Raw genomic sequence first — 57,214 nt, 5'->3', positions numbered from 1 at the left:
ACAAAAAGGCAGTTGAAAGTTCGATTAAATCAAACTTTCAACTGCCTAATAAAAAATTGGACTTTTTCAGTGGCCTCGGGGTACGAGCGAGGAGGCTTGCCAGTTCGTCCGCGGAAAGCGAGTGAATTTCCTGACGATTATAAATAAACACTGAAATTTAACAGAGCCTTATAATAAAATATAAGATAAATTGACAAATTAACCAATTTATAGACAGATTCTTTAAAAATCTAATAATTTTTGAAAAAAAATGAAAGCTTGAGATTGCGGCATTTGTCACGTTGTCGTATGATTAAATACATAATTAGACAAGTTTAGCTATATTCATACATTATTAAATGATTAGGTTAAGGCTACTTGCAGTAAAATAAATAGAAAGAACTGTGAATGTTAAAGGAGTGGAATAATCGTGAATATAACGATATATGATGTAGCGAGAGAAGCGAATGTATCGATGGCTACTGTATCTCGCGTAGTGAATGGAAATCCGAATGTAAAACCTTCGACACGAAAAAAAGTTCTCGAGGTAATTGATAGGCTTGGCTATCGTCCGAACGCAGTAGCAAGAGGGTTGGCAAGTAAAAAAACAACAACTGTCGGTGTTATCATTCCTGATATTTCTAGTACCTTTTATGCGGAACTAGCAAGAGGAATCGAAGACATTGCTACCATGTACAAGTATAATATTATTTTAAGCAACTCTGACCAAAATCGTGATAAAGAGCTCCATTTATTAAATACAATGCTTGGCAAGCAAGTAGATGGGATTGTATTTATGGGTGGAAATATTACAGCAGAGCATGTAGAAGAATTTGAAAAATCTCCTGTTCCTATCGTATTAGCTGCATCCGTTGAGGAATCACAAAAAATCTCTTCCGTAAATATTGACTATGAGAAAGCAACCTATGATGTGGTTACATCATTTATCGAGAAGGGGCATAAGGAAATAGCCATAGTAATTGGTCCTTTATATGAACCAATTAATGCTGCGAAGCTTTCAGGCTATAAATTAGCTTTAGAACACGCTGGAATTGATTTTAAAGAGGAAAAAGTGGTTGAGGGTGACTATACATATGATTCAGGTATGGAGTCCTTTGAGAAGCTTTTAGAAGATAAACAAAAAGCTACAGCAATTTTTGTTGGATCTGATGAAATGGCTTTAGGGGTTGTTCACGCGGCTCAGGATAAAGGATTTAGTATTCCAAAAGATCTTGAAATTGTTACTTCTGATAATACAAAGCTAGCATTGATGGTTCGTCCGCAGTTAACGACGGTCATTCAGCCATTATACGATATTGGGGCTGTTGCGATGCGTTTATTAACAAAATATATGAATAAAGAGAAGGTAGAAGATCATATTGTCGTTCTTCCTCATCGTATTGAGGCAAGAAGCTCTACTAATTAACAGTATAAAAATTGAGATTGTTTTCATACATAGTGACAGGCCCCTTGTAAGAGATATTAGATGTTTGGATAATAAAACCGAACCAAAAATCTTGCAAAGGGTCTGTCACTATTTGGATTTCTCTATTAAGAATTATTTCGTATAGAGTAGAGTGTTTGATTTAGAGTCATCATGTTTTTTTGAGTGATTTCTTCTTTTCTAGGGATAAGTGGAATTAAATGCTTTTGATCGTCCCATTCTTGAGGGAGAGGAACAGTAGTGTGATTCCTCCAATTATGAATCCATTCTTTAGGAAGCGTTTTCGGAATAGGATCAAGCTCGATCATCTCCATCCATATATAAGACCAAGCTCTCGGTACCACCCTCCATATATCGTATCCTCCGCCACCAACAGCAATCCACCTTCCATTGCAATATTGATGAGCAATTTGATGCGCAATTTTTGGAATTTCACGAAACAATCGCACGGTGGTTGATAGGTGGGTTAATGGATCAAGGAAGTGAGCATCTACACCGTTTACAGAAAAAATAACATCTGGTTTAAAGAATGCCGCTATTTCTTCAAGTGCGGTTTGGTAAGTGTATAAAAAAGATTCATCTTCCGTATAAGCATCCAATGGGATATTAAACGTATATCCATAGCCTGCTCCTTCTCCTCTTTCATTTACATTTCCTGTTCCTGGGAAAAGATAGCGGCCTGTTTCGTGTATAGAGAGCGTGCAAACATTTGGATCATCATAAAATGCCCACTGAACCCCATCTCCATGGTGCGCATCCGTATCAACGTATAAAACTCTTACACGATATTTTTCTAGTAAGTATTTTAATGCAATGGCGCTGTCGTTATAAATGCAAAAACCCGCTGCTTTGCCATTAAAACCATGATGCAACCCGCCACCTAAATGGAGGGAATGGAGTGCTTGACCAGACATAACATAGTCAACAGCTGTTAGTGTTCCTCCTACTAAAAGAGAGCTAGCTTCATGCATGTAAGAAAATATCGGAGTATCTTCTGTCCCTAATCCATAGTTTTCACATTGCTCTTTTGATAATTCTCCATGACTAGCTAGTTTTACAGCATGTATGTAGCCTGGATCTAGAAATAATTGAAGCTCAGTATCTGAAGCCTTTCTTGGTGCAATAATTTGATGATTTTGTAGAACGTTCATTTTCATTAATAAATCGTATGTTATTTTAATACGAAGCTGATTAAAAGGATGATGGGGATGAAATTTATAGCTTAATAGTTCTTCTGAATAAATAAAAATAGAATCATTTTTCATGATGTTCTCCTTTTTATTAATATAAAAAGCGGTTTGCAAATCGCAAATGATCAAATTTTTCAATCGTTGTTTGTTCAACTCGGTTTCCGATTCTTGCCATTAAACAATTTGCAGGATGTGAACAGATTTCAGGGTCATCTGTTGCATACCATTGCAGCCCTCCTGCATTCATCATCTTCTCCATCATTTTTCGGTATTCCCATACATTTAATCCGCTTCCCTTTAAATCCCAATGCCAATAATATTCTGTAGTAATAATAATATAGTCTTCTATTGCGTCATCCATCATGGATAGTGTTAAAAGATTTTTCCCAACGCCGCAACCGCGATATTTAGAAATGACTTCGATTGCACCTAGCTCAATAAGCTGTTCAATCTGACCATCTGACCATCTCTCTAATGGATCTGGATATAAGAAAGTAACATATCCGATGATCGTATTATTTTCTCGGGCAATGATAATTCTCCCCTCTGGTAGTTCAGCAATTTCAATTAATGCTTTATGCTGCTGTACTGAAGGGCGAAAAGAGGTTAAATCTTCATGAAAAGCAAATTCTAATAGTGAATTGGAAGAAATAGGTCCTTCAATTATTAAAAGTCCTTCAGTCATGAATAGTTCTTTACGATAATATCTTTTCTGATGATACATAGGCTTATCACCTCTTTCGAACATGGAAACTAATTCTATTATACATGATATGAAGATAATTATAGCGCTTTCAATTTCTGCAACCCATTGCTTTCCTCTTCATTCGTCCTACAATTTAAAAAATTGAGAAAATCGTTATTTTCATCTATAATGGTAATAGTTTGGAATAAAGGGGGTTATGTTCGATGCAATTGAAAGCGTTACCAGTTATTGAAGGGGAATATAACTTGCAAAATTATGAAGATGCTTTGAAAACATTTCATTGGGATGAAGTTCAAAAAGAATTTTCATGGTTTGAAACAGGTCGCGTAAATATGGCATATGAGGCAATTGATCGTCATGCACAAACCTTTCGAAAAAACAAAATAGCTCTCTATTATCGAGATGGAATAAGAAATGAAAAATATACATTTAAAGAAATGAAAGAACAATCTAATAAAGCTGGAAATGTATTAAAACATGACGGAGGGATAGTAAAGGGAGACAGGGTATTTATTTTTATGCCCCGGACACCAGAGCTTTATTTTGCTTTTTTAGGTGCGATTAAAATAGGTGCGATTGTAGGTCCATTGTTTGAAGCCTTTATGGAGGGAGCTGTTCGCGATCGATTAGCAGACAGCCAAGCAAAGGTATTAATCACCACGCCCGACTTGCTAAAGCGAGTCCCAATTCAAGATCTTCCTTCTATTGAACATATTATGCTGATAGGTGAAAATATTCAAAGCCCTTATATCGACTTTAATAAGAAAATGGAGGTTGCTAGTTCAAAACTAGAACTAGAATGGGTGGAAAAAACGGATGGATTAATCCTACATTATACATCAGGGTCAACAGGAAAGCCAAAAGGAGTATTACATGTTCATCAAGCAATGATCCAGCATTTTCAATCAGCTAAATGGGTACTTGATTTAAAAGAGGAAGATGTTTATTGGTGCACAGCTGATCCAGGGTGGGTAACAGGTACGTCCTATGGAATATTTGGTCCATGGCTAACAGGAACAACGAACGTAATTGTTGGGGGAAGGTTTAATCCTGAGACGTGGTATAAAATGATTGAAGAATACGGTGTGACGGTTTGGTACAGTGCGCCTACAGCCTTTAGAATGCTAATGGGAGCAGGCGACGAAATTGTTAAGCAGTTTGATCTGTCGAGTCTACGGCACATTTTAAGTGTAGGAGAGCCTCTTAACCCTGAGGTGATAAAGTGGGGCTATAAAGTATTTCAGTTAAGAATACATGATACTTGGTGGATGACGGAGACAGGCGGTCAATTGATTTGTAATTACCCATGCATGGAAATAAGACCTGGTTCGATGGGTAAGCCGTTACCCGGAATTCAAGCAGCTATTATTAATGATCAAGGTCAAGAGCTTCCCCCTTTTCGCATGGGGAATTTAGCGATAAAAAAGGGCTGGCCCTCAATGATGAATAGCATTTGGAATAATAAGCAAAAATATGATTCTTACTTTATGCCTGGGGATTGGTATATATCAGGGGATTCAGCCTATATGGATGAAGATGGGTACTTTTGGTTTCAAGGCCGAATTGATGATGTTATTATGACAGCTGGTGAGAGGGTCGGGCCATTTGAAGTTGAAAGCAAGCTGATTGAGCATCCAGCGGTAGCTGAAGCAGGTGTCATTGGGAAGCCTGACCCTGTCAGAGGAGAGATTATTAAAGCGTTTGTAGCGCTTCGAGATGGTTATGAAGCGACAGAAGAGCTCAAGTTAAAGATTAGGGAATTTGTAAAAAATGGGCTCGCTGCGCATGCTGCGCCAAGAGAAATAGAATTCCGTGATAAACTCCCTAAAACTCGGAGTGGAAAAATTATGAGGAGAGTATTAAAAGCGTGGGAGCTTGACTTGCCGACAGGGGATTTGTCAACCTTAGAGGATTGATTAATTAAGAGTAAGAAAAATCATTTTCTTTTTCCAAATAAAGAGGGGGTGATCGAAACGATTTTAGTTTCGGTCACCCCCTCTTAGGTTTAAAAGCAATCATTGTCCTGTTGGGGCAGGAGGATTATTTTCGTTAGGATTTACTGGATTCGGATTAGGCTGATTAGCATTCTCATTGTTAATATTCTCCTGAGGTTGCTGTGGTTGCTGTGGTTGCTGTGGTTGCTGATTTTCTGTTTGTTCTGGTTTAGGCTGCTCAGGAACGCCAATCTTTATTGTATTTGAAGGGGATGACTCCCTTCCTGCAATATCTACAGCAGTGACGTAATAGTCTCCATCACCACCAGAAAAATCCAATGAATTTCCGGCCTTTACGCTGCCAACTTTATGTCCATTATGATAAACACGATAGCCAATAACATCTCCTTCAGGATGGCTTCCCCAAAAGATTTTGCTTCCATTCTGCTGGATATTAATAGCTGAAGGTGTACCGCCGTTATCATCCATTTTTTCATCAGGGACTAACACTTTAGACCAACGATCCTTATCGGGAATAAGCTTTCGTGGGTCTCCAACTTTTACACCAAAAATCTTGCTAAGATAATCTGGATTTAAAATAAGACCTGGCTCAGTAAATTCTGCTGGTGTAGAAGGCAATCCCATATATTTCTTATCTCCGATGCGAACTAATTTTCCATCCATTAAGCTATCATCTACAGTTGTTGGAACATATTTCGCATTGAATAAATCCGTTTGAACTAGCCCAGCCTTCGAACAAGCGTCAGATGGTAATAATCCAGATACTGTACAAAAAGATCGCTGTACAATTCCTCCTGGCATCTGGAAGTTTTCATTTGGATCAATAAGCTGCGGATCAATATCGTACGCTGCATTAATTAAATCGGTCCACAAATAGTTCGTTCTTAAGCTGTAATTTAAACCACTAGTTTTAAGTGATTTAGGAGTATCATAGCCTGTCCATATACCAAAAGAGACGTTCGGATTAAAAGCGACGAACCAAGAATCATAGAATTGGTTCCCTGTTCCCGTTTTACCTGCCCAATCTGAACTGAATTTAAGTCTTCCTTTTACTGCTGTCGCTGTCCCGTTAGAAATAACATCGCGCATCATATCGAGTGTTAAATAAGCCGTTTGCGGACTGAATACATCTACAGGCTTCACTTCATGCTGGTAAATGACTTTCCCGTTTTTATCAACGATATTGTCAATCATATAGGCATCAATAAATTTCCCGCCATTAGCAAAGGTAGCAAATGCATTAGTGTTTTCTTCGACTGTCACACCCCTACCTAGCGATCCTATCGCTGTTGCTAGATTCGAATAGTCATCTTCTGTAAGCGAGGTGAAGCCCATTTTTTCTAGATAAGAGGCTGGCTGCTGAGCCACTATATCTTTATATAGCTTTACCGCTGGAACATTGTATGATTTAGCTAATGCATATCTCGCTGAAACGATCCCATGATACCTCATATCATAGTTATTTGGCCAAGGTCTATTAAGACCAGGAGCTAGCATTAATGGGACGTCAGGAAGAATGGTCCCAGGTGCTGCTTTTCCAAGCTCAATCGCTGGACCGTAAACAAGTAAAGGCTTCATTGTAGATCCATTTTGTCTTACAGCTGCTGTAGCATGGTTTAGCTGCTGACGATTGTGATCACGTCCTCCGACAAAGCTAATAATTTTTCCTGTTTTGTTTTCTATTAAAATTGCGCCTACTTCTACTGGCTCTTTTCCTTGTACTTTTTCTTTCGTATCAGGATCGATAACCATTTCAGCCTTGTCAGGCCCGTATTGTGTGTATTGATTTTTTACTACTTGCATTTGATCGTAGATTGGTTTATTTATGGTCGTATGTATTTCATACCCGTTTTGATGCAAATTACGATCTGCTAGTGCTTGATATTCTCCGTATAGATCATCATTTTCCTTTAAATCCTTTTCCTCATAGCCATCCTTCTTTGCTAAAATTGTAGCAAGAATGTTGGTCGCTCTGAGTTCAATTTCAGGGATTAACCAAGGGTATTGCTTTTGAGGAGAATCAATGGGTGCGATAAAATCTTTTGTAATATCATAGGCTAGTGCCTTTTCATAATCTTCCTTTGTGATTTTATCCTGATCGTACATTCTGCTTAGCACGGTTTTCATTCTCGATAAACCGGGTTCTAAATTTTCTTTTATTTGCCCATGCTGAGTAAAAGGAGTATACCCAAAGGGACTTTGTGGAAGACCAGCAATAAAGGCTGCCTGTGGTAAACTAAGCTCGCTTGCATTTACACCAAATATACCTTTCGCAGCAGATTGAACACCTGCAATATTTTGTCCAGATGAATTTCTTCCAAAGCTTGAAACATTTAAATAAGCTTCAAGTATTTCTTCTTTATCAAAGAATTTTTCTAGGCGAAGCGCTAATAATATTTCTTTTGCTTTTCTTTCGAAAGAGACATCATTTGTTAGTATTTGGTTTTTTATTAATTGCTGTGTTAATGTACTTCCTCCTGATTGAATGGAGGAATTGGTCACTTCTTGAAATAACGCTCGCATAATGGCTTTTGGAACAACACCGTTATGCTGATAAAAATATTCATCCTCTGTCGCAACAATCGCATTGATCAATTGTGGTGACACTTCACTTATTTTGACCTCTTCACGCTCAAGATCAGTCCGTAATTTTCCTAAGTAGACATTGTTATCAAAAAACAGCTCTGATGTTTCTTCATAATTATATATATCCTTTTTCATATTAGCATAAGAACGAATCGGCTCTTTTTTCACAAGGGAAGCAAAATAGCCTGCTCCAATTCCTAATGAGAATGCACCGCCAAGAACTAATAATATAGAAAAGAGAAGCGTCAAATTCCAGAAGACTTGATAGGTGATGTTGGCCCTTTTTACTGTTTTTTTATCCGTAAAAAAATTCAGCATCCTCCCCCAGAGGTCACTCCATTTTTGCTTATCGAATTTCATTCAATCATTCCCCCCTAAAATCACATACATTATAGCATAAACCTCTTGTTAACATGGCAAGCGTTGAAGCTTTTCTTACAAAGATCATTATTTTCACTCATAGATTTGACAAATGTATACTCTTTATGGTAAAAATTCTTTATTGAATAAATATTATTGATAGCAAATATTGTTTAATAATGAATTTTCACTCACATTTTAGAATAGCGGATGGTGAGTTGAAAAGTCAAAAATCAACAGAACATATAATAAAATAAGCCATGATGGGAATGAGTAGTGCTTCTATCACTGTTTTAGAAAGCCAGCGGGTGATGAAAGCTGGTACATATAGAAGGATGAATTACCTCCCTGAGCTTTCATTGTGAATCTTAGGTTCTTTATAAAGTAGTAGCAGTGGACGGGTTTAATCCGTTATGTAAATGAAGTGGAGGAAGTAATTCCTCAATTATGGGTGGTATCGCGCAAGCTTTTTGCGTCCCTGCATTGTGCAGGGGCGCTTTTTGTTGTTTAAAGAAATACGAATTTAGGAGGAAAATAACAGTGAGTCTATTACAGGATTTAGAATGGCGTGGAATTATATATCAGCAAACGGATGCAGAGGGACTGAAGGAAACTCTTCAAAAAGATCAAATTGCTTTATATTGTGGGGTTGATCCTACTGGTGATAGCTTGCATATTGGTCATTTACTTCCATTTTTAACATTACGAAGATTTCAATTGGCTGGACACAGTCCAATTGTGTTAGTAGGTGGAGCCACCGGTTTAATAGGAGATCCAAGTGGAAAAAGTGAAGAGCGCAAGCTGCAAACGATAGAGACGATTCAATATAATGTTAAGTGTCTTCAAAGCCAGTTAGCAAGAATTTTCGATTTTGAAGGAGAAAATGGCGCTGTCATGGTTAATAACTATGATTGGGCAGGGTCGATGGATATTGTTACCTTTTTACGCGACTATGGGAAGCATATTGGAATAAACTACATGCTGGCAAAAGATACGATTTCCTCTCGATTAGAAACTGGAATTTCGTTTACGGAATTTACGTATACCATTTTGCAAGGATTAGATTTCCTTCACTTATATGAGCATCACAACTGTAAGCTGCAAATTGGGGGCAGCGATCAATGGGGGAATATTACGACGGGGCTTGAGCTTATTCGTAAAAATATGCCAGAAGGTGCAAAGGCATACGGGATGACGATTCCTCTTGTGACAAAAGCAGATGGAACAAAGTTTGGAAAAACAGAAAGTGGCGCTGTTTGGTTGGATCCAGAGAAGACATCCCCGTATGAATTCTACCAATTTTGGATTAATACTGCTGATGCAGATGTAGTGAAATACTTGAAATTCTTTACGTTCCTTTCACATTCAGAAATTGATCAATTGGAGCAAGCTGTTCAAGAAGAGCCGCATTTGCGTAAAGCGCAAAAAACGTTAGCTGAGGAAATGACTCGTTTGATTCATGGGGAAGAAGCGTTAAAGCAAGCCATAAATATTACTGCTGCGCTTTTTAGTGGAGAAATAAAAAATCTTACTGCAGCGGAAATGAAGCAAGGATTTAAGGATGTTCCTTCCTATAAGCACACAACAGGGGATGAATTTGAAATTATTGAAATGCTTGTAGCAGCGAAGATCTCACCCTCTAAACGCCAAGCAAGAGAGGACGTTACAAATGGAGCCATTTCTATTAATGGAGAAAGAATCACTTCAATTGATTACATTCTAACGGAAAAGGATAAAATTGAAGGAGAATTTACCATTATTCGTCGGGGGAAAAAGAAATACTTCCTTATTAAATATTGATGAAATAGTGAAAGTAGGATGTTACCTGCTTTCACTATATTTATTTTTTAACGAACCTAAGCCAGAAGTCCCCTTTCTCAAAAATTCAATCGAATTTTAGGTGGGGGATGATACACAAAAAAACCTGCCATATCGGCAGGTTTTTCCATTAACGAGAGTAGAACTCAACGATAAGAGCTTCGTTAATTTCAGCAGGCAGCTCAGAACGTTCTGGCAAACGAGTAAACGTACCTTCTAAATTATCAGCATCAAATGTTAAGAAGTCAGGAACAAAGTTATTTACTTCAATCGCTTCTTTTACTACTTCAAGATTACGAGATTTTTCACGTAAAGAAATAGATTGACCTGGTTGTAAACGGTAAGATGGGATATCAACACGTTTTCCGTCAACTAATACGTGACCGTGGTTAACGATTTGGCGTGCTTGACGACGAGTACGAGCTAAACCTAAACGATAAACAACGTTATCAAGACGAGATTCTAAAAGAACCATGAAGTTTTCACCGTGTTTACCAGATACTTTACCAGCCGCATCAAATAGGTTGCGGAATTGGCGCTCATTTACTCCGTACATATGGCGAAGCTTTTGCTTCTCTTGAAGTTGCAAACCATATTCAGAAAGTTTTTTACGTTGGTTTGGACCATGTTGTCCAGGAGCGTAAGGACGTTTATCTAATTCCTTACCAGTACCGCTTAAAGATATGCCAAGACGACGGGATAATTTCCAGCTTGGACCTGTATAACGAGCCATGAATGACTCCTCCTTCAATGTTTTTATTTGTAAAATAAAAACCGTTGTGCACACGCATTATGACTATTTTGTTTTCATGTACCTTCACCCTAGCAGCAGAGGGTTACGCAGTACCCCATCATAAGAAATTATGAGGAACAAAATAAAAACATTATGCAGCATACATAGGCTGCAATATTTTACACAAACTTGATTATAAGCTTACTAACAATAAAAAGTCAATATCTATTCTTGCAAAAGAAAATTAATAAGGACTTAAATAGGCTTGAAAGCGACAAGAGTCGTTGATTTTTTTAGCATTATTTTGAATTATTTTTTATCTATGCAAGGCGGTTGATAAGTGCATGTGATATAATTAGCTAATAAAATCATTATTTTTAAAATTTGAATTTGTTAATATAGTGGGATGTATGTTCAATTTGGACGAGCTTTGGAAAATTAGTAAGTAAATTAGGTGATGAAAAGGATGTATATAGCCGATAATCAAAGGGTGTTGAAATTAAAAAGTGATCTGTTTGATCTTATTGACACGAAAGCTGACTTGTATGAAGAAAATATTCATAAAATGTTACATTTAATTCATAAATTTTTTAATGTAGAGGAAATAACTCTTTATCGATTCAATGAGTCGGATGACCACTTATTAATACAAGCTTCTACTAGTGCAAGTATAGCTTGTAAATACCAGTCTCCTATTACATCTTCTGTTGAAATTCGAAATAAAGTACTCAGGCAAAATATAGTTTGCAAACCAATTCCATTTGAGGGCTTAAATGATTACGATTTCTTACTAACACTTAAAAGAAACCAACTTGTTCAAGGATTCTTAGCTATAAAAGTAAACGAATCTGCCAATCCTACTTTGTCCTCGAACGTTCTTGAAGAGCTTCGCAGTTTATGTGAAGGATTTTTATATAAACTCGATTCTTTTAATCAAATTATAAATAAAGAAAAAAGATATAAACAGCTTTTTCGAGTAACTGAAAAGTTTCACTCTTCTATGAAAATTGAAAGTGTTTTAGGAGAGATTATTTATTCGCTGCAAGAAGTATATCCTTCCTTTACATATTATCTTTTTTTATCACATGATAATAATAGTCATAGTGATCTTCCTATTAAAGATTTAGAGTATGATAGTGAAAATATTGCAGCAATGCAAGCTTATGTCACGGGCTACATTCAGTTTGAAGAAACCATTCATGAAAGAAGATCTGTGCTTTATGCTCCTTTAAAGGGGAAACAAGGTGTTTATGGAGTCCTCCAAGTTATTGCTCCTAATACTTTTTCTTTCCCAACAAGTGAAGTAGAATTTATTACTTTATTAGCGAACACAGCAGGGGGAGCCTTAGAGAATGCACAATTGTATCAACAATCAAATAGACTGATTGCTGATTTACAGCTTATTAATGAGATATCTCATCGATTAAATTTGGATTTGCGAATTGCTGAAATAATGTCTTACATGGCAAACCAAATTTCGAAATCATTTGAAGCAGAAGAAGTCGGTTTTTTCCTTTTTTATCCTAATTCTGATAAAATAAAAATATTAAAAGGAAGTACAAGCTTCTTTATGTCAAAGGAAGCTGAAGAGTATATTCAATATTTTAAAGAAAAAATAAAAATAGAAAAGGATTCACTCTTTCTTGGAGATTTTCAATTTGAATCAAGCTATGGTCAATCATTTAAGTCTCATATGGCTGTGCCGATGATTCAAACAGGTGATTTAAAAGGCTTTGCATTAGCTATGCACAAATCATCGTATCATTTCTCATTTGAAAATTTCAAATTAATGCAATCTTTAATTATCCATTCCACTTTAGCTCTTTCAAATTCTATGCTTAGAGAAGAGCTTGAAAAGATGGTTGTAACAGATCATTTAACGAAATTATATTCGAGAAGCTTTTTAGATGGAAAAATAAAGCATTCTATGGAAGCTGATATTGAAGGGGTATTTATACTTATCGATATTGATAATTTTAAATTTATAAATGATCATTTTGGTCACCAGGTTGGTGATCAGGTCATTATTCAAGTAGCGAATATCATTATTGATAATATTAGAGCAACGGATATTGGATCAAGATGGGGAGGAGAGGAACTAGCCATTTATTTACCAAAGGTTTCTCTAAAAAAAGGCATTGCAATTGCAGAAAGATTAGTAAAGAGAGTAAGAGCATTATCAGATCCTTCTGTCACCATCTCATGTGGAGTAGCTTATTGGAATAAAAATATTCCTGATTCCTATCAAGCCCTTTTTAAACGAGCGGATAAAGCATTATATCAAGCAAAAGGAACAGGCAAGGACAAATTTATTGTCCAAGAGAAAACGGATTTTATAGCTAATTAATATAGCAATAAAATCACGCTGCAAAAAGTGACCTGAAGTATCAAACTTGTTATTAGCCCATGTTGCGATACTCTTTTAAAAGCCTGAACTTTAGGATCACATTATTTGCATTAAGATTATATTTAGGAAAAGGAAATGATTAGCTATCTAGCTGCATTTCCGCATATCCTTGTCCTAGTTCTTTGACTTGGTGTGCGTCAGATCCATACACAAGAGGAATTTGTAATTTTTTAGCTTCATTTACTACCCAAAGCGGTGGATAAGTTTCTTTACATAGCGGCTTACGTAAGCCGGCTCCATTATAGTCAATTTCATAGCCCTGTTTTTTTATGGCATGTAAGACAGAAATGATCGCTTCTTGATCATTAATTTGACTGGGAAATCTTTTTTGGAATTTTCTAGCGAGAGTAATATGTCCGATTCTTTTTGGTTTAAAATCACCTAAGTTTGCTTCAATTGACATGAGAAGTGTTCGATAGTACTGATCGTATATTTTTTCAATGGAACCGTATTGATGAATCATCCCTTCAAAGTAATCTGGGCTATAATCTAAGCAATCATATCGGTCACCATTTTTAAGAAAGTGGACGGATAAAACGGCATCGTCAAGCTTTGAACCAATACTATTTAATAAGCTCGTTGTTTCTTTTTCGTAACCTTCTATGTAATCCACTTCAAGTCCTGCATTGATCTTTATTTTATCTGAATATCTTACTTTCAATTGACTAATTTCATCAAAATAAGAATCAAGTAAATCAGAAGAAATCGCACTGTCTTTTGTAGGCGCCGTATCAACAAAACCTTTTGGCAATGGTGCATGCTCTGTAAATGAGATTTCAGTAAATCCAAGAGAGAGAGCCCTTTCTACATATTCCGTTAGTTTGTCCTTTGTTCCGTGTGGACAATAAGGAGTGTGAATGTGTCCATCTTTTTTCATTTATAAAACCTCCATTTAATTTATGTTAAAATCATTTTAATAATAGCGTAAACAAAGAAAATATTGTTCGTAATAATTTATAAAAAAAAGAAATTAATAGTCAAAAAATGACGTTTACATGGTATCATAAAAACATTAAATTGGACATCTTAACTTTTTTATAGAGTTAGGAAACATATTTTTGTAAATGTGTCTAGCTTTTTAGGTCTGAACGAAGCACTTTCGCTTTTTATATAAATGGTTCGGTAATAGAACAGGGGGCTTTTAATTGGAATACATACTTGGTGGAATAGCCATTTTAATATGTTTATTTTTTATTGGCTATTATTTAAAGAAAAAGTATTATAAAGAAATTGATCGGTTAGAAGACTGGAAAATGGAAATAATGAATCGTCCCGTTTTGGATGAAATGACCAAAGTGAAAAAATTAAATATGAACGGTGAGACAGAGGAGTTATTTGAAAAATGGAGAAGTGCTTGGGATGATGTAGTCGTAAGTGAGCTTCCGGATGTAGAAGAAATGCTTTTTGACGGCGAGGAAATGATTGATAAATACCGTTTTCGTAAAGCGAAAGAAATTCAATTAACAATCAATAATAGAATGAATGAAATAGAGGAAAAAATAAAATCTCTCCTGGAGGAGATTAATCATTTAGTAGGCAGTGAAGAAAAAAATAGAGCTGAAATAGAAGTTTTAAAAGAAAGTTATCGAGAAAATAAGAAAAAGCTTTTAGCTCATCGTCATTCTTATGGGAAAGCGGAAGCTTTTATTGAAAAAGAATTGACGGAGCTAGCTGATTTATTTCAACAGTTTAATGAAAAAACAGAAAACGGAAATTATCTTGAAGCACGTCAAACGGTCATGACGATTGAAAAACTTACGACCAGTGTAAATGATCAATTAAATGTTATTCCTGAATTATTAGCAATTTGTCTTTCAAAAATACCTTCTCAAATTAGTGAGCTAAAGGAAGGCTATCGCGAAATGCTCGATGATGGCTATCGATTAGAGCATATAAATTTAGAGAAAGAAGTCGAGAAAATCGAAAAACAACTTTCCTCATTTTTACAAGATATTGAGCAAATAAAATTAGAGGACGTCCAAAAAGGCGTGGAAGAAATGAAGGAAAGTCTGGAAGTATTATATGATCTCCTCGAAAAGGAAGTCTATGCCAAGCATTATCTTGAGCAGAATAATCAAACATCAAAAACGATTTTACATAAAATTAAAGAAGATAATGATAAGTTGAAAATTGATATCGAGCAGGTTCAACAAAGCTATCAATTACAAGAAAATGAGCTTGAAGATCATTATCATCTTGATATGAAGCTAGCTCATTTAGTAAAGCGATTTGATTTATTAGAGCATAAAATTTATACCGAAAGTGCTGCACACACTTTATTAAGTGAAGAATTACAAGAGATCAAAAGTCAATTAGAGATGATTTCAGACGAACAGGCGATTTATTTTGAAAAACTTCAGGCTTTACGAAAAGATGAATTTACCGCAAGAGAGAAAGTAAAAGTATTAAGTAAGCAAATTTCTGAAACAATGCGTTTAGTCTCTAAAAGTAATCTGCCCGGGCTATCCTTAGAGTATAAATATTTAATGGATGATGCAAAGGAAAGCATCTCTCATGTAAAATTAAAGCTTGAAGAAATGCCTTTAAGTATTCAGACAATCCAAGAGTATTTAGAAGCTGCTGAACAAATCGTTCAAAAGGTAGTCGAAACAACGAATGAAATCGTTGAAACAGTGGAATTAGCTGAAAGAATTATCCAATACGGAAATCGTTATAGAAGCAGTTATCCAAACATTGAAGAAGGGCTTAAACAAGCTGAAGAGGCTTTTAGAAGCTTTGATTATAAAACTGCACTTGAACAAGCTGCTTCGACAGTGGAAAATGTGGAACCTGGAGCACTGAAAAAAATTGAAAAAATGCTCGAGGAGCAAAGATTATCGTAATAAGGAACAATTGGAGGATCTCCATGGTATATGGTGCATCCTCTTTTTTTTATTCTACTGTTTTCAAACGATCCTAATTTATGATAATATCTACAGTTAGCATAATCTGATTAGAACCTGAGAGGGGATAGCATGATTTATTTTGACAATAGCGCAACAACTAAGCCATTTCAGGCTGTGATTGAATCATATGTGAAGGTCTCAAGTCAATATTTTGGCAATCCCTCTTCTTTACATAGGCTAGGATTACAAGCTGAACAATTACTGATGCAAGCAAGGGCACAAATGGCTGAACTACTAAAAGTCACTTCAAAAGAGATTTATTTTACTTCAGGCGGGACAGAAGGAAATAATCTAGCCATTAAGGGTGCAGCTAACATGCATCAGCGTAGAGGGAAGCATTTGATTACGACAAGTGTAGAGCATCCTTCCGTAAAAAATCCTATGGAGCAATTAAAGGATCAAGGTTTTGAAATTACTTATCTACCTGTAGATAAAGAAGGAAGAGTAAATATTGATGATTTACGCAGGGAAATTCGTCCTGACACCATTCTTGTTTCTATTATGCATGTGAACAACGAAATAGGAACGATTCAACCAATAGAGGAAATAGGAGAATTTTTAAGTGTTTTTAATCACATCTTATTTCATGTAGATGCTGTGCAAGGAGTTGGCAAGATTCCACTTGACATAAAAAAAGCAAAAATTGACCTTTGTACCATTTCAGGTCATAAATTCCATGGGTTAAAAGGTACAGGAGTTCTTTATGTACGTCATGGTGTTCGGCTATCTCCCTTACATTCAGGCGGTGGTCAGGAGAGCCATTTGAGAAGTGGAACTGAAAACGTAGCAGGAATAGTTTCCATGGCTAAGGCATTAAGATTAGCGATATCTAATGGACAATCAAATAGAAAAGAAATGCAATTGTTGAATGAGCTCCTAAGGAAGGAATTAAATAAAATCGAAGGAATAACCATTCATTCTCCACAACAGCTTTGTGTACCTCATATTTTGAATTTTTCCATTGAAGGATTCAAAGCAGAGGTCTTTGTTCATGCACTAGAGGAAAAAGACATTTATGTATCGACGATGAGCGCTTGTTCTTCCAAAAAGAAAAATACAAGTACGACTTTATTGGCAATGGGCGTTTCAAAAGAGTTAGCACAAAGTGCGATACGAATAAGCTTATCCTATGAAAATACAATCGACGAGGCGAAAAAAGCAGTAGCTGCAGTCAAAGAATTAGTTATTCAATTAAGAAAGGTATTGAATTAGAATGTATTATGATCGAATACTTGTCCGATATGGGGAAATTTCTACAAAAGGGAGAAATAGAAGCAAATTTGTCGGGAAATTAAAAAACAGTATAAAAAAAGCATTAATAGATTTTCCAAAGATAATGATAAATGCTGAAAGAGATCGTATGTTTATCCTATTAAATGGGGAAAATGGAAATGAAGTCATTGACTTGTTGAAAGGTATTTTTGGTATTCAATCCTTTAGTCCAGTCATAAAAACAGCTAAAGATGTTGAAGAAATGAAGAATTCGGCTTTAGAACTATTAAAGGAAAAATATCAAGAAGGAAAAACTTTCAAAGTTTCAGCAAAAAGAGCAGATAAATCATTTTCTTTAGATACTCATGAAATTAATTATACACTTGGTTCGCATTTACTAAAAAATATTCCAGGATTGATCGTTAATGTAAAAAACCCAGATATTAATCTTCAAGTGGAAGTGAGAAGCGAGGCAGTTTATATATCATGTGAAACAATCAAGGGTAAGGGTGGATTGCCAGTTGGCTCAAGTGGGAAGGCTATGCTGATGCTTTCTGGAGGAATTGATAGCCCTGTTGCAGGTTATTTATCAATGAAAAGAGGTCTTGATATAGAAGCTGTCCATTTCCATAGTCCCCCTTATACGAGTGAAAGAGCTAAACAAAAGGTAATCGATTTAGCGGAAAAGCTTTCTTGTATTAATGGACAAATAATCCTGCACATTGTACCATTTACTGAAATTCAGCAATTTATTCTCCAGCAGGTTCCTGAAAACTATACGATGACGACTACGAGGAGATTAATGCTTAAGATTGCAGATGCCATTAGAGAAAAAAGGAATGGATTAGCAATAATAACAGGGGAAAGCATTGGACAAGTAGCAAGTCAAACACTCGAGAGTATGTATACAATAAATCAAGTGACAAATACGCCAATATTAAGACCTTTAGTGACAATGGATAAAACAGAAATTATTTCTATTTCACGAGAAATTGATACACATGATATTTCAATAAGGCCATTTGAAGATTGCTGTACCATATTCGTTCCAGCATCTCCAAAAACGAAACCCAAGCGTGAAAAGGTTAGCTATTATGAGAGCTTTGTTGATTTTGAGCCTTATATGGCAAAAGCAATTTCAGAAGTTGAGACACTTATTATTAAACCAAAATCAAATAAGTTGTCTGTACATGAAGATCTTTTCTAGATGTCTAGCTACAGCGCCTAGCCCTTGTGAAAAATGTTCATTTGCCTCAAAAAGCACAAATCACGCTTTAGAAGTCAAATGAACATTTTTCTTCAGGGCTGACAAGTCGCTTTCGAAGTATAAGACGTACTAGTGCCGATGTTGCCACAGGATGTGGCGCTCTTAATCGGCCGCTTTTCTTGAAAAAATTGTGAACAATTACCATTTGTTGATTTGAATGAAGCTATGTGATATTACACAATCTATAAGCACAAGGAGGTGATATTACATGCCAAACAATACTTCTAACCAATTATTAGTTCCTGGTGTACAACAAGCGCTTGATCAAATGAAGTACGAAATCGCTACTGAATTTGGAGTAAGCCTTGGAGCTGAAACAACTTCACGTGCTAACGGTTCTGTCGGTGGTGAAATCACAAAACGCTTAGTTCAAATGGCAGAACAACAACTAGGCGGCGGCTTTTCAAAATAACAATCATATAAATATGGCTACAAGGAGCGGGATTTCGATCCCGCTCCTATTTTGTTTTGTTATCTCAAGTGGATTTAGTATAATGACTAAGTATGATCATTTTACATAAATAAACAAGATAGGTTAATTTTTCGTTTTAATATGGGAGGAGAACACATGAGTCGAGCAGATTTAATAGCACCAAGTCATTATAATTTAGTTTCTGAAATCGAAAATTATGTAACGAATAAAGAAAAAATAGCTTTAAAATGGGAAAATGAAGTAGGAGATAAACAAGAAATCACCTATCAAGAATTAATGAAAAAAGCGAATCAAATAGGGCGTGTTTTCTTAAATGCCGGTTTTCAAAAAGGGGATGTTGTATTGGTTATGGTTCCCCGATTAATAGATGCATATCAAATTTACATTGGAGCTTTAAAAATTGGACTAGTAATTTTACCTAGCTCAGAAATGCTTCGAGCAAAGGACCTTCAATATCGTATTACTCATGGAGATGTAAAAGGAATTATTTGTTATCATGAGTATGTAGAACAGCTAAATCAAGTCGAAGAGATAAAAGATTTGAAAAAGTTTGTAGTTGGAAGCTCATTTCAAGATTGGATTCACTTAAATAGTGAAATGACGAAAGCTTCAAGTGTATTAGATGTGGTTCAAACAGATAGAGAAGATAAAGCTTTTATTTCCTTTACGTCTGGAACGACTGGCAACCCAAAAGGAGTCGTTCATACTCATGCTTGGGCCTATGCTCATCTTCGTACAGCAGCCCCTAATTGGTTATGCATTGAAGACGGAGATACCGTATGGGCTACTGCAGGACCAGGCTGGCAAAAATGGGTTTGGAGTCCACTGCTATCTGTGCTTGGCTCAGGTGTAACAGGTTTTGTTTATCATGGGAAATTTGATGCGAAAAAATATTTGCAATTACTAGAACAATACGAAATAAATGTATTGTGCTGTACACCGACAGAATATCGACTTATGGCTAAGGTAGATCAAATTTCTTCCTATCGTCTGCCTAAGCTACGAAGTGCTGTATCTGCTGGTGAGCCATTAAATAGAGAAGTCATTGATACTTTTAATACTCATTTTCAAATAGATGTTCGAGACGGTTATGGGCAAACCGAAAACACACTATTACTTGGAATTACAAAGGGAATGCGGCTTAGACCAGGCTCCATGGGAAAACCAACCCCTGGGAATGATGTAGAGATTGTAAATGATTTGGGTCAACCTTGTGCAGTTGGTGAGGTAGGAGACATAGCTGTTCATGTAAACACTCCTGCTTTATTTAAACAGTATTATAAAGATCCCGTTAGGACGTCGCTACAATTTAGAGGAGATTACTATATAACAGGAGATAGGGCCAAAAAAGATGAGGATGGCTATTTTTGGTTTGAAGGCAGAAGTGATGATATGATTATTAGCTCTGGTTATACAATCGGTCCTTTTGAAGTAGAAGATGCACTTGTTAAGCATCCTTCTGTAAAAGAATGTGCGGTTGTAGCTAGTCCGGATGAAATCAGAGGAAATGTAGTGAAGGCATTTGTTGTGTTGCAAAATGGAGTAGAAGGAACGGATGAACTGATTAAACAATTACAAACTCATGTGAAAAATCACACAGCTCCATACAAATATCCGCGAAAAATAGAATTTTTAGCAGAGCTTCCTAAAACAAACTCAGGGAAAATAAGAAGAGTAGAGCTTAGAGAATTAGAGTTGATAAGGTGAAACTTCAATCAGTGGGGGTTTTCTCGACGTACAGGAAGACTAGTACAGACTATGGCGAAAGGACGTCGCGCCTTTATCTGCCATCCCCCACTGATTGTTAGTTGATCCAATCACGCTCATACCAGCCACATCCTGTGGCATTCGCCTGACTAGGACGTCCTCGTCGTCGGGCTTTTACGGTCAGTTAGGCCCTACCTAGGATATCTTATTTACTCTCATAACCATGAGGTGGGGGTCTTATTGACCGTTAATGCGGGATAAAGCTAAGCAAATAGATAAGGTCAAAAAAGCAAAGTGGAAGGAGAAAAAAATGGGGACACTTTGGTATGGAGGTAACATATACACTCTTCAAGAAGAGGGGCATCAAGTAGAAGCTGTTTTTACAGAAGGACAGAAAATAATTGATATTGGGGCTTTACAAGCACTAGAAGAAAAATATTATGAACGGATTACAAAGCGAATCGATTTAAAGGAGGATACGATGCTCCCTGGCTTTGTTGATAGCCATCTCCATATCATTGGACACGGAGAAAAGCTTATTCGTCTTGATTTATCATCTTATACAACGAAGCAAGCAATGCTTAGTGCTGTTCGTGATTATGCCAATCAATTAAGTGAAGGCGCCTGGGTAATAGGAGATGGTTGGAACGAAAATTTGTGGGAACAATCCTTACCTATCACAAGAGATGAAATAGACCAATATGTATCGAATCGTCCAGTTTTACTGAAGAGAATTTGTCATCATGTCTGCTCCCTTAACTCCAAAGCAATTGAAGCAGCTGGTCTTTCAGATGCAGTACAAACTCCTGCTGGTGGCGAGATCGAAAAAGATCAAAATGGAAGATTAAATGGATTATTTAAAGAACAGGCAATGGAATTAGCTTATCAGGCATTGCCAGAGTTAACAAATGAATATGTTGAATCAGCATTAAAAAAATCGATTCAAGATGCTTATCGCTTAGGATTAACAGGGGGTCATACAGAGGATTTAAGCTACTATAAAAGCTTTAAAGATACGTATGAAACCTTTAAAAAGGTTATTATAGAAGAACAATATCCTTTTAGACTTCATCTACTCGTTCACCATGAAGTATTTGAGGATTTTAAAGACGCAGGAGGAAAATTTCAAGCAGGCAATGAATGGATTGAATTTGGTGCTATGAAAATTTTTTCTGATGGGGCATTAGGGGGGCGAACAGCCTTATTAAGTCGACCATATGCAGATGATCCGTCTACTTCAGGTGTAGCTATTTTTTCTCAAGAACAATTAAACGAATTAGTAAAAAAAGCTCGTGAAATAGACATGCCTGTTGCGATTCATGCAATAGGAGATTTAGCTTTTGAAATGTCTCTAAATGCAATTGAAACATATCCTTATCAAGGAAAAGGGAGAGATCGGCTTATTCATGGGCAAATTCTTCGTAAGGATTTAGTGGAAAGAGTAAAGAAATTGCCGATGATTATTGATATTCAGCCAATGTTTGTTTTATCAGATTTTCCTTGGGTAATCGATCGAATTGGAGAAGATTATTTAGAATACTGCTATGCATGGAAAACAATGTTGAAGGAAGGAATCCATATTGCAGGGGGATCTGATGCACCAGTTGAACCACTAGATCCTCTACTAGGTATTCAAGCAGCTGTTACAAGAACGAAAGTTGAAGATCCTATGCAACAATATATCCCAAGTGAGTCATTGTCGATTTATGAAGCTGTCTGTTTATTTACAAAAGGCAGTGCCTATGCCGCGGGTCATGAATTGGAAAGAGGACAAATAAAAAAAGGGTACTATGGTGATTTCACGGTGCTTAAACAAGACCCATTTTCTGTAGAAAAATCAGAAATATATAAAATAGGCATTTCTAAGACGATCATTGGATGTCAAATTGTGTATGATGCAAGGGATTAATGATAAGGAGGTAACATCATGAACGGGAAACGTTGGGCAGCTTTAGCAATTGCTGGTGTTCTATTTGCTTTTTCAATTGTCATAAGCTTGCTATCATCTTTTGCCTTTGGAAATTTGGAAGATACGTTAAATGAATTGATGAATACTGGAAATGAGAAGTTTACAGAGGAAACGATTCAAGATGGAAGTGAATTTAATAAAATTGCTGTATTAGATATTAATGGGGTCATTCAAGATAATGGAGATGCACAGTCCTTTTTCGAAAGTCCAGGCTATAACCACCAGCTATTTATGGAGAATCTTGCTCATGTAAAAGAGGATTCCACCATTAAAGGAATTATTTTACGTGTAAATTCGCCTGGTGGCGGGGTGGTTGAAAGTGCGCAAATTCATGACAAAATAGTTGAAATTAAAAAGGAAACAAAAAAACCAATTTATGTATCAATGGGATCCATGGCTGCATCAGGGGGTTATTATGTTTCTGCAGCTGCAGATAAAATTTTTGCAAGTCCAGAAACTTTAACAGGCTCATTAGGTGTAATTATGCATGGATACAATTATGAAGGACTTGCAGAAAAGTATGGTGTGAAATTTGAAACTATTAAAAGTGGACCTTATAAGGATATAATGAGCCCTACAAGGGAAATGACTGAGGATGAAAGAAAAATACTGCAATCTATGATTGGTAATTCCTATGAAGGATTTGTAAAGGTCATTTCAGAGGGCAGAGGTCTCCCAGTCGATGAAGTGAAAAAGATTGCTGATGGCAGAATCTATGATGGAAGGCAAGCCAAGGATTTAAAATTAGTTGATGATTTTGGTTATTTTGATGATGTGGTTGCACAATTGAAAAAGGATCATCATTTAAAAAATGCAAAGGTTATTCAATATACAGCAAATACAGGGATAGCTTCTTTACTTAACATGAGTGCAAGGAAGATGATAGGAGAAGATATGGAGCTTTATGGACTCGCAAAGCTTTTATCTCATCCTAATTCACCTCGATTAATGTATCTTTATGCAGAATAGGAGTGGAAGAAATGAACTCAAATCAAGACACTCATGAGAATCTATCTGAAAATAAAGAACAGTTAAATGAAAAGCTAGAAATGGGTAATGAAGAGTCGATTCATGAATTTACAAATGATACTATATCTTCCTCGGTAAATAAAGAGGATTTACGTTTTGCAGGTTTTTGGATGAGATTTTGGGCTTACTTATTAGATTTAGTAGTTATAGGCAGCTTAAATAGGATCATTCTTCATCCGATTTTTCAAGCATTAGATTTTCCAGTATATGAAGGAAATATTTTTTCCCCAATATCCATAACGACGGCTATTATGTTTTATGCTTATTTTGTTCTTTTGACGAAATGGAGAAGCCAAACAATTGGAAAAATGGTTTTTGGTTTAAAAGTCATTGATCTAAACAATGAAAAGCTTTCATGGGGAACGATTATATTTAGAGAGTGGATCGGTAGATTTATTTCTTCTACAATTTTTATTTTATATATTGTAGTTGCCTTTACACCTAAAAAGCAAGGGATTCATGATCTCTTTGCTGATACTTCCGTTATTCATGAAAGATAAATGAGTGCTAGACACCTTAATGGTTGTCTGGCATTTTTTTGTTTATTTTTTAAAGAACTAGGAAAGTATATAGATAATGGATAACTTTGGAAGGTATTTCTATTAAGGTATTCTTTGTTGAAAGGTTGTGTTCGGCTTGAATTGGGTGTTTATCACCTTTTGCATCTTTATATTGCTCTTATTTATCCTTATTATGACAAAAATAAAGCTATTTGTTCAATATTATCATGGTCAGGACAACGATCACGCTAAGATTGAAATGAGAGCGTGGTTTGGTTTAATTAGGTATAAAAAGGACATTCCTCTCATAAAAATCGATGAAGATTCACCAACTTTAGTTGTAAAGGAAAATGCTACAGCAGGTACGGACGAAGAAAAAACAAAAAAAGAAACAAAGCAATTTTCAGTAGAAGACCTATTAAATAGTATTCGTCAATTTAAAGAATTACTTGAACATGTTGTTTCATTTCATAAAATAATAAAGCATTTTCTAAAGAAGGTCTCGATTAAAAAAATTGAATGGCATTCCGTGATGGGAGTTGGTGATGCTGCTCATACTGCTATCTTTGCAGGTGCTATTTGGTCATTAAAAGGGAGTATAATCGGAATATTAAGTCATCATTTTAAAATGGAAGAGATGCCTCATATGACTGTTACACCTAGATTTCAAATGTTTATCTCAGAAACTTTTTTTAAATGTATGTTTCAATTTAGGGTCGGGCATGCTATGGTAGCAGGAATTAAATTGGTTAAATATTGGAAAAGAGACAAACCTTTTCTGAAAAAGAAACCGTTATCTGAAACTTCTAATCAGAAGGAAAACTCTTTATAGAATAGGAGGAAGTAAAAATGTCTGATCATCCGATTCAAGGACTTATGACTACTGCAATGGAAAGTTTGAAGGAAATGATTGACGTAAATACAATTATTGGAGACCCTGTCGAAACTCCTGATGGTAGTGTGATATTGACTGTTTCAAAAGTAGGGTTTGGCTTTGCAGCTGGTGGAAGCGAATTTACTCTAGAGAGTTCAAAACAGACTCATTCAGAAGGCACTCAAAAACATCCTTTCGGAGGAGGAAGCGGAGGCGGAGTTTCGATTACTCCTATCGCTTTTCTAATTGTTAACGGAAGCGAAGTAAAAATGGTTCATTTGGATGAGAGTACCCATCTATATGAAAAAATATTAGATTTAGCTCCTCAAGCTGCGGATAAAATTCAGCAGATGTTTTCAAAAAATACAAATCAAACGAGTGCTTCATCTGGAAGTGACATACCTCCTAATACAGAAAACTACAATGGACCAAAGCAAAATTTGGAATTATAGAAGGTTCTCTTAAAGTGCCAAATGTCTTTATATTATGCTAAAGACATTTGGCACTTTCTTTATTTTTAGGCTTTGTTAAAGAATATTTTTTTATAAAAGCGATTTTTGATTCATTCGTTTGAAACCCTGTTTCACACGCCTTGAAGCAGCGCTTCAAGGTAGCGTGATATTCATGAAATGCAGGTAGCAAGTGTGCTCTTCCTACATTTCATGAATATCACGCTAAATGAGTCAAAAATCTACAGAGTTTAACATAGCCTATTTTTAAAGAAAAAGATTATTTTATCTGAATTAATTGCAAAAACTAAGCCGAACATATATATTTACACTGTGTATAAAAGGTTGCATGAATAAAAGGAGGAAAAACGAATATGGCATCCATTACTTTTAAAGGAAATCCAGTAACATTACTTGGAAATGAAGTGGAAGTAGGAAATCAAGCTCCGGATTTTACAGTCCTTGCTAATGATCTTTCTGAAGTAACACTTGCAAGCTCAAATGGTCAGGTACGCATTATTAGTGTAATTCCTTCCATAGATACAGGCGTTTGTGATGCACAAACAAGAAGATTCAATGAAGAGGCTTCGAGTTTAAACAATGTTAAAATATTAACAATCAGTGTTGACCTTCCTTTTGCTCAAAGACGCTGGTGTGCAGCAGCTGGAATCGATAAAGTTGAAACCTTATCGGATCATCGCGAACTTTCATTTGGAAAAGCTTATGGTGTGGCTATTCAAGAATTACGACTTTTAGCTCGTGCTGTATTTGTTGTGGATTCAAATAATAAAGTGGTTTATGCTGAATATGTCAGTGAAGCGACTAATCATCCAGATTATGAATCAGCCATTGAAGCAGCTAGAAAAGCTGAATAATTTTTGAAAATTCCCTCAGACTTGTTCCATTTACAAATGCCCGTTAAAATATAAAGGCGTAAGAAAGATGGAGAAGCGAACTTTCTTATCTTTTAATAAAGCACGGGAGGCATACATAGTGAGCATTCATTCAGTTGAAGAATTGTTCACCCTGATGAATGAAACAGCGATCATTATAATGGGAGAACTATCATGTTCTTACTTAGAAGCACTAGGTGAAACAGGGGAAAATATTTTTGAGGATGCAATTCTTCAAAAAGAAATAAGTGAGTTATCAACACGAAAATTAAAAAATTATTATCAAAAGTTAAATATGGATAAATATAAGCAAGAAGAAATTAGAAAAGCATTTCAGCTTTGTATATTAAAAGGGATGCAAGAAAATATTCAGCCTAATCATCAAATGACACCAGACTCAATTGGAATGTTAGTTGGGTATTTTGTTCAGAAATATATGACTGGTTCCTCCATTCGTATATTAGATCCTGCTATTGGAACAGGAAATTTGCTTGCTACCGTCATAAATCAAAATGAGAATAAGCAAATTTCAGGGTATGGTGTAGATATAGATGATTTATTAATTAAACTAGCCTATATTAATGCGAATCTACTAACACATTCTGTTGAGTTATTTTGTCAAGATAGCTTAGAGCGGTTATTTATTGATCCCGTCGATGCTGTAATAAGCGACTTGCCGGTTGGGTATTATCCTAATGATATTAGAGCTGCTGATTATATTTTGCATTCTAAGATAGGACATTCATTTGCCCACTATTTATTTATTGAGCAAAGCATCAGCCATGTGAAAAATGGTGGGTTTTTGTTTTTAATCATTCCAAATGGATTGTTTGAAGGGGAACAGGCGAACGGTTTACAACAATATTTGAAAGAGCATGCTGTTATTCATGGACTGCTTCAGCTTCCACTTAGCATGTTTAAAAATAAGAATGCGGCAAAAAGCTTACTCATCCTGCAAAAGAAAGGGATCGAAACAAAGCAGCCAAAGCAAGTACTTTTGGTCGATATGCCAAGTTTTTCTAATAAAAATGAAATGGAAAAAATATTTGTTAAAATTGATAAATGGTTTAAGGAGAATTACTAAAACTATTTATTGAAAGTGTTTTGAACATTAATACAAAGCTTTAGGTGGAGTAATAACTCCACCTATTTCTAAAGAACCAAAAAAGTTAGCGGTTTAAGGTATTTATGTACTATTGTATTCTAAAGGATCTATTTCCATGAAACGAGCAAAACAAGTATCCTTGTTCCGCTCGTTTCATGAAAATAGAACAAAATTGGTGATATAAACTAATTAAAAATTCGATAAGATAGATCTTGAAAGTTGCTTAGAATGAGAATTTTATAAATAAAGATGTGTTGCACCTGAAAGGAGATATTACAGATGGAAAAAATTATTGCGATAAATGCTGGTAGTTCATCTTTAAAATTTCAATTATTTGAAATGCCTAGTGAAAAAGTTATTACTAAAGGTTTAATTGAGCGAATTGGCTTGAATGACTCGGTTTTTAATATAACAGTTAATGATGAAAAAATAACAGAAGTGACAGATATCCCGGCACACGATATAGCTGTAAAGATATTATTAGAAAAGTTGACTTCTCTTGGAATTATTAAATCCCTTAGTGAAATTAATGGGATAGGTCATCGTGTAGTTCATGGGGGAGAAGAATTTTCAGATTCTGTCATAATTAATGATTCAGTGATCGAGAAAATTAATCAGCTTTCTGAACTAGCTCCCCTTCATAATCCAGCTAATATAACAGGGATTAAGGCATTTCAGCAAGTGCTTCCTGATGTTCCGTCTGTAGCTGTATTTGATACAGCTTTTCATCAAACTATGCCTGATAGTTCTTTTTTATATAGCCTACCGTATGAATTCTACGAAAAATATGGAATTCGTAAGTATGGTTTTCATGGAACTTCTCATAAATATGTATCTGAAAGAGCGGCAGAAATACTTGGACGTCCGATTGACCAGCTTCGCCTCATTTCTTGTCATTTAGGAAATGGAGCCAGCATTGCTGCAATTAAAGGAGGTAAATCAATCGATACATCTATGGGCTTTACTCCTCTAGCTGGTGTTATGATGGGAACTCGTTCAGGAAACATTGATCCTGCGCTTATTCCTTTTATTATGGAGAAGACTAACCAAACAGCGGATGAGGTCTTACATATTTTAAATAAGAAAAGTGGTTTATTAGGAGTCTCGGGTTTTTCAAGTGATCTTCGTGATATCCAACAACAGGCAGATGAAGGCAATAACAGAGCAGAATTAGCACTAGAATTGTTTGCAAATGGCATACATAAATATATTGGTTCATATGCAGCGCGTATGTATGGTGTGGATGCAATTATTTTTACAGCAGGTATTGGGGAAAATAGTGCTTTAATTAGAGAACGTGTATTAAAAGGTTTAGAGTTCATGGGAATTTATTGGGATCCAACATTAAATAAAGTGACTGGAAAAGAAGCCTTTATTACGTATCCGCACTCTCCAGTTAAAGTAATGGTCATCCCAACGAACGAAGAAGTGATGATTGCACGTGATGTAGTACGCCTTACTAATTAAAGAAGATTTCCTTATATGTAGGCTTTGTTAAAGAGTACTGTTGATAAAAGCGATTTTTGAATCATTTGTGTGAAACCATGTTTCAACGCCTTGAAGTGTAGCTTTAAGATCGTGCTAAATGATTCAAAAATCAACAGAATTATTTAACATCGCCTATATGTAAAAAATATAAAACTTTTTTCAGGCTAAATGACTTCGTGGAGAAACTTATTTCATTAAGGAATAAATAAAAAAGTTAGGAAAGGTGAAAAGAACCTTTCCTACTATTGCTTTATAAGTGAAGGTTTAATGTGAATTTATCGTTGTCCGTAAGTACAAACCAAATGTCTAAATGAATGGTTAAATAGGGGGTCGAATCCATGCCTTTAGATGAACGAGAAATAGTGACGTTAACTGAGATTAGGGAATGGGAGAATAAGCTGCGCAGTTACGAGCCTAACGATTTTTCTTTATTGCTTCAAAAATATATTGAGCAATCATTTTCGTTATTACCTACTGTAATCAAAGAGAAGTTTTTTTCTTCCTTGGATCAATGGCTGTTTCACCTTCAGTCACTTATCCAAAGCTCTCATCTCCAAGCAGAAGCAAAAGAAAGAATATTAACAATAGCTCGTTCTTTTCTTCCGGAAATCGATTCAGTGCAGGATTTGAAAAAATTAAAAATTGATCAAATAAAATATATTGCTGACCAACAAATTTCTCGTCATCGTCTCTATTCATTTGCACATGGAGGAGTATCTGGTACTGGTAAAGCTTTATTGCTTGGTTCTGATTTACCAGGTGTAGTAGTGATTAATTTAAGAGCAGTACAATTGATTGCTGTTACCTACGGATTTGATACTAGTTCTCCGGTTGAAATGGAAACATCCTTAAAAGTTTTCCATGCAGCAATTTTGCCTCCTCATATTCGAATGAAGGCGTGGGAGAAGCTGATGGGGGAGATAGAAGAACATCAAACTGATAATTTTTTTTATGCACAAAAAGAAGAACTTAGTGATATGGCTTCTATTGAACAAATCTTAAAAGAAATTTTAAAAATAGTAGTCATTTTCCTGCTTCGAAAAAAAACATTCCAAGGGTTTCCAATTATTAGTATGGCAATAGGAGCAGGCATTAACTATCAATTAACACGAAAAGTAACAGATTTTTCTCATAAGTATTACCAAATGAGATATTTATTTGAGAAAAAGGAGCGAAACAAATGAGTACATTTGAACATAAACAGGAAGCTCCGCGACATGTCTCTTGCAAAGTCATTACGGTAAGCGATACGAGAACGGAAAATACCGATAAAAGTGGACAATTAATGGTTCGCCTCTTAAAAGATGCAGGACATCAAATTTCTGATTATGTCATTGTAAAAGATGATACTGGGTTCATCAAAACGGAAGTATTAAAAGGGTGTCATCATCCTGAAACAGATATTGTTCTTATCAACGGAGGGACAGGCATTGCTGTAAGAGATGTTACGATTGAAACGATAAAGCCTTTATTTGATAAAGAAATATCTGGATTTGGAGAGCTTTTTAGAATGCTTAGCTATCAAGAAGATATAGGTTCTGCCGCATTATTATCAAGAGCGATCGCAGGAGTTGTTGTCAATACTGCTGTTTTTTCGACACCTGGATCTACAGGAGCTGTTCAATTAGCGATGAAAAAATTGATCTTACCTGAATTGGGCCATGTTGTGAGAGAGCTGAAAAAAGATTTATAACGTTTGAAATTGTATAAATGTATTTATACAAGATCATGCTAAAATTAATTTCATTTGTCGTGCTATTAGATAATAATTGCTAGCTTTGCTTATAGAAATTTATTTTTTATTTTTTTAAGATTTAAGTATTGAATTTTATGAAGAAAATTGTTAAAGTATTTAAAGTAGATTTGAATAAAAATATAAATAAATGAATATTTATTCGTATATAGGAGGAAATAAAAATGGCAAATCCAAAAGTGGTTCTTGCTTATTCAGGGGGCCTTGACACATCTGTCGCAATTACATGGTTAACGGAACAAGGATATTCAGTTGTAGCGTGCTGCCTTGATGTTGGAGAAGGAAAAGATTTAGAATTCGTACAGCAAAAAGCGCTTAAAGTTGGTGCTGTAAAGTCTTATGTTTTAGATGTTAAAGAAGAATTCGCTCAAGACTTTGCGTTATTATCTCTTCAAGCACATACATTATATGAAGGGAAATATCCTTTAGTTTCGGCTTTATCAAGACCGTTAATTTCAAAAAAATTAGTTGAAGTAGCAGAACAAGAAAATGCAGTTGCTGTTGCTCACGGATGTACAGGTAAAGGAAATGATCAGGTTCGTTTTGAAGTATCTATTCAAGCTTTAAATCCTAATTTGGAAGTTTTAGCTCCTGTTCGTGAATGGAGCTGGTCACGTGAAGAAGAGATCGAATATGCAAAACAAAAGAATATTCCGATCCCAATTAATTTAGATAGCCCTTACTCAGTAGACCAAAATTTATGGGGTAGAGCGAACGAATGTGGTATTTTAGAGGATCCTTGGGCTGCACCGCCAGAAGGAGCTTATGAATTGACTGCAAGCCTAGAAAATACACCAGACACTCCTGAAGTTGTAGAGATTGCATTTGAAGAGGGTGTACCTGTTAGTATAAATGGTCAATCATATTCATTATCTGAATTAATTCTAAAACTTAACGACCTTGCAGGAAAACATGGAGTTGGCAGAATTGACCATGTTGAAAACCGTCTTGTTGGAATTAAATCACGTGAAGTATATGAATGCCCAGGAGCCATGACATTAATTAAAGCTCATAAGGAATTAGAAGATTTAACGTTAGTAAAAGAAGTTGCCCACTTCAAACCAGTTATTGAGAAAAAGTTAACAGAGCTTATTTATGAAGGCCTGTGGTTCTCACCTTTAAAAACTTCATTAGAAGCATTTTTAAAGGATACACAGAAAAATGTAACTGGTATTGTTCGAGTGAAATTGTTCAAAGGTCATGCGATCATTGAAGGTAGAAAATCACCATTTTCACTATATGATGAAAAGCTTGCAACTTATACTTCTGAGGATGAGTTTGATCATGCAGCAGCAGTAGGCTTTATTAAGCTTTGGGGTCTACCAACAAAAGTAAACAGCATTGTTCAAAAGAATAAGAAGGTGACAGTGTGAAAAAGCTTTGGGGCGGAAGATTTACCAAATCAGCAGAAGAATGGGTAGATGAATTTGGTGCTTCCATTTCCTTTGACCAAGAGCTGGTTATGGAAGATCTTGAAGGAAGCATTGCCCATGTTACGATGCTTGCTAAAACAGGTATCTTAACGAACGAAGAAGCAGAGCTTATTCGAAAAGGCTTATCCTCATTAAAGGAAAAAGCAGCTCAAAATGAGCTTGCTTTTTCTGTTAAACTAGAAGACATTCATTTAAATTTAGAGAGCATGCTAACGGATATGATTGGACCTGTCGGCGGTAAACTTCATACAGGTAGAAGCCGCAATGACCAAGTTGCAACAGATGTTCATTTGTATTTACGAAATCAAATTCAAGTTATTCTTGAGTTGATTCATGAGCTGCAGGAAGCTCTTGTTGAACAGGCTGAGGTTCATGTTGAAACAATTATGCCTGGATATACACATTTACAAAGAGCACAGCCGATCTCTTTTGCACATCATTTAATGGCTTATTTCTGGATGCTCGAAAGAGACAAGCAGCGTTTTCAAGAAAATATTAAACGAGTAAATGTTTCTCCACTGGGAGCAGGGGCATTAGCAGGTACAACCTTCCCAATTGATCGCTATTACTCTGCTGAACTGCTTGGCTTTGATAGTATTTATGAAAACAGCATGGATGCCGTGAGTGATCGTGATTTTATCATTGAATTTTTATCTGCAAGCTCCATTTTAATGATGCACCTTTCTAGATTTAGTGAAGAAATTATTTTGTGGTCTAGTCAGGAATTTAAATTTATTGAGTTAGATGATAGCTTTTCAACTGGTTCAAGCATTATGCCACAAAAGAAAAATCCAGATATGGCAGAGTTGATTAGAGGGAAAACTGGCCGTGTCTATGGGAACCTAATGGGACTATTAACGGTACTAAAAGGTCTTCCTCTTACTTATAACAAAGATATGCAGGAAGATAAGGAAGGAATGTTTGACACCGTTAAAACGGTTACGGGTTCCTTAAAGATTTTTGCTGGCATGGTACGGACGATGAGGGTACAAACTAATCAAATGGAAAAAGCAACGAAAAATGATTTTTCCAATGCAACAGAGCTTGCCGATTATCTTTCTGATAAAGGGATGCCTTTTAGAGAAGCTCATGAGGTTGTAGGTAAATTAGTTCTCTATTGTGTAAATAAGGGCTGTTTCCTAGCTGACCTTACTTTAGACGAGTTCCATGATGCTTGTGATCTGTTTGAAGAAGATATTTATAAAGTGTTAGATCCTAAAACTGCTGTTGAAAGAAGAAACAGTGCAGGTGGTACAGGGTTTGCACAAATTAAATTAGCGATTAGTAAAGCGAAGGATTGCTTAGACAAAAAACACGCTGTGAAATAAACAGCGTGTTTTTTGATGAAAATTAAAAACGCTTACATTTTGCGGTTATAAATATAATTTAATCTTTTTTTGTACGAACAACTAAAACATCACAAGGTGCGTAACGAGTAATATGCTCAGAAACACTACCAATGATAAATCGTTCCACAGCATTCATTCCTGTAGCCCCACATATAATTAAATCAACTTGATGTTTTTTGGCAATTTCTTTAGGGATTTTTACTTTTGGAGAACCATAATCAATTTCATATTCTACGTCATGAATCCCAGCTTCGATTGCTTCTTGCTTATAATTTTCGAGAAGCTCTTTTGCAAAGTGCTCTGCTCTCTCAGCAATGGTCCTGTCATAAGCTTCAACTGTCGCAAAAGTTCGAACATCAATAATGTGGGTAATCACCATTCTAGCTTGATTCCTTTTCGCTACTTCGATTGCTTTTCTAAATGCCCATTCAGCTTCTTTTGAACCATCGATTGCAACTAAAATTTTTTGATAATGCAAACCCATGGCTATCTCCTCCTTTCCCTATATTATACATGATTTCATGATGAATATCTGTAACAATATTTCGAACAATAAGAAAGGTAATGTATCTTAGAAAAGGAGTGAGATCATGAAAAACAAGGAATTTAAAGGGAAAGTAAATTTACTTGATGATCAAGGGATTAATCAAGTAACAGAGCAAATTATGGATTCCTATAACAGCGGAGTGGTTGATCAATCCGTTTTTCAATCTGAAAACGGAAAGCAATACGAGGAAGAGCAGTAATAAGAAAAGAGCCGATTCGGCTCTTTTTCGCAATTATTAAGGTAATATTTAATCGAATAGATTCAATCATATCGCAGCTACTTCAGTTACAGCCTTTGTTCTGGTTATAAAGAATTAAGATATAATTTGGAGCTCTTTCGGGAATTGTGTCAGTACTTCAAGACCATCCTTTGTAACGAGTACGTCATCCTCAATTCTGACACCTGCCACTTCAGGTACATAAATACCTGGTTCAATAGTAAATACCATTCCTTCTTGAAGCAGAAGCGGATTCGTTTCTGTCAAAGAAGGAAATTCATGAATGCTAATTCCTAATCCATGTCCTAAGCGATGTGGAAAAAATTCTCCATAACCAGCTTCACGTATTACGTTTCGAGCAGCGGTATCAATATCTGAGCATGCGATACCTGGTGTACTTGCTTTTATGGCTGCAAGCTGTGCTTTTAATACCGTATCGTATATTTTTAGCTGCTGCTCATTTATATCACCGTATGCAACTGTTCTTGTAATATCGGAGCAATAGCCTTCCACAACAACCCCTAAATCAAATAATACTAAATCCCCTTTTTGTATTTTCGTATTACCTGGGCTACCGTGTGGTGAAGCGGCATTTGCTCCTGTCAAAACCATGGTGGAAAAGGACATTTTGCTGATGCCTTTTTTCTTAAGCTCATATTCAATTGAGGCTAATACATCCAGTTCGGTTTTGCCTTCTTTGATTTCTTGACAGCCAATTTCGATCGCATAATCGGCAAAAGTGCAGGCTTTTCGTATTTTCTCTAATTCTGATTTATCTTTAATCATTCGCAGCTCTCGTATTTTTCCTTCTGCTGAAAGAATAGAGGCGTTTGGAAATAAAGCAGAAATTTTTTCATATCTTTCTACATTCATATGTTCTTTTTCAATCGCAATGCGCTCTATTTTTGAAACTCGTATTTTTATTTCTTTTTCGATTAATTCCCATGGATGATCGGTATCACTGTACCCAATGATTAAGTATGGCCATCCTGCTTTTTTCGCTTCCTCTTTTTCCATCCCGGGACAAACTAAAATGGGATCATCGTTCTGAAATAGAACGATGGCCAGCAATCTTTCATGTGGATCGCTATAAAATTGACTAAAATAAAATACGTTTTCTGTTGAAGTAAGAAAAGATACTTGAATTTCGTTTAGCTTCATCCAGTTTGATAAATGAGTAAGTCTTTCCTGCATGAATTTTCGCCTCCTGATACACAGAAATAATGCCTATCTTTAAGGGTAACAATATGGTGGAGGATTGTAAACTTTTCTATATATTTTAATAGATTCCATTTAAGCGTACTTTTTTCTTTCCCTGGATACATAAATATATATAAAAGAAAGGAGATGCTGAATGAATAAAAATCGATACCTGCTTTGTTTACTTGTAAGTGGTGTCTTGCTCTATTATGCACTCCCACACTTAAATGTGTATAGTAGAGGTATAGAAGGTTTATTTGCTTTTTTATGGCTTGTGTTATTTTTTATTGCTACTGCTGGAAATCTATCTGCTTTTTTATTCAAGCCTAGAAAAAACGGATATCAAGATGTTTATCAGGTACGAAAAAAGAAAAAGAAAGCTCATTACTATGACTAGTTTTTACATCCTCTTGATTTGAATCGAAAGAGTAATCATTTTATAATGGAATAAGAAAAATTTACTAATTGAGAGTAAATAGTAAAAAGGGGCAACTCTATTCTAGTGCCTAGCAGCAAAAAAAAAAGAAAAGGTACTAATGGAGTTGTCCTTTAATATTTATACAACTTCCAAAGATATTTTTTCTGATACTATGAAAAGGGTGACGATCTTGGCTACGAAACATGAACAAATATTACTATACATTGATGAACTGCCAGTTGGTGAAAAAATCTCCGTAAGACAAATTGCCAAGGCGTTGAATGTTAGTGAAGGAACGGCTTATCGAGCGATTAAAGATGCTGAAAATAAAGGATATGTAAGCACGATTGAACGAGTAGGAACTATTCGTATTGAACAAAAGAAAAAAGAAAATATTGAAAAGCTTACGTATGCTGAAGTGGTGAATATTGTAGATGGACAAGTACTAGGGGGACGAGCTGGCTTACATAAAACCTTAAATAAATTTGTCATAGGAGCTATGAAATTAGATGCGATGATGCGTTACACAGGAGCAGGGAACCTTCTTATTATTGGAAATAGATTTCAGGCTCATGAACATGCACTTAAGGCTGGAGCAGCTGTGTTGATCACAGGAGGATTTGATACTGAAGAAGATGTAAAGAATTTAGCAGATGAATTGGAGCTGCCGGTTATATCAACAAGCTATGATACTTTTACGGTTGCTACGATGATAAACCGAGCCATTTACGATCAATTAATAAAAAAGGATATTGTCCTTGTAGAGGATATCTTAACACCGATACAGGACACGATATTTTTAAAAACAACAGATCTTGTCTCTGATTGGATGAATTTAAATCGTGAAACGATGCATAGCCGTTTTCCTGTTGTTGATCAAAAAAAGAAGGTACAAGGAATTGTCACTTCAAAGGATATTATGGGTAAAGATTCGCAAACCCTTATTGAAAAGATCATGACCAAAAATCCAATTTCTGTTAGCGGAAAAACTAGTGTCGCTTCAGCCTCTCATATGATGGTCTGGGAGGGGTTAGAGGTATTACCGGTTGTAGATGAAACAAATTTATTGCAAGGCATCATTAGTAGGCAGGATGTTTTAAAAGCTCTTCAAATGATTCAGCGTCAGCCCCAAGTGGGTGAAACGATCGATGATATCGTAACCAATCAGCTTGTATTAACAAAAGGAAAATTGAAGGGTGAGGATATTTTCCAATGTGAAATTACTCCGCAAATGTCCAATCATATAGGAACCATTTCTTACGGAGTGTTTACTACAATTGTGACTGAAGCTGCAAATGGTGTATTAAGAGGATACAAAAAGGGGGACTTAGTTGTTGAAAATATGACAATCTATTTCCTTAAGCCTGTTCAGATTGAAAGCACGATTGAAATTTATCCTAGAATTCTTGAGGTTGGACGAAAGTTTGGAAAAGTGGATGTGGAGGTTTTTAATGAAGGGGTATTAGTCGGAAAAGCAATGATGATGTGCCAAATAATGGACCGCCATTAATCGAGTTTTCTCTTCTATAGGGCTACAATCTTTACAATAAAAATTAGTGGTTACAGTCTACTAAATATAAAGTATAATCAATTAAATATTGCGATAAGAAGGAGATCTTAATGAAAGAAAAAATACTTGAAGCAATTAAAGAATATGAAACTATTATTATTCATCGCCATGTACGTCCCGATCCTGATGCTTATGGTTCACAAGGTGGTTTAGCAGAAATTTTAAAAGCATCGTTTCCTAATAAGACTATCTACACCGTAGGAAAAGAAGAGGAGTCATTGCATTTTTTACGCAGGCTTGATCAAATTGATGATGATGTATATCAAGGTTCACTCGTGATCGTTTGTGATACAGCTAATCAAGAAAGAGTATGTGACCAGAGGTATACTTCTGGCGATATGTTAATTAAGATTGACCATCATCCCAACGAAGATCCTTACGGAGATGTATTATGGGTTGATACAACCGCAAGCTCAGTAAGTGAAATGATCTATGAGTTTTATCTCTTTGGCCGCGACAAAGGATTGAAGATGTCGGATGAGGCTGCGAGACTTCTGTACGCGGGAATTGTGGGAGATACAGGTCGATTCTTATTTCCAAGCACAACAGAGAAAACGTTTCTATATGCAGGTGAATTAATTCATTATTCATTTTCACGAACGGATATATACAATAAAATGTATGAAATGGAGTCTAATGTCGTAAAGCTTAACGGATATATATTACAAAATTTTAAATCAGAGCCGAGTGGAGTTGCCTCCATGATCATAGATAAGGATTTGCTTGAAAGATTTCAAGTGAAGCCTTCTGAAGCCTCGTTGCTTGTAGGGATTTTAGGAAATGTTAAAGGGATAAAAGCGTGGGTATTTTTTATTGAAGAAAAGGATCAAATTCGTGTACGCATCCGTTCGAAGGGCCCGGTTATTAATACGGTAGCTAAAAAGTATCGTGGGGGAGGCCATCCATTAGCAGCTGGAGCATCGATTTATTCATGGAATGAAGTTAAAGGGGTAATAGAAGATTTAGAACTTGTCTGTAAAGAATAAAGGAATGAACTGATAGGATAGATTAGAACAACTTATCCTATCAGTTTTTTTATAATATCAGAATTTATATCTGAAGTTAGATTACTGTCTAGCTCCGACGTACAGGACGTACAAGTGCCGATGTTGCCACAGGACGTGGCGCACTTAATCGGCCAGCGCCTATCGACTATCAAACTTCAGGGCTTCTCCCTACGATAAGTCAACATCGATTCGCTAACGCTCATCGTGATTCCTTTATCACGTTTTAACGGGCAGTAAGGTATGACCTAAAAAAATGTACAGTGGATAAAAAACTGCCCGTAAAAACCTGATTGGCTCAGGCTAACCATCAGGGAAAGTACATCCTGATGGAAGGTTCGCCTTATCTCAGTCGAAGCCCCTCCAGTTTGTACGTCGATGATCAAGGCGCTTACGCTTTTCTTAATCGGCTAAAAACAATTCAATTTGAATGCTTAGAGTTGTGTAAAAGACGATTTCAGTAACGCGAAATTGAAATCTTTTATCGTTTATTTTCATTCTTTTATTTTCAATTGTTTTCATCATCAAATCTCTATTTTTATAGACGGTTTCGATATCTTTAGCTTCAAGCATATTTAAATCATCTTTTATGAGGTTTTCCATTTCAAATTTACTATAGGAATCAAGATCATATTTTTTACTGTTGATGATATTTACTTTTATTTCCTGAACAGTAAGCCTTTTCTCATTTTTTTGATTGAGTTCTTGAAATTCCTCTTGCCATATTTTTTTATCTTCTTTTAATTCTTTAATGAGTTCGCTTTGTCTTTTAATTTGTATGCTATACTTTTCCTGCGATTCTCCAAAGATAAACAGAAAAATAAACCAACTGATTATTCCGCCCATTACCATTCCAACAAAGAAACGCTGTATGGACGGGTTCCGATAGTATGGAGGAATTCTCATGATGAAGCATGCTCCTGTGTGAGCCAATAAATGAATAAAGCTCCTGTTTGTGCTCCTCCTAAGGCCGATAGAATTAATAAAAACTGTTTAAATATGTCCTTTGTATCTCCATTATACAAGCCTTTTTCAAAGCTATAAACGGTATCAAATGTTCCTCCGATGGCTGCGATGATTGCCCATATCCTAATCATTTTAGAAATCTGAACGATTTCGGTTAGAAGAGGCTTACCTGTTAAAAAAGCAGCTAGTCCACCGATAATAGACCCTCCAATTAAGACGCCGAGTGCAATAAAATAGCTTTCAATAAAAGAGAATAAAAACGGTTGTTCCCTCATATGATCTCATCCTTGCTTAAATAGTCGTTCTCTATCAACTTATGGACAAACTGAGGTAAATATGTTTTCGAAATTTAAATTATTGATATCAAAAAAGCAAAAAAGAGAACGTATTTTCTTTTTATTGATAAAACATATATAATATACTAAAACTAATAAAGAAGATTTAAGGGTGTGAACCGTGTGTCTTTTGCTCACCTTCATGTATATAGTGCTTACAGTTTGTTGTCGAGCACAGTTACAATTCAAAATCTAGTTGCTGTTGCCAAAAGTAAGGGCTTTAAGGAAATAGCGTTAACGGACCGAAATGTTATGTATGGAGCCATTTCATTTTATAAGGAATGCATAAAACAAGGGATAAAACCAATCATCGGTTTGACAGTGGATGTAATAAGCGAAATCGATGATTCAAAAGCGTATCCTCTCGTCCTTTTAGCAGAGAATGAGACAGGCTATCATCATTTATTAAAAATATCAAGTGTTGTTCAAACAAAGTCTCAACTCGGGATTCCTACCAAATGGTTGAAACATTATTCTAAAGGATTGTTCGCGATTACCCCAGGAATTGAAGGTGAGATTGAAAACTATATTGTAAATGACGACCTTGAAAAAGCTATTCAAGTAATCAATACATATACGCAAATTTTTGATTCTAACCATTTTTTCCTCGCGCTTCAAGACCATCAACTTCCTGCAGAAAAGAAAGTTCAGCAAACATTTATGGAGTTAAATAAAAGGACGGGAATTGAGCAAGTTGTTACCAATCATGTTTCATATTTATATAAAGAGGAATCATTTACGCAAAAATGTTTAAATGCTATTCAAAATGGAGAAAAATTAGAGAATATAAATAAAATAGAGCTTGAGAATGATGAATTTTATCTGAAGGATGCTAAGGAAATGGTTGAGCAATTTTCACACTTTCCAGATGCTTTAGAAAACACGATACGAGTTGCTCGTGCATGCCATATTACGATTGAAATAAATCAAATGAATCTTCCAAAGTATCCAACTGAAAATGGGATAACAGCGGAAGAGCTGCTAGAGAATATTTGTTGGGAAGGTTTCTATAAAAGATATTCTAATCCTACAGAAGAACATGTACAAAGATTACAATATGAATTAAGTATTATTACAAAAATGAACTTTTGCGACTACTTTTTAATTGTTTGGGATTTTATGAAGTATTCTAGAGAAACTAGTATTTTAACTGGACCAGGAAGGGGCTCTGCAGCAGGCTCCATGGCTGCGTATGTGCTTTATATTACAGATGTTGATCCGATTTGTTATCAATTGTTGTTTGAACGTTTTTTAAATCCAGAAAGAATCACCATGCCAGATATTGATATTGATTTTCCTGACCATAAGCGTGATCAAGTGATTCGTTATGTTGCGGAAAAATACGGAGAACTTCATGTGGCTCAAATTATCACTTTTGGAACCTTTGGGGCTAAACAAGCTTTAAGAGATGTTGGCAGGGTGTTTGGGTTAAATACAAAAGAATTAGATAAGCTTTCAAAGCTTATTCCAACAAAGCTTGGGATCACTTTAGAGGAGGCTTACCGCGAATCAAAAGCTTTAAAAGCTTTTGTACAGGAATCACCTATACAACAAAAGCTTTTTAAAACAGCCCTGCAGCTAGAAGGACTGCCAAGACATCATTCTATTCATGCAGCAGGAATCGTAATTAGTCAAGAGCCTTTAGTGAATATCATTCCTATCCAATCTAGTCATGGTCAAATGTATGTAACTCAATATTCAATGGGGCATCTAGAAGAACTTGGTTTATTGAAAATGGATTTTCTTGGATTAAGAAATTTATCACTCATGGAGTCCATCATCAGTTCTATTTCTCATACAACAAAAAAGAAGCTAGATATTAAAGCGATTTCACTCGAGGATAATGCTACATATGAGTTGCTTTGCAGAGGGGAAACAACAGGAATCTTTCAATTAGAGTCTGAAGGGATGCAAAGTGTGTTAAAAAGGCTAAAGCCAAGTTCTTTTGAAGATATTGTGGCAGTTAATGCCCTATACCGGCCAGGGCCAATGGAAAACATCCCTTTATTTATCGATCGGAAGCATGGAAGGCAAGAGATCCATTATCCTCATCCTGATTTAAAGCCAATTTTAGAAAATACATATGGTGTTATTGTTTATCAGGAACAAATCATGCAGATTGCGGCTAGTATGGCTGGCTTCTCTTTAGGGGAAGCGGATTTATTAAGAAGAGCGGTAAGCAAAAAACAAAAGGACGTTTTAGACAAAGAAAGAATGCATTTTGTTCGTGGCGCTGGGTTAAGAGGCTATGAAGAAAAAACAGCCGATCAAATTTATGATTTAATTGTCCGCTTTGCTCATTATGGTTTTAACAGAAGTCATGCCGTTGCTTATAGCTTAATCGCCTATCAGCTTGCCTATTTGAAAACACACTATCCTTTACATTTCATGGCAGCCTTATTAAGCTCAGTCGTCGGAAATGAAGGAAAAGTTGCACAATATATTCGAGAAGTAAATCAAAAAAACTTTGAGGTGCTTCCTCCATCCATTAACAAAAGCAGCTATACTTTTTTAGTAGAAAAAAATGCAATACGCTACAGTCTTGGTGCGATAAAAGGGATTGGGAAATCTGTCTTAAAGGAAATTTTCAAAGCGAGAAAAATTAGAAAATTTGATGATTTATTTGATTTTTGCTTACGAGTGTCTTTAAAAATTGTTAATCGTAAGGTACTAGAGGCACTTGTATACTCCGGCAGCTTTGATGATTTTGGGGAGGACAGAGCGGTATTATTGGCAAGTCTGGATGTAGCTATTGAGCATGCTCAATTAGTAAAACCAAATGACCTAGAGCAAGCAGATTTGTTTTCTGATGATGATTTTTTCATAAAACCGAAATATGCAGAAGCTGATCCTATTCATTCCGTACAAAAATTGGCAAAGGAAAAGGAAGTATTAGGATTGTATTTATCTGCTCATCCTGTTTCCATTTTTAACGGAATTCTTTCTTCATTAAAAGTGAAATCACTTATCGATATTCTTCCCAATGATCCTCGTTCTTCGGCTGTAGTGTATTTAACGGATGTTAAAAGCATAAGGACAAAAAAAGGAGATCCAATGTCTTTTTTAATGTTGAGTGATCAAAGTGATGAAATGGAGGCTGTTGCCTTTCCTAATGTTTATCGGAAATTTTCATCATTCTTCGTTCAAGGAAACATCCTATTAGTAGAAGGAAAAGTAGAGGAAAGGGATGGGAAAAAACAATTTATTATCCAGAATGTGAAGGATCTAAACGATATAGCGGATAAGGAAAAATATTTTCAAGATCCTCGTATCTTATACTTGAAATTGACTGAGGAAAAGGAAACGGAAGATCGGATGATGCAATTAAGGGAGATTTTTAAACTCTATTCGGGTTCTACTTTTGTTATTTTACATTATGTTCGTTCACAAAGAACGATTCGATTAAGTGAGTTTGATCGAGTTAACCCTACGGAAGAATGCTTGAATAAATTAAAAATAGTTCTTGGTGAAAATAATGTCATCTTAAAATAAGCATCTTTACAAGCTTCAGTGTTATGGTATATTGTTTAAGAGTCTTTCTGGTCTGACGATCAAATAAAGCTGTGTCTTGAGCAGTGTAATATAGAAATAAGTGTGAAGCTATGAAGTTACATAAGAACCGTTGTGCTCAGACAGATATAGCTAAATACAGAGAATTTTGCCTATTGAATAAGCTTTCTTTTATTAACTTGTATACGTATATATTATAAGGAGTGAAACCGATTGTCATTGCGTGAGGAAGCACTACATATGCACCGTGTTCATCATGGGAAATTAGAATCAAAGTCTAAAGTTGAAGTGAAAAATCAAAAAGATTTAAGCCTAGCCTACTCACCAGGTGTTGCAGAACCTTGTAAAGAAATATATGACAAACCTGAGACAGTTTATGAATATACAATGAAGGGAAATACAGTGGCTGTCGTTTCAGATGGAACTGCTGTTCTTGGTTTGGGGAATATAGGACCGGAGGCTGCTCTGCCAGTTATGGAAGGAAAGTCTGTTCTTTTTAAAAGCTTTGCAGGTGTCGATGCATTTCCAATTTGTTTAAAAACAACTGATGTGGAAAAGATTATTGAAACAGTTAAATTACTTGAGCCAACATTTGGCGGAGTTAATCTTGAGGATATCGCTGCTCCAAATTGTTTTGAGATCGAAGAGCGATTAAAAAAAGAAACAAATATACCAGTGTTTCATGATGATCAACACGGAACAGCAATAGTTACAGTAGCTGGATTAGTCAATGCACTTAAGCTAGTTAACAAAAAAATAACCGATATAAAAGTAGTAGCAAATGGTGCAGGTGCAGCAGGAATTGCCATTATTAAATTATTGTATAGCTATGGGGTACGAGATTTAATTATGTGCGATACAAAAGGGGCAATCTATGAAAACCGCCCAGTGGGAATGAATTATATCAAAAATGAAGTTGCTAAATTTACGAATAGAGAGAACTTAAAAGGAACTCTCGAAGATGTAATCAAAGGTGCGGATGTGTTTATTGGGGTATCTGCAGCAGGTGCATTAACGACTGAAATGATTCAATCAATGAATAAGGATGCAATTATTTTTGCAATGGCTAATCCAATTCCTGAAATTATGCCAGAAGAAGCAAAAGCTGCTGGTGCAAAAGTAGTTGGAACAGGAAGATCAGATTTTCCTAACCAAGTCAATAACGTTCTTGCTTTCCCAGGGATTTTTAGAGGGGCTCTTGATGTACGCGCAACTCATATTAATGAAGAAATGAAGATGGCAGCAGTAGAGGCTATTGCTGGATTGATTAACGAAAATGAGCTGAATGAAGATTTTGTTATCCCAGGTCCTTTTGATCCTAGGGTCGCTCCAGAAGTAGCAGCAGCTGTAGCTAAAGCTGCTATGGAAACAGGAGTTGCTAGGTTTAACAGGGATCCAAATGAAATTAAAGAACAAACATACACGCTTTCAGCTATTGGAAAAACGGAGTAGTGAAAAAAGAAATAAGAATTCCTAAATTTGATTCTTCTTTTTTCAAAATATTGTTTGGTTTGTAGACATTTATTTTATGTTAAAAATATGGCAATAAATAAATATGATGGTTTAAACAGTAATGGTCATTACCAAGTTTCATCATGCCAGTTTTTAAGTTGAACATAAGGGGGGATTTTTTCTTGATAAAGGAGCTATTTTCAAAGCCCAAAAAAAAGAAATATGCAACGATTCCTTCTGAAGTATCAAAGCAGGATGTTCCAGAAGGAATTATGATAAAATGTCCAAGCTGTAAAAAAATTATGTATACGAAAGAGCTTTCAAAAAATTTGAAGGTTTGCTTCCATTGTCAATATCATTTCCCAATGAATTCAAAGGAACGTTTGACTAGCTTTTTAGATGAACAATCATTTCAAGAAATAGATCATGAAATGATGACAGCAAACCCTTTGGGTTTTACTGGATATATCGAAAAAATTGAACAAGATCGAAAAAAGACGAAAATGAATGAAGCAGTTGTCACTGGAATAGGAAAAGTGAATGGTTTTAATATTGCGATTGCGGTCATGGATTCAACTTTCAGAATGGGAAGTATGGGATCTGTAGTAGGAGAAAAAATTACGAGAGCGATTGAAAAAGCAGACGAACTGTCTATTCCTTTTGTCATTTTCACCGCTTCAGGTGGAGCCAGGATGCAAGAAGGTGTATTAAGTTTAATGCAAATGGCAAAAACAAGCGTAGCATTAAAAAGATTTAGTGACCATGGAGGGTTAATTATTTCCATAATGACGCACCCTACTACTGGAGGAGTGTCCGCTAGTTTTGCTTCTTTAGGTGACTACAATTTGGCTGAGCCAAAAGCATTAATAGGCTTTGCAGGAAGAAGAATTATCGAACAAACGATAAGAGAAGAATTGCCTGAAGACTTCCAAACTGCCGAGTTTCTTTTAAAGCATGGACAATTAGATGCTGTTATTCCTCGTTTAGAGTTGAAGGAATCCATTTCTAATATTCTTGACTTACATCAACCAGGAGGGGATCTTGATTGGTAGGGGAATTAGAATTTGAAAAACCGATCACTGACTTAAAAGATAAAATTGCTGAATTAAAAGAGTTTACAAAAACTGCTGAGGTTGATTTAACACCAGAAATTGAAAAACTAGAGGCACGCTTGATAAAACTTGAAGGTGATATTTACAGCAATTTAAAGCCGTGGGAAAGAGTACAAATCGCAAGGCATCCGCTTAGACCAACCTTTTTAGACTATGTTTCCTTTTTATTTACAGATTTCTTTGAGTGTAAAGGTGATCGTACCTTCGGAGAGGATGAAGCCATTGTCGGTGGTATTGCAAAGTTTCATGGACTTCCCGTAACGATTATTGGTCATCAAAGAGGTAAGGATACAAAAGAAAATATTCGTAGGAATTTTGGAATGCCACATCCAGAAGGCTACAGAAAAGCATTGCGCTTAATGAAGCAGGCAGATAAATTTCAAAGACCAATTATATGCTTTATTGATACAAAGGGTGCATATCCAGGGAAAGCAGCAGAAGAACGAGGTCAAAGCGAAGCAATAGCAAGAAACTTATTTGAAATGGCTACCTTTAAGGTTCCAATCATTTGCATCGTGATTGGCGAAGGTGGAAGCGGAGGAGCTCTGGCACTAGGAGTAGGTAATCATATTCATATGCTAGAGAATTCAACCTATTCTGTTATTTCACCTGAAGGTGCTGCAGCTATTTTATGGAAGGATGCTTCTTTGGCAAAACAGGCAGCTGAAAGCATGAAAATAACTGCATTAGATTTAAAAGAATTAGGGATTATTGATGAAATTATCCCAGAAATAAAAGGCGGAGCACATAAGAGTGTGAAAGATCAAGCAGATGAAATTGAAAAAATTCTCAAGAATTCTTTAGTTGAATTGAAAAAGCTATCGAATGATCAATTAATCGAGCATCGCTATGATAAATTTAAGGCAATTGGAGAATATAACTTTCAACAATCTAGTGAATAGATATAGTAATTTGTTTAAAGTAATGACGATTATTCGAAAGAAACTCCAAAAGTCAAATGAAAATTTTGTGAAAAAATCCCTTGAAATGTGTGCAAAGTAACTACTCTTCAATAAGTTAAACGGTTGCATTTAACCGATAATTCCGTCTTTTTTTTTTATTTAATAATCAGTTGAGATACACGTTTCTTCATGTTATTTTATAAAAGACATTAGATATTTAATGATAGGATTTTTAATCCTTCCTATTTTATTTATTTTTACATATGCAATTATTATGTACGAGGTGAAAGATATGAAAAGAATAGGTGTGCTAACGAGTGGTGGAGATGCTCCAGGAATGAATGCTGCCGTTCGTGCAGTAGTTCGAAAAGCAATTTACAGCAATTTGGAAGTTTATGGGATTGTCGGAGGCTACGCAGGCTTAATTTCAGGAAATATTAAAAAGCTTGAGCTAGGCTCAGTAGGCGATATTATCCAACGCGGTGGAACGTTTCTTTATTCAGCAAGATGCGAAGAGTTTAAGACAAAAGAAGGACAGCAAAAAGGAATTGAACAATTAAAAGCTCATGGGATTGATGCACTAGTCGTAGTTGGTGGAGACGGTTCATATATGGGAGCCAAAGCTCTAACAGAACAAGGATACCCTTGTGTGGGTGTACCGGGGACGATTGATAATGATATCCCGGGCACGGATTTTACCATTGGCTTTGATACAGCACTTAATACAGTTATTGAAGCTATTGATAAAATTCGTGATACAGCTTCTTCTCATGAAAGAACTTTTGTTATCGAGGTTATGGGAAGAAATGCTGGAGATCTTGCTTTATGGGCAGGTCTTGCTGGGGGAGCTGAAACAGTTCTAATCCCGGAAGAAAATTATAATATGGATGAAATTGTAGACAGATTGAAAAAAGGTAGTGAGCGTGGTAAAACACATAGTATCATTATCGTGGCAGAAGGAGTCTGCAGCGGAGTTGAATTTGGTAAAAAGATCAAAGAACAGACAGACTTTGATACTCGTGTTTCCGTTTTAGGCCATATGCAACGTGGAGGATCTCCTACTGCATTTGATCGTGTTCTTGCAAGCCGTTTAGGTGCGTATGCAGTTGAACTGCTTCTCGAAGGCAAAGGTGGTCGCGCAGTTGGTATCGTAGATAACAAGCTAGTTGACTATGATATTATTGAGGCTCTTGGAAAACCACATACATTAGATTTAAGCTTATATCAATTATCGAAAGAGCTTTCTATTTAAGAAAGCTTTACATAAACTAGGAGGTTATTAATTATGCGTAAAACGAAAATCGTTTGTACGATTGGTCCTGCAAGTGAAAGTGTAGAAAAATTAACTCAATTAATGGAAGCTGGTATGAATGTTACCCGCTTAAATTTCTCTCATGGTGACTATGAAGAGCATGGAGCTCGTATTAAAAACATCCGTGAAGCAGCTGAAAAAACTGGTACGAATATTGGTCTTTTATTGGATACTAAAGGTCCAGAAATCCGTACAAACAATATGGAAAATGGTGCGATTGAATTAACGACTGGCAGTGAAGTAATTGTTGCGATGGAAGAAGTATTAGGGACACCTCAAAAATTCTCCATTACATATGAAGGTCTAATTGAAGATGTTGAAGTTGGTTCTAAAATTCTTCTTGATGATGGATTAATTGGTCTTGAAGTTACAAAAATTGATAAAGCTGCAAAAGAGATTTATACAACTGTTTTAAATAGTGGAACATTAAAAAATAAAAAAGGTGTTAACGTTCCTGGCGTTTCAGTAAAACTACCTGGAATTACTGAAAAGGATGCAAACGATATTCGTTTTGGAATCGGACAAGGAATTGACTTTATTGCTGCATCTTTTGTTCGTAGAGCATCTGATGTACTTGAAATTAAGCAATTGCTTGAAGAAAACAATGCAACTCATATCCAAATCATTCCAAAGATTGAAAACCAAGAAGGTGTCGACAATATCGATGAAATTCTTGAAGTTTCTGACGGTTTAATGGTTGCACGTGGAGATTTAGGAGTTGAAATTCCTGCAGAAGAAGTTCCATTAGTGCAAAAACAACTAATCAAAAAATGTAATATCTTAGGTAAACCTGTTATTACAGCTACTCAAATGCTTGACTCGATGCAAAGAAACCCACGTCCTACTAGAGCAGAAGCAAGTGATGTTGCAAACGCGATTTTTGATGGAACAGACGCAATTATGCTTTCTGGTGAAACAGCTGCAGGATCTTACCCTCTTGAAGCAGTTCAAACAATGCATAATATCGCATCACGTGCTGAAACTGCTTTAGACCATAAAGAAATCCTTTCTATTAGAAGTAAGGATTCAGAACAAAATATTACGGATGCAATTGGACAATCTGTTGCTCATACAGCTCTTAACTTAGACGTAAAAGCAATTATTGCTCCAACTGGTAGCGGACATACTGCTCGTATGATTTCAAAATATCGTCCAAAAGCTCCTATTGTAGCTGTAACATACGATGATCGCGTATTAAGAAGATTGGCATTAGTGTGGGGTGTAAATCCGTTACTTAGCCATAAAACTGAAAGCACAGACGATATGCTAGGTGCAGCAGTTCAAGAAACTGTGAATAGCGGAAGTGTTGCAAACGGCGACTTAGTAGTGATCACTGCAGGTGTACCTTTAGGAGAATCTGGTACAACTAATATGATGAAAGTTCAAGTTGTTGGCGATATCATCGCTAAAGGTCAAGGAATTGGCCGCAAATCTGCAAATGGTAAAGTTGTAGTAGCAAAAACAGCGGCTGAAGCACTTGCAAACGTTACAGAAGGTTCTATTCTAGTTACAACTAGCAGCGATGCTGAGATGGTACCTGCGATTGAAAAATGCAGTGCACTAATCACAGAAGAAGGCGGTTTAACTAGCCATGCAGCAGTAGTGGGATTAAGCTTAGGAATTCCTGTAATTGTTGGCGTAGAAAATGCTACTTCTGCACTGAAAAACGGTGAAGAAATTACAGTAGATGCACAAAGAGGAGTTATTTATAGCGGAGTTGCATCAGTACTATAATTTATGTCTAAAAAAGAAGGGGCTGTCATAAGTCGATTTTTCGACTTATGGAAGCCCCTTTTCTTTGATTTTAAGAAACTCTAAAATAGTTGGCTGTGTGGGTAATTTGAAGGCTGCTTCACTTTTATTAATTTGTATATTGAAGAAATTACTCCTATACTATAAGAATAAATAGCTTGGTGAGATGGAGGAAAAGTGAAACATGCGTTATCTTTTATTATTATTAATATTTGTACCAGCTGTAGATATAGGCGTTTTATTTATAGCAGGAAAATCGATAGGCATCTTTCCGACAATTTTGTTCATTATTTTTACAGGAATCCTTGGTACCTATTTAGCGAAAAAACAAGGATTAGAAACTATTCAAAAAGCAAGAGAACAGCTGCAAAATGGATATATGCCTGGTGATGCCTTGATAGATGGGATATGTATATTGGTAGGTGGAGTTTTATTGCTTTTGCCAGGCTTTATTACAGATGCGATAGGGATTCTTCTATTTATACCTTTTACACGAAAGTTTATTAAATTAATTTTGATTAACAAATTAAAAAAACAAATGGAAAATAGAACGTTTCGCGTTATTAGATAAAGTGAAACTTCAATCAGTGGGGACTTTCCTACGTACAGGAAGTACTAGGGCAGACAATACGACTAGTCGTCGCGCTTTTGTCTGCTTCATCCCCCACTGGTTGTTAGTCACGCAGAGCCTGATTGACTTTTCTAAGGGCTGAAGCCCAAAGAAAAGTCTTATTTCACCAATCCGGGCTTTTACGGACAGTTATCCTCCACCTAGGATTTCTCGTTTACACTCATAACCTTGGGAGTTTACTGTCCGTTAATGCGGGATAAAAAATTAGTCAGCCTTCAATAAAGGCTGACTTTTATTTCAACATTAAATACTTTGCTTTATGCGTCCTTTCCGATGATAAATGCCCAAACATCACGAAATACGTTCGCACGATTCAAAGTTGAAAGGATTACGAGTGTTACAGGACCTACTATCAAACCTAAAAATCCGATTAATTTAAATCCAACAAAAAGAGCAATCAATGTAGCTAGTGGATCTAAACCAATACTCGAAGACAAAATTTTAGGTTCCATAATTTGTCGTTGAACTAAGACAATGATATATAAAATACCTAAACCAATTGCAAGACCCATTTCTCCTGCTATAGCTTCGTAAATGATCCATGGTACAAAAATTAACCCAGTACCAAGATAAGGGATAATATCTACAATTCCTGTGATTAACGCGATTGTAATGGCATAATCGACTCTTAAAATAAGTAAGCCTATGAGAATGATTACTGTAGTGATGGAAATTAAAGTAGCCTGCGCACGAATAAATCCAAAGAATGCTTTTTTAAGGTCGGCCAGAACTGTTTTACTGCTTGATTTTAACCGTTTAGGTAGAATTCGTCCTGCTAAGCTGGATAGCTTATACCAATCTTTACTAATGAAAAATGTAGCCAGTAGCGAAAAGATTAATACAGTAGCTGCATTAGGAATCCATGCAATAATATTAGGAATATTTCCGAAAAAGTTTTTAATAAATGTTCCAACGGTTGTCCCAATCCTGCTGCCAACATTTTGAATATTATTCAAAATCGTATCCTGCTGACCTGATTCAAGGCTTTTAAATAAGCTCGCTAGCTGATTGTATAATGGTATTATTTGTGAAGCGAAAAATTGTTCAATATAGCTAATTAACGTATCTAAGTGGTTTGGTACGACACTTGCGATATAATTTGCACCAGAAACAATTTCAGCAATTAGTAAAGTTATTAAGCCAGCAAAAATGGCGAACATGATCACTAAAGCGATAAATACAGCTAGGACGCGATTCATTCTCCCCTTTTTTTCTAAGAAATTGACAAGAGGATTAATAATAAAAGCAATTGCAAGACCAATAATAAATGGGTATGTAATTTTGGATAAATAATAAAAGCTAACGAAAAATAATACTACAATACCAATGACAAATAGAAATCGTAAAGATCGATATATGTATACTGGATTCAAGAATGAACCTCCTTTTCTTAATAGATATAATGATGGGATGAAACAGTGCATGATTTTGGATATAACTGGGAATAAACCTTTTTAAAGGAAATATCCTATATTAGATAAAAATAGTTTAGCATTTAATCCAAAATAATTCACTTTTTTAGATAAAGAAGCATATTTAAATGCTTTGTGAAAGGAGTCCTTTTGTTGCTTAATCAGCCTATTATTTTTTTATTGTTATTATTAGCGATTAGTATTATCGCCAAAAATCAATCTTTATTATTCGCTGTGTGCGTACTATTAATAATTAAAGTGATGGGTGGAGAGTCAAAGCTTTTTTCTTATATACAAGCGAAAGGAATTAATTGGGGAGTCACCATTATTACCATTGCTGTACTTGCACCAATCGCAAGTGGTGAAATTGGTTTTAAAGATTTAACTAGCTCCTTTAAATCTCCATATGCTTGGGTTGCACTTATCTCTGGGATATTCGTCGCTTTACTTGCAAAAGGAGGTATTACACTCTTAACCAAAGATCCTCATATTACAACCGCATTAGTTCTTGGCACAATTTTAGCAGTATCTTTATTTAAAGGAGTAGCCGTTGGTCCATTAATTGGAGCTGGCATTGCATATATGGCAATGAGAATTTTTGATTGGGTCAGGTAAAGTTATTTTTCATTACATATTAAAACTGTAAAAAATATTCTAAAATATTTAACATTTCTTAATTAATTGTTTATAATTATTTTGTAAGCGCATCCTAGGGTGGTAAAAATATTTATGATCATATATAATTATTAAACTATTAGCATTTTTAACATGTAACAAAATGTAAGCATTTTCTATTTTGACAATTTAATGAATAGTTATTAAGTTATGAACTTTATTACCTTTGTTATTTTAGAAAAAGGCTCTGTTAAATTCCATTGTTGATTTTTAAAAGGTCAGGGAATCTACTCCCTTTCCGCGGACGAACCGGCAAGCCTCCTCGCTCGTACCTCCCTGCGGGGTCTTGCCAGCCCGTTTTTCCGCAGGAGTCTCGCAGATTCCCTTCCCTTAAACGACATTATTGTTTAACTGAGCCTGGAAAAAAAGAAACGCTAATAGTTCTGACTCAACAGAAGCTGAGTTTTGATAGCTTTCGTTGATGAAGTGCATCCCCAACTTGTAGGAGCTTTAAGTGATCAAATCATGTGAATAATAGTCACCTCCTTTATTAGCAAAATTGCACTCAGGAGGAAGTGTGACATAAAAAGTGCCTAGCATCCTTATAATACCGTGTATATGGATCGTATTAATCAATCAGAATCGTTTTTGAGGTATGCGGCTCTTTGTTTTAGGTCATTCTTTTCCTTTTTTTAATTGAATATTAATATTAACAACCTTAATAAATTACTTAAGTGATATAGGGGTAAGGGGAAATTTATTTTGTAAAGGAGAGATTATCTATGACAATTACTCGCGGTCTCGAAGGGATAGTGGCAACGAACTCCTCCATTAGTTCTATCATTGATGATACATTAACATATGTTGGATATGATATTGATGATTTAGCTAAAAACGTTAGCTTCGAAGAGGTGATTTACCTTCTTTGGCATCAAAAATTGCCAACACGGTTTGAGCTGCAACAATTCAAAAATTTATTGGTTGAAAATACAGAGCTGCCACCACAATTAATCGAACATTTTAAGATGATTCCAATTAACCATGTTCATCCTATGGCTGCTCTTCGTACTGCCGTTTCTCTCTTAGGCTTATTTGATGATGAAGCAGATTTAATGACGGAAGATGCTAATTATCGAAAGGCCATTCGTTTACAAGCAAAATTGCCGGCTGTTGTGTCAAGTTTTTCAAGGATACGGAAAGGGTTAGAACCAATTGCTCCTAGAAAAGATCTTGGAATAGCAGCGAATTTTCTTTATATGCTTACAGGAGAAGAGCCTGAAGCAATTGCAGTTGAGGCATTTGATAAGGCCTTAGTTTTGCATGCAGATCATGAGTTGAATGCTTCGACCTTTACAGCTCGTGTATGTGTAGCGACTCTATCAGATATTTATTCAGGTATTACCTCGGCTATAAGTGCATTAAAGGGTCCTTTACATGGAGGTGCCAATGAAGCAGTGATGAATATGCTTTCAGAGATTGGATCCCTTGAAAATGTTGAACATTATATTAAAGAGAAACTCCATAAGAAAGAAAAGATTATGGGATTTGGTCACCGTGTATATCGAAATGGTGATCCTCGTACGAAACATTTGAAAGAAATGTCAAAGAAGCTGACCATGCATATTGGTGAATTGAAATGGTATGAGATGTCAACAAAAATTGAGGCTATTGTGACAAGAGAGAAATCAATTCCTCCGAATGTTGATTTCTATTCTGCATCTGTTTATCACAGCTTAAATATCGATCACGATCTATTTACACCTATTTTTGCAATCAGTCGGGTTTCGGGGTGGATCGCTCATATTTTAGAGCAATATGAAAACAATCGCTTAATTCGTCCTCGTGCAGAATATATTGGGCCAAGAAAGCAACAATTTATTCCAATTGAAAAACGAATATAACAAAATAAAAAAATGACTGTATTATTTTACTTTTTAGAAAAATTTCTTGTAATATAAAAATAGAAAAATGGTTTAAGAGGGTGTCCCAAAATGCATATCATCTATAAAGAAGTGCGAATGTTCTATTTAAATTTAATGAACTGAGAGCAGTTTTTGAAACTTTGTTATAGGTCACCCTACTTAAACATTTTTATGAGTCCTATGCGATATAAAAAGAAATTTCTTTTATTAAACTTTCATTAAAACGCTTCTTATGAAAGTAAAACAAGAGGAATCATGTAATTAAAAGATTATGTATGGAGCATAGGACATAACTTTTTACAACTTGGAGGGATAATTATGCACGGAGAAAAAATTACAGTAACGAATGGAATATTAAATGTTCCAAATAATCCAATTGTTCCGTTTATTGAAGGAGATGGGACAGGACCTGATATATGGGCGTCTGCTTCAAGAGTTTTAGATGCTGCTGTAGAAAAGGCATATAAAGGTGAACGTAAAATTGTTTGGAAGGAAGTATTAGCTGGAGAAAAAGCATTTAATCAAACAGGTGAATGGCTTCCATCGGAAACATTGGACGTCATTAATGAATATTTAGTAGCGATAAAAGGGCCATTAACAACACCTGTTGGGGGTGGAATCCGTTCATTAAATGTAGCTTTGCGTCAAGAGTTGGATCTGTTTGTTTGTCTGCGACCTGTTCGCTGGTTTGAAGGAGTACCTTCTCCAGTAAAGAGACCTCAAGATACAGATATGGTCATTTTCCGTGAAAATACAGAAGATATTTACGCGGGTATTGAATATGAGAATGGTTCTGCTGATGTAAAAAAAGTAATTGATTTCCTCCAAAATGAAATGGGTGTAAATAAAATACGTTTTCCTGAAACTTCTGGAATCGGAATTAAGCCTATTTCAAAAGAGGGAACGTCACGTTTAGTACGCTCTGCCATTCAATATGCAATAAAAGAAGGACGTAAATCTCTTACTTTAGTACATAAAGGAAATATTATGAAATTCACTGAAGGAGCATTTAAAAATTGGGGCTATGAATTAGCTGAAAAAGAGTTTGGAGACCAAGTTTTTACTTGGGCACAATATGATCGCATCAAGGAAGAACAAGGAACTGAAGCTGCGAATTTAGCACAATCTCAAGCGGAAGCTGCTGGTAAATTGATTATTAAAGATTCAATTGCTGATATCTTCCTTCAACAAATACTGACTCGTCCTCTTGAGTTTGATGTCGTTGCAACGATGAATTTAAATGGTGATTATATTTCTGATGCACTTGCTGCTCAGGTTGGGGGAATTGGTATAGCTCCTGGAGCTAACATTAACTATGAGACTGGTCATGCCATTTTTGAAGCTACACATGGTACAGCTCCTAAATATGCAGGTTTGGATAAAGTAAATCCTTCATCCGTTATTCTCTCAGGGGTATTAATGCTTGAGCATTTAGGATGGACAGAAGCAGCTGCTCTGATTGTTCAATCAATGGAGAAATCAATCTCATCAAAGGTTGTAACGTATGACTTTGCACGATTAATGGATGGGGCAACTGAAGTAAAATGCTCTGAATTTGGGGATGAATTAATTAAGAATATGGGGTAAGTTATTTGAGATAGATCTCAGGTAAAAGTGTTTTGTACTCATTGAGTGGCTATCTTTAATATAAAATTATGCTTCCATCAGTGGAGGATGAACAAAACCGCCACTGAAGGAAGTTTCTCTTTATCTGCAATTTCAAAATTCTTGGGATGGAGAATTTCTCGTTTTTGTCGGATAAAACAAAGGGGGAGCTTTGCTATGACAATGAAACGTAAAAAGATTTCAGTCATTGGAGGAGGCTTTACTGGGGCTACTACAGCTTTTTTATTAGCCCAAAAAGAATTAGGGGATGTTGTGTTACTTGATATTCCATCTATGGAAAATCCAACGAAGGGGAAGGCGTTGGATATGCTTGAAGCCGGCCCAGTTCAGGGTTTTGATGCTAGGATAATTGGAACTTCTAATTACGATGATACAAAAGATTCTGATATCGTTGTTATTACAGCTGGGATTGCGCGGAAACCTGGTATGAGCAGAGATGATTTGGTGCAGACGAATCAACGAGTGATGAAAAGTGTGACAAAGGAAATTGTAAAGTATTCACCAAATTGCTTTATTATTGTATTAACAAATCCAGTAGATGCTATGACGTATACTGTTTTTAAGGAGTCAGGCTTCCCAAAAAACAAAGTAATAGGACAATCGGGAATACTAGACACAGCACGTTTTCGGACCTTTGTTGCCCAAGAGTTAAATCTGTCTGTGAAAGATATAACTGGCTTTGTTCTTGGGGGACATGGTGATGAAATGGTTCCATTAGTACGCTATTCTTATGCAGGTGGATTACCATTAGAAATGCTTATTCCAAAAGAACGCCTTGATGCCATTGTAGAGCGGACGCGCAAAGGTGGAGGGGAAATTGTTAGTTTGCTTGGAAATGGAAGCGCTTATTATGCGCCTGCTGCTTCATTAGTTGAAATGTGTGAAGCCATCCTAAAGGATCAAAGAAGGGTATTACCTACAATCGCCTATTTAGAGGGGGAATATGGTTATAGTGGAATTTATTTTGGAGTCCCAACGATTTTAGGTGGAAATGGAATCGAGAAAGTAATCCAATTAGACTTAACGGATGTAGAAAAAGCAGAGTTAGATAAATCAGCTGATTCAGTTAAACACGTTATGGCAGTATTAGCTTAATGAAAAAATCAGGGATCCTCCCTGATTTTTTCGTTTTTATTCAGGACTGAACAAGGCGTTTACACTTTTCT

At 35.8% G+C, this 57,214-nt stretch carries 46 protein-coding genes and 1 other annotated feature; of the genes, 36 read left to right on the top strand and 10 right to left on the bottom strand.

Features of this window, described 5'->3' with window-relative positions:
- The first annotated feature begins 406 nt into the window (after positions 1–406).
- The gene (gene ccpA, locus FDO66_RS07620) at positions 407–1,405 is read left to right on the top strand and encodes a catabolite control protein A (protein ID WP_181444486.1); all 999 of its coding nucleotides are present in this window, start codon (positions 407–409) and stop codon (positions 1,403–1,405) included.
- Between the two features lie 125 nt (positions 1,406–1,530).
- On the opposite strand, the gene FDO66_RS07615 is transcribed toward ccpA, so the two are convergent.
- Positions 1,531–2,688 carry an acetoin utilization protein AcuC gene (locus FDO66_RS07615; protein WP_141432047.1) on the bottom strand — a complete coding sequence of 386 codons (1,158 nt, stop codon included), beginning with the start codon at positions 2,686–2,688 and terminating at the stop codon, positions 1,531–1,533.
- Between the two features lie 16 nt (positions 2,689–2,704).
- Positions 2,705–3,337 (bottom strand): GNAT family N-acetyltransferase, encoded by a 633-nt coding sequence (locus tag FDO66_RS07610; protein ID WP_141432046.1) that lies wholly within the window; start codon positions 3,335–3,337, stop codon positions 2,705–2,707.
- A 185-nt stretch (positions 3,338–3,522) separates the two neighbouring features.
- Between FDO66_RS07610 and acsA the strand changes: the two genes are divergently transcribed.
- Positions 3,523–5,235, top strand: a complete 1,713-nt coding sequence (gene acsA / locus FDO66_RS07605) for an acetate--CoA ligase (RefSeq protein ID WP_141432045.1) — start codon at positions 3,523–3,525, stop codon at positions 5,233–5,235.
- 99 nt (positions 5,236–5,334) lie between these two features.
- Here the strand turns inward: acsA and FDO66_RS07600 are convergent, their stop codons facing one another.
- Positions 5,335–8,220: a transglycosylase domain-containing protein gene (locus FDO66_RS07600; RefSeq protein WP_141432044.1), complete on the bottom strand. Its 2,886-nt coding sequence runs from the start codon at positions 8,218–8,220 to the stop codon at positions 5,335–5,337.
- Between the two features lie 251 nt (positions 8,221–8,471).
- Positions 8,472–8,703 (top strand) — a binding site (T-box leader).
- A gap of 57 nt (positions 8,704–8,760) precedes the next feature.
- Here FDO66_RS07600 and tyrS point away from each other — a divergent pair.
- Positions 8,761–10,020, top strand: coding sequence for a tyrosine--tRNA ligase (tyrS, locus tag FDO66_RS07595; protein WP_141432043.1), 1,260 nt, complete (start codon positions 8,761–8,763; stop codon positions 10,018–10,020).
- A 148-nt stretch (positions 10,021–10,168) separates the two neighbouring features.
- Here tyrS and rpsD read toward each other — a convergent pair whose 3' ends face one another.
- Positions 10,169–10,771: a 30S ribosomal protein S4 gene (gene rpsD, locus FDO66_RS07590; RefSeq protein WP_141432042.1), complete on the bottom strand. Its 603-nt coding sequence runs from the start codon at positions 10,769–10,771 to the stop codon at positions 10,169–10,171.
- 466 nt (positions 10,772–11,237) lie between these two features.
- On the opposite strand from rpsD, the gene FDO66_RS07585 reads away from it, so the two are divergent.
- Positions 11,238–13,118 carry a diguanylate cyclase domain-containing protein gene (locus tag FDO66_RS07585; RefSeq protein WP_141432041.1) on the top strand — a complete coding sequence of 627 codons (1,881 nt, stop codon included), beginning with the start codon at positions 11,238–11,240 and terminating at the stop codon, positions 13,116–13,118.
- A gap of 139 nt (positions 13,119–13,257) precedes the next feature.
- Here the strand turns inward: FDO66_RS07585 and hisJ are convergent, their stop codons facing one another.
- On the bottom strand, positions 13,258–14,055 hold the full coding sequence (gene hisJ, locus FDO66_RS07580) for a histidinol-phosphatase HisJ (protein WP_141432040.1): 798 nt from the start codon (positions 14,053–14,055) through the stop codon (positions 13,258–13,260).
- 268 nt (positions 14,056–14,323) lie between these two features.
- On the opposite strand from hisJ, the gene ezrA reads away from it, so the two are divergent.
- The 17 genes from ezrA to argH all read left to right on the top strand — a co-directional run bounded on the left by ezrA (position 14,324) and on the right by argH (position 33,524).
- A complete protein-coding gene (gene ezrA, locus FDO66_RS07575; RefSeq protein WP_141432039.1) occupies positions 14,324–16,021 on the top strand; it encodes a septation ring formation regulator EzrA in 1,698 nt (565 codons plus the stop codon).
- Positions 16,022–16,153: 132 nt separating this feature from the next.
- On the top strand, positions 16,154–17,296 hold the full coding sequence (locus FDO66_RS07570) for a cysteine desulfurase family protein (protein WP_141432038.1): 1,143 nt from the start codon (positions 16,154–16,156) through the stop codon (positions 17,294–17,296).
- 1 nt (position 17,297) lies between these two features.
- A complete protein-coding gene (gene thiI / locus FDO66_RS07565) occupies positions 17,298–18,503 on the top strand; it encodes a tRNA uracil 4-sulfurtransferase ThiI (RefSeq protein WP_141432037.1) in 1,206 nt (401 codons plus the stop codon).
- A gap of 268 nt (positions 18,504–18,771) precedes the next feature.
- Positions 18,772–18,975: an alpha/beta-type small acid-soluble spore protein gene (locus FDO66_RS07560; RefSeq protein ID WP_141432036.1), complete on the top strand. Its 204-nt coding sequence runs from the start codon at positions 18,772–18,774 to the stop codon at positions 18,973–18,975.
- A gap of 156 nt (positions 18,976–19,131) precedes the next feature.
- Entirely contained in the window at positions 19,132–20,703 is a 1,572-nt protein-coding gene (mbcS, locus tag FDO66_RS07555) for an acyl-CoA synthetase MbcS (RefSeq protein WP_141432035.1), read from the top strand.
- A gap of 310 nt (positions 20,704–21,013) precedes the next feature.
- Positions 21,014–22,612 (top strand): amidohydrolase, encoded by a 1,599-nt coding sequence (locus FDO66_RS07550; protein ID WP_141432034.1) that lies wholly within the window; start codon positions 21,014–21,016, stop codon positions 22,610–22,612.
- Between the two features lie 18 nt (positions 22,613–22,630).
- On the top strand, positions 22,631–23,641 hold the full coding sequence (gene sppA, locus FDO66_RS07545) for a signal peptide peptidase SppA (RefSeq protein ID WP_141432033.1): 1,011 nt from the start codon (positions 22,631–22,633) through the stop codon (positions 23,639–23,641).
- Positions 23,642–23,652: 11 nt separating this feature from the next.
- Positions 23,653–24,201 (top strand): RDD family protein, encoded by a 549-nt coding sequence (locus tag FDO66_RS07540; RefSeq protein WP_141432032.1) that lies wholly within the window; start codon positions 23,653–23,655, stop codon positions 24,199–24,201.
- A gap of 145 nt (positions 24,202–24,346) precedes the next feature.
- Positions 24,347–25,033, top strand: coding sequence for a DUF2953 domain-containing protein (locus FDO66_RS07535; protein WP_258535648.1), 687 nt, complete (start codon positions 24,347–24,349; stop codon positions 25,031–25,033).
- Positions 25,034–25,050: 17 nt separating this feature from the next.
- Positions 25,051–25,527: a GerW family sporulation protein gene (gene ytfJ, locus FDO66_RS07530; RefSeq protein ID WP_141432031.1), complete on the top strand. Its 477-nt coding sequence runs from the start codon at positions 25,051–25,053 to the stop codon at positions 25,525–25,527.
- Between the two features lie 371 nt (positions 25,528–25,898).
- Entirely contained in the window at positions 25,899–26,399 is a 501-nt protein-coding gene (gene tpx / locus FDO66_RS07525) for a thiol peroxidase (RefSeq protein WP_141432030.1), read from the top strand.
- A gap of 118 nt (positions 26,400–26,517) precedes the next feature.
- Entirely contained in the window at positions 26,518–27,501 is a 984-nt protein-coding gene (locus FDO66_RS07520; RefSeq protein ID WP_141432029.1) for a class I SAM-dependent methyltransferase, read from the top strand.
- 300 nt (positions 27,502–27,801) lie between these two features.
- The gene (locus FDO66_RS07515) at positions 27,802–28,989 is read left to right on the top strand and encodes an acetate kinase (protein WP_141432028.1); all 1,188 of its coding nucleotides are present in this window, start codon (positions 27,802–27,804) and stop codon (positions 28,987–28,989) included.
- Between the two features lie 359 nt (positions 28,990–29,348).
- Positions 29,349–30,194 carry an EcsC family protein gene (locus tag FDO66_RS07510; protein ID WP_141432027.1) on the top strand — a complete coding sequence of 282 codons (846 nt, stop codon included), beginning with the start codon at positions 29,349–29,351 and terminating at the stop codon, positions 30,192–30,194.
- Positions 30,191–30,703 carry a MogA/MoaB family molybdenum cofactor biosynthesis protein gene (locus tag FDO66_RS07505; protein WP_141432026.1) on the top strand — a complete coding sequence of 171 codons (513 nt, stop codon included), beginning with the start codon at positions 30,191–30,193 and terminating at the stop codon, positions 30,701–30,703. The genes FDO66_RS07510 and FDO66_RS07505 overlap by 4 nt, the downstream gene beginning before the upstream one ends.
- Before the next feature lie 224 nt (positions 30,704–30,927).
- Positions 30,928–32,136 (top strand): argininosuccinate synthase, encoded by a 1,209-nt coding sequence (locus FDO66_RS07500; RefSeq protein ID WP_141432025.1) that lies wholly within the window; start codon positions 30,928–30,930, stop codon positions 32,134–32,136.
- Entirely contained in the window at positions 32,133–33,524 is a 1,392-nt protein-coding gene (argH, locus tag FDO66_RS07495; protein WP_141432024.1) for an argininosuccinate lyase, read from the top strand. Before FDO66_RS07500 ends, argH begins: the two co-directional genes overlap by 4 nt.
- A 58-nt stretch (positions 33,525–33,582) precedes the next feature.
- Here the strand turns inward: argH and FDO66_RS07490 are convergent, their stop codons facing one another.
- Positions 33,583–34,029 carry a universal stress protein gene (locus FDO66_RS07490; RefSeq protein ID WP_141432023.1) on the bottom strand — a complete coding sequence of 149 codons (447 nt, stop codon included), beginning with the start codon at positions 34,027–34,029 and terminating at the stop codon, positions 33,583–33,585.
- Positions 34,030–34,135: 106 nt separating this feature from the next.
- Here FDO66_RS07490 and FDO66_RS20785 point away from each other — a divergent pair, with 106 nt between their 5' ends.
- Entirely contained in the window at positions 34,136–34,291 is a 156-nt protein-coding gene (locus FDO66_RS20785; RefSeq protein WP_181444484.1) for a hypothetical protein, read from the top strand.
- Between the two features lie 114 nt (positions 34,292–34,405).
- Here the strand turns inward: FDO66_RS20785 and FDO66_RS07485 are convergent, their stop codons facing one another.
- Positions 34,406–35,503 (bottom strand): M24 family metallopeptidase, encoded by a 1,098-nt coding sequence (locus tag FDO66_RS07485; protein WP_141432022.1) that lies wholly within the window; start codon positions 35,501–35,503, stop codon positions 34,406–34,408.
- Positions 35,504–35,663: 160 nt separating this feature from the next.
- On the opposite strand from FDO66_RS07485, the gene FDO66_RS07480 reads away from it, so the two are divergent.
- From FDO66_RS07480 to FDO66_RS07470, 3 genes are all read left to right on the top strand, one after another.
- On the top strand, positions 35,664–35,906 hold the full coding sequence (locus FDO66_RS07480) for a hypothetical protein (protein ID WP_141432021.1): 243 nt from the start codon (positions 35,664–35,666) through the stop codon (positions 35,904–35,906).
- A 211-nt stretch (positions 35,907–36,117) separates the two neighbouring features.
- Positions 36,118–37,437 carry a CBS domain-containing protein gene (locus tag FDO66_RS07475; protein WP_141432020.1) on the top strand — a complete coding sequence of 440 codons (1,320 nt, stop codon included), beginning with the start codon at positions 36,118–36,120 and terminating at the stop codon, positions 37,435–37,437.
- A gap of 110 nt (positions 37,438–37,547) precedes the next feature.
- Positions 37,548–38,483, top strand: a complete 936-nt coding sequence (locus FDO66_RS07470; RefSeq protein ID WP_141432019.1) for a DHH family phosphoesterase — start codon at positions 37,548–37,550, stop codon at positions 38,481–38,483.
- Positions 38,484–38,903: 420 nt separating this feature from the next.
- Here FDO66_RS07470 and ytrI read toward each other — a convergent pair whose 3' ends face one another.
- A complete protein-coding gene (gene ytrI, locus FDO66_RS07465) occupies positions 38,904–39,407 on the bottom strand; it encodes a sporulation membrane protein YtrI (protein WP_141432018.1) in 504 nt (167 codons plus the stop codon).
- Positions 39,404–39,742: a sporulation membrane protein YtrH gene (gene ytrH / locus FDO66_RS07460; protein WP_141432017.1), complete on the bottom strand. Its 339-nt coding sequence runs from the start codon at positions 39,740–39,742 to the stop codon at positions 39,404–39,406. The genes ytrI and ytrH overlap by 4 nt, the downstream gene beginning before the upstream one ends.
- A 183-nt stretch (positions 39,743–39,925) precedes the next feature.
- Here ytrH and dnaE point away from each other — a divergent pair, with 183 nt between their 5' ends.
- The 7 genes from dnaE to FDO66_RS07425 all read left to right on the top strand — a co-directional run bounded on the left by dnaE (position 39,926) and on the right by FDO66_RS07425 (position 50,413).
- On the top strand, positions 39,926–43,294 hold the full coding sequence (dnaE, locus tag FDO66_RS07455) for a DNA polymerase III subunit alpha (RefSeq protein WP_141432016.1): 3,369 nt from the start codon (positions 39,926–39,928) through the stop codon (positions 43,292–43,294).
- Between the two features lie 231 nt (positions 43,295–43,525).
- The gene (gene ystJ / locus FDO66_RS07450; RefSeq protein WP_141432015.1) at positions 43,526–44,764 is read left to right on the top strand and encodes an NADP-dependent malic enzyme; all 1,239 of its coding nucleotides are present in this window, start codon (positions 43,526–43,528) and stop codon (positions 44,762–44,764) included.
- Positions 44,765–44,946: 182 nt separating this feature from the next.
- Complete coding sequence (gene accD / locus FDO66_RS07445) at positions 44,947–45,816, top strand: acetyl-CoA carboxylase, carboxyltransferase subunit beta (RefSeq protein WP_141432014.1); 870 nt, start codon at positions 44,947–44,949, stop codon at positions 45,814–45,816.
- Positions 45,810–46,778, top strand: a complete 969-nt coding sequence (accA, locus tag FDO66_RS07440) for an acetyl-CoA carboxylase carboxyl transferase subunit alpha (protein WP_141432013.1) — start codon at positions 45,810–45,812, stop codon at positions 46,776–46,778. The genes accD and accA overlap by 7 nt, the downstream gene beginning before the upstream one ends.
- 292 nt (positions 46,779–47,070) lie before the next feature.
- Positions 47,071–48,030, top strand: a complete 960-nt coding sequence (pfkA, locus tag FDO66_RS07435; protein WP_141432012.1) for a 6-phosphofructokinase — start codon at positions 47,071–47,073, stop codon at positions 48,028–48,030.
- 33 nt (positions 48,031–48,063) lie between these two features.
- Positions 48,064–49,824: a pyruvate kinase gene (gene pyk, locus FDO66_RS07430; RefSeq protein ID WP_141432011.1), complete on the top strand. Its 1,761-nt coding sequence runs from the start codon at positions 48,064–48,066 to the stop codon at positions 49,822–49,824.
- A gap of 202 nt (positions 49,825–50,026) precedes the next feature.
- Positions 50,027–50,413: an FxsA family protein gene (locus tag FDO66_RS07425; RefSeq protein ID WP_141432010.1), complete on the top strand. Its 387-nt coding sequence runs from the start codon at positions 50,027–50,029 to the stop codon at positions 50,411–50,413.
- 317 nt (positions 50,414–50,730) lie between these two features.
- On the opposite strand, the gene ytvI is transcribed toward FDO66_RS07425, so the two are convergent.
- Positions 50,731–51,846: a sporulation integral membrane protein YtvI gene (ytvI, locus tag FDO66_RS07420; RefSeq protein ID WP_141432009.1), complete on the bottom strand. Its 1,116-nt coding sequence runs from the start codon at positions 51,844–51,846 to the stop codon at positions 50,731–50,733.
- A 192-nt stretch (positions 51,847–52,038) separates the two neighbouring features.
- Here ytvI and FDO66_RS07415 point away from each other — a divergent pair, with 192 nt between their 5' ends.
- The 4 genes from FDO66_RS07415 (at position 52,039) to mdh (ending at position 57,143) form a co-directional block, all read left to right on the top strand.
- Positions 52,039–52,500 (top strand): DUF441 domain-containing protein, encoded by a 462-nt coding sequence (locus FDO66_RS07415; RefSeq protein ID WP_141432008.1) that lies wholly within the window; start codon positions 52,039–52,041, stop codon positions 52,498–52,500.
- Between the two features lie 782 nt (positions 52,501–53,282).
- Positions 53,283–54,401, top strand: coding sequence for a citrate synthase (citZ, locus tag FDO66_RS07410; protein ID WP_141432007.1), 1,119 nt, complete (start codon positions 53,283–53,285; stop codon positions 54,399–54,401).
- Positions 54,402–54,737: 336 nt separating this feature from the next.
- Complete coding sequence (icd, locus tag FDO66_RS07405) at positions 54,738–56,009, top strand: NADP-dependent isocitrate dehydrogenase (RefSeq protein ID WP_181444485.1); 1,272 nt, start codon at positions 54,738–54,740, stop codon at positions 56,007–56,009.
- Between the two features lie 195 nt (positions 56,010–56,204).
- Positions 56,205–57,143 (top strand): malate dehydrogenase, encoded by a 939-nt coding sequence (gene mdh, locus FDO66_RS07400; RefSeq protein ID WP_141432005.1) that lies wholly within the window; start codon positions 56,205–56,207, stop codon positions 57,141–57,143.
- Positions 57,144–57,214: the final 71 nt, after the last annotated feature.

This window comes from Bacillus sp. 03113, assembly GCF_006546985.1.
Classification (GTDB): domain Bacteria; phylum Bacillota; class Bacilli; order Bacillales; family Cytobacillaceae; genus VATK01.
This window is presented reverse-complemented; position numbering and strand designations above follow the sequence as displayed.

Coding starts and splice junctions, on each gene's coding strand:
- FDO66_RS07600 (WP_141432044.1), bottom strand. CDS start 8,220: ATGAAATTCGATAAGCAAAAATGGAGTGACCTCTGGGGGAGGATGCTG.
- FDO66_RS07540 (WP_141432032.1), top strand. CDS start 23,653: ATGAACTCAAATCAAGACACTCATGAGAATCTATCTGAAAATAAAGAA.
- FDO66_RS07615 (WP_141432047.1), bottom strand. CDS start 2,688: ATGAAAAATGATTCTATTTTTATTTATTCAGAAGAACTATTAAGCTAT.
- FDO66_RS07585 (WP_141432041.1), top strand. CDS start 11,238: ATGTATATAGCCGATAATCAAAGGGTGTTGAAATTAAAAAGTGATCTG.
- FDO66_RS07570 (WP_141432038.1), top strand. CDS start 16,154: ATGATTTATTTTGACAATAGCGCAACAACTAAGCCATTTCAGGCTGTG.
- hisJ (WP_141432040.1), bottom strand. CDS start 14,055: ATGAAAAAAGATGGACACATTCACACTCCTTATTGTCCACACGGAACA.
- FDO66_RS07560 (WP_141432036.1), top strand. CDS start 18,772: ATGCCAAACAATACTTCTAACCAATTATTAGTTCCTGGTGTACAACAA.
- tpx (WP_141432030.1), top strand. CDS start 25,899: ATGGCATCCATTACTTTTAAAGGAAATCCAGTAACATTACTTGGAAAT.
- pfkA (WP_141432012.1), top strand. CDS start 47,071: ATGAAAAGAATAGGTGTGCTAACGAGTGGTGGAGATGCTCCAGGAATG.
- FDO66_RS07610 (WP_141432046.1), bottom strand. CDS start 3,337: ATGTATCATCAGAAAAGATATTATCGTAAAGAACTATTCATGACTGAA.
- rpsD (WP_141432042.1), bottom strand. CDS start 10,771: ATGGCTCGTTATACAGGTCCAAGCTGGAAATTATCCCGTCGTCTTGGC.
- FDO66_RS07490 (WP_141432023.1), bottom strand. CDS start 34,029: ATGGGTTTGCATTATCAAAAAATTTTAGTTGCAATCGATGGTTCAAAA.
- FDO66_RS07510 (WP_141432027.1), top strand. CDS start 29,349: ATGCCTTTAGATGAACGAGAAATAGTGACGTTAACTGAGATTAGGGAA.
- sppA (WP_141432033.1), top strand. CDS start 22,631: ATGAACGGGAAACGTTGGGCAGCTTTAGCAATTGCTGGTGTTCTATTT.
- FDO66_RS07470 (WP_141432019.1), top strand. CDS start 37,548: ATGAAAGAAAAAATACTTGAAGCAATTAAAGAATATGAAACTATTATT.
- mdh (WP_141432005.1), top strand. CDS start 56,205: ATGACAATGAAACGTAAAAAGATTTCAGTCATTGGAGGAGGCTTTACT.
- thiI (WP_141432037.1), top strand. CDS start 17,298: ATGTATTATGATCGAATACTTGTCCGATATGGGGAAATTTCTACAAAA.
- ytrH (WP_141432017.1), bottom strand. CDS start 39,742: ATGAGGGAACAACCGTTTTTATTCTCTTTTATTGAAAGCTATTTTATT.
- FDO66_RS20785 (WP_181444484.1), top strand. CDS start 34,136: ATGAAAAACAAGGAATTTAAAGGGAAAGTAAATTTACTTGATGATCAA.
- FDO66_RS07515 (WP_141432028.1), top strand. CDS start 27,802: ATGGAAAAAATTATTGCGATAAATGCTGGTAGTTCATCTTTAAAATTT.
- FDO66_RS07500 (WP_141432025.1), top strand. CDS start 30,928: ATGGCAAATCCAAAAGTGGTTCTTGCTTATTCAGGGGGCCTTGACACA.
- FDO66_RS07485 (WP_141432022.1), bottom strand. CDS start 35,503: ATGCAGGAAAGACTTACTCATTTATCAAACTGGATGAAGCTAAACGAA.
- pyk (WP_141432011.1), top strand. CDS start 48,064: ATGCGTAAAACGAAAATCGTTTGTACGATTGGTCCTGCAAGTGAAAGT.
- acsA (WP_141432045.1), top strand. CDS start 3,523: ATGCAATTGAAAGCGTTACCAGTTATTGAAGGGGAATATAACTTGCAA.
- citZ (WP_141432007.1), top strand. CDS start 53,283: ATGACAATTACTCGCGGTCTCGAAGGGATAGTGGCAACGAACTCCTCC.
- FDO66_RS07505 (WP_141432026.1), top strand. CDS start 30,191: ATGAGTACATTTGAACATAAACAGGAAGCTCCGCGACATGTCTCTTGC.
- mbcS (WP_141432035.1), top strand. CDS start 19,132: ATGAGTCGAGCAGATTTAATAGCACCAAGTCATTATAATTTAGTTTCT.
- ytrI (WP_141432018.1), bottom strand. CDS start 39,407: ATGAGAATTCCTCCATACTATCGGAACCCGTCCATACAGCGTTTCTTT.
- FDO66_RS07480 (WP_141432021.1), top strand. CDS start 35,664: ATGAATAAAAATCGATACCTGCTTTGTTTACTTGTAAGTGGTGTCTTG.
- ytfJ (WP_141432031.1), top strand. CDS start 25,051: ATGTCTGATCATCCGATTCAAGGACTTATGACTACTGCAATGGAAAGT.
- FDO66_RS07550 (WP_141432034.1), top strand. CDS start 21,014: ATGGGGACACTTTGGTATGGAGGTAACATATACACTCTTCAAGAAGAG.
- FDO66_RS07425 (WP_141432010.1), top strand. CDS start 50,027: ATGCGTTATCTTTTATTATTATTAATATTTGTACCAGCTGTAGATATA.